Here is a 56,893-nt window from a genome sequence, read left to right as displayed (position 1 = left end):
CGGCCTTGCCGCTGGGGGAGCGCTGGATCTGCCGGGCGATCACCAGCCGCCGGGGGATCTTGTAACCGGCCAGCCGGGCCCGGCAGTGCGCCTGGACGTCGTCGAGCGAGGGTTCCCGGGCGCCCTCGCGCAGCTGCACCACCGCCGCGACATGATTGCCCCATCGCTCGTCCGGCACCCCGGCGACCAGGGCGTCGTACACGTCCGGGTGCGCCTTCAGCGCCTGCTCGACCTCCTCCGGGTACACCTTCTCGCCGCCCGTGTTGATGCACTGCGAGCCCCGGCCCAGGACCGTGACGATGCCGTCCTCGTCCACGGTCGCCATGTCGCCGAGCAGCACCCAGCGTCGGCCGTCCCGCCGGAAGAACGTCTCCGCGGTCTTGCGCGGATCGTTGTAGTAGCCGAGCGGCACATGGCCGCACTGGGCCAGCCGCCCCGGCTCACCGGGCGCCACCGGCTCGTACGTCACCGGATCCACCACCGCCGTACGGGAGTTGACCCGGAGACGGAACCCCTTCTCCGGACCCGAGTCGGGCGTCGCCGTGCCATTGAACCCGGACTCCGACGAGCCGAAGTTGTTCAGCAGCATCGCCGTCGGCACCAGTTCCTGGAACTCCGCGCGCACCGAGTCCGACATGATCGCGCCCGAGCTGGAGACGGAGAACAACGACGAACAGTCGGTGCCCCTCAGCGGGCCCCTGAGCGCGTCGATCAGCGGCCGCAGCATCGCGTCACCCACCAGGGAGACGCTGGTGACCTTCTCCTTCTCGATCGTCCGGAGCACCTCCTGCGGCACGAACTTGCGGTGTACCACCACCCGTTGGCCGAAGTCGAAGGCGATGAACGCGGTGAGCGTCGACGTGCCGTGCATCAGCGGGGGAGTGGGGAAGAACGTGATGCCGTCCCCGCCCGCGGCCACCCGCCGCGCGAGCTCCTCCGGGGAATTCACCGGTTCGCCGGTCGGCGCGCCGCCGCCGAGACCCGAGAAGAAGAGGTCCTCCTGACGCCACATCACACCCTTGGGCATGCCCGTGGTGCCCCCGGTGTAGATGATGAACTGGTCGTCGGCGGACCGCGGCGCGAACCCGCGTCCCGGGCTGCCGCCCGCCTCGGCGTCCTCGAACGCCACCGCGTCCGGGCCGCGGACCGCTTCTGCCGGTGCGCCCACCCGGATCAGATGGCGCAGGGTCGGGGCCTTCGGGGCGGCGGCCCGGACCCGGTCGTCGAACTCGGCGTCGAAGACCAGTGCCGCCAGATCCGCGTCACGGTAGAGGTAGGCCAGCTCCTCCTCCACGTATCGGTAGTTGACGTTGACCGGAACGAGGCGGGCCTTGAGGCAGGCCAGTAGCGTCTGGAGGTATTCGACCCCGTTGTAGAGGTGCAGCCCCACGTGCTCCCCGGCGGCGATCCCCGCGTGCAGCAGGTGGTGGGCGACGCGGTTGGCGGCGGCGTCCAGTTGCGCGTACGTCAGCCGGCGCTCCGCGCCCGTGCCGGGATGGTCGACGTAGACGAGCGCCTCGCGTCCCGGGACCGCGTCGACGACCGACTCGAACAGGTCGGCAAGGTTGTACTCCACCGCTCCTCCTGACCCCGGCTGCTGACGGACACGGCGTCATTAGAGCGCCGGGACGCACAAGTGGGAAGGGTGCGGCCCAATAAATCTGACTACCTGTCAGAAAACTATTGAACTGGCTCCCCGCCTCCTGCAACCTGTTCCGGGACGTGAGACGGGAGGCAGACGATGAGTGGTACGGAACACCTCACCGTGCGGCGCGAGGGCGCCACGACGGTGCTCACCCTGAACAGGCCCGAGGCGAAGAACGCCCTCTCGCTGTCGATGCTGGTCGGGCTGTACGACGGCTGGCTCGCGGCGGACGAGGACGACACGGTCCGCTCGATCGTCCTCACCGGCGCCGGAGGCTGCTTCTGCGCGGGAATGGACCTCAAGGCCCTGTCGGGCAAGGGGATGGAGGGCGAACGGTACCGCGACCGGATGGCCGCCGACCCGGATCTGCACTGGAAGGCGATGCTGCGCCACCACCGCCCCCGCAAACCGGTGATCGCCGCCGTCGAGGGCCCCTGCGTGGCCGGGGGCACCGAGATCCTCCAGGGCACCGACATCCGGATCGCCGGGGCGGGCGCCACCTTCGGCCTCTTCGAGGTCCGGCGCGGCCTCTTCCCCATCGGCGGCTCGACGGTGCGGCTGCCGCGCCAGATCGCCCGCACCCACGCGCTCGAAATGCTCCTCACCGGACGCCCGTACAGCGCCGAGGAGGCCGCCGCCGTCGGACTGGTCGGCAGGGTCGTGCCCGACGGCACCGCGCTGGAGGAGGCCCTCGTCGTCGCCGAGCGGATCAACGCCTGCGGGCCGCTCGCCGTCGAGGCCGTCAAGGCGTCCGTGTACGAGTGCGCCGAACTGACCGAGACCGAGGGCCTGGCCGCCGAGCTGAAGCGCGGATGGCCGGTCTTCGCCACCGACGACGCCGAGGAAGGCGCGCGCGCCTTCGCCGAGAAGCGTCCGCCCGTCTACCGGCGTTCCTGAACCGAGGAGGCACCCGTGCCCGAAACCCTCAGCGCACCCCTGGTGGTCGAATTCCCCTTCACCCGCTCCCTGGGCCCGGTCCAGAGCGCCTTCCTCACCGGGCTGCGCGAACGCACCGTCCTCGGCGTACGGACCGACGACGGAAGGACCCTCGTCCCGCCCGTCGAGTACGACCCCGTCACCGCGCGGGAGCTCCGCGAACTCACCGAGGTCGCCGCCACCGGGACGGTCACCACCTGGGCCTGGAACCCGCACCCGCGCCCGCGCCAGCCGCTCGGCACCCCCTTCGCCTGGGTCCTGGTGCGCCTCGACGGCGCCGACACCGCCCTCCTGCACGCCCTGGACGCCCCCGGCCCCGAGGCCGTCCGCACCGGCATGCGCGTACGGATCCGCTGGGCCCCCGACCGCACCGGCGCAATCACCGACATCGCCTGCTTCGAACCGTACGACGGGGAGACCGGCCGGCCCGCCCCGCACAGCGGCGAGTTCGACGACCCCGTCACCGGCATCGTCACCCCCGCCCGCCTCGACTACCGCTACACCCCCGGCCGTGCCCTCGGCGGCTACCTCGCGGCGCTGGCCGAGCGACGCATCACGGGCGAACGCTGCCCGTCCTGCGAGAAGGTCTATGTGCCGCCCCGCGGCGCCTGCCCCACCTGCGGCGTCGCCACCGCGGAACAGGTCGAGGTCGGCCCGCGCGGCACCGTGACCACGTACTGCGTCGTCAACATCAAGGCCTCCCATACGGCGAACCTCGACATCGAGGTCCCCTACGTCTACGCGCACATCGCCCTCGACGGCGCGGACCTCGCGCTGCACGCGCGGATCGGCGGCATCCCCTACGACCAGGTGCGCATGGGCCTGCGGGTCGAACCGGTCTGGACCGAGGGTGCGCGCCACCCCGACCACTACCGGCCGACCGGCGAGCCGGACGCCGACTACGACGCGTACAAGGAGCTGTTGTAGATGCGAGACGTGGCGATCGTCGCCTTCGCGCAGACCGACCATCTGCGCCGCACCGACGAACTCTCCGAGGTCGAGATGCTGATGCCCGTGCTCCACCGGGTCCTCGACCGGACCGGGCTCGCCGCCGGCGACCTCGGTTTCATCTGCTCCGGCTCCAGCGACTACCTGGCGGGCCGCGCCTTCTCCTTCACCATGGCGCTCGACGGAGTCGGCGCCTGCCCGCCGGTCTCCGAGTCCCACGTGGAGATGGACGGCGCCTGGGCGCTGTACGAGGCATGGGTGAAGCTCCGGTCCGGCCGGGCCGACACCGCACTCGTCTACTCCTACGGCAAGTCCTCGCCCGGTTCCCTGCGCGACGTCCTCACCCGCCAGCTCGACCCCTACTACGTCGGCCCGCTCTGGCCCGACTCCGTCGCACTCGCCGCACTCCAGGCCCAGGCCCTGATCGACGCGGGCGACACCGACGAGGCCGCACTCGCCGCGATCGGCGCCCGCAACCGCACCGTCGCCGCGGACAACCCGCACGCCCAGCTCACCGGACCGGTCCCGGCGGGCGACTACGTGGTACGGCCGCTGCGCACCGGTGACTGCCCGCCCGTCGGCGACGGCGCGGCCGCCGTGATCCTCGCCGTCGGCGACACTGCGCGGGCCCTGTGCCCCCGCCCCGCCTGGATCCGGGGCATCGACCACCGCATCGAGGCACACGGCCTCGGCGTCCGCGAACTGACCGAGTCCCCGTCCACCCGGCTCGCCGCCGAACGCGCCGGGGTCTTCGAACGCCCCGTCGACACCGCCGAGCTGCACGCCCCGTTCACCTCGCAGGAGGTCGTCCTGCGCAAGGCGCTGCGGCTCGACGACACCGTCACCGTCAACCCGTCCGGCGGCGCGCTCGCCGCCAACCCCGTCATGGCCGCCGGGCTGATCCGGCTCGGCGAGGCCGCGGCCCGCATCCACCGGGGCGAGTCCGACCGGGCGCTCGCCCACGCCACCTCCGGCCCCTGCCTGCAGCAGAACCTGGTCGCCGTACTCGAAGGGGAGGGCGCTCATGTCCGATGAGCCCGTGGCCGTCGTCGGCATCGGCCAGACGAAGCACGTCTCCGCCCGCCGGGACGTCTCCATCGCCGGACTCGTCCGCGAGGCCGCCGTCCGCGCCCTGGAGGACGCCGGGCTGGCATGGTCCGACATCGACGCCGTCGTCATCGGCAAGGCCCCCGACTTCTTCGAGGGCCTGATGATGCCGGAGCTCTACCTCGCGGACGCCCTCGGCGCGGTCGGCAAACCGATGCTGCGGGTGCACACGGCGGGATCCGTCGGCGGCTCCACCGCGCTCGTCGCCGCCGATCTGGTCGCCGCACGGGTGCACCGCACCGTCCTGACCCTCGCCTTCGAGAAGCAGTCCGAGTCCAACGCTATGTGGGGGCTCTCGCTGCCGGTCCCGTTCCAGCAGCCGCTGCTCGCCGGCGCGGGCGGCTTCTTCGCCCCGCACGTGAGGGCCTACATGCGCCGCACCGGGGCGCCCGACACGGTCGGCTCCCTCGTCGCGTACAAGGACCGCCGCAACGCGCTGAAGAATCCGTACGCCCACATCCACGACCCGGGCATCACCCTGGAGAAGGTCCGGTCCGCGCCGATGCTCTGGGACCCGATCCGGTACTCGGAGACCTGCCCGTCCTCCGACGGCGCCTGCGCCATGGTCCTCACCGACCGCGCCGGGGCCGGGCGTTCGCCGCACCCGCCCGCCTGGGTGCACGGCGGCGCGATGCGCAGCGAACCGACGCTCTTCGCCGGCAAGGACTTCGTCTCGCCGCGCGCGGGCCGGGACTGCGCCGCCGACGTGTACCGGCAGGCGGGGATCGACGACCCGCGACGGCAGATCGACGTCGTGGAGATGTACGTGCCCTTCTCCTGGTACGAGCCCATGTGGCTGGAGAACCTCGGCTTCGCGGACGAGGGCGAGGGCTGGAAGCTCACCGAGTCAGGGGTCACCGCGCTCGACGGCGACCTCCCGGTGAACCCCTCGGGCGGAGTGCTCTCCACCAACCCCATCGGCGCCTCCGGCATGATCCGCTTCGCCGAGGCGGCGCTGCAGGTCCGCGGCCGGGCGGGCGAGCACCAGGTCGAGGGGGCGCGCACGGCGCTCGGCCACGCCTACGGCGGCGGCTCGCAGTTCTTCTCCATGTGGCTGGTGGGAGCCGAACCCCCCAGCGGCTGACCGCGCGCCGTCCGGACCGGGGCGGGGACGGTCCCGGTCCCCCGCGCGTCACGGCCTGGGGAGCGGCAGGGAGCCCGCTCCCTACCGCGTCCCAGGTCGTCATTTCCCGGCCGGGGACCGCTTCCCGGCGCCGGCACGCGACACCAGGACCGCGCCGGCCAGCGCCACCGCGGCCGGGACCAGGAACACGGCGAACAGATGGCGTGCGGCGTCCGCCGTGGTGGCCGGATCGGCGAAGCCGGAGGCGTTGGCGACCATCCCGGCGACCGCCGAGCCGAACGCGGTCGCGGTCAGCTGGACCGTGGTCGTCGAGGCCCCGGCGACGTCCTGGTCGGTGTCCCCGGACAGGCGCAGCACGTCGGTGAGCAGATGCGGCCACGCGGCGCCGACCCCCCACCCGAGCAGGACCAGCCCGGCCGCCACCGCCGACACCGCGGCCGCCCCGGAGGACCGGACCGGGGCCACCGCCACGAGCACCACGAGGCCCACGAGGCTGAAGACCGGTGCGGTGGCGACGACCAGCGCCCGCCGGGACGTCGCACCGCTGAGCACGACCGAACCGAGCGTCCAGCCCGCCGCCATCGCCGCACCGAGGTATCCGGCCTCGAGGGGGCCGAGGCCCTGGAGACGCTGCCCGAAGAACGGCACGAACACCTCCACGCAGGACGCGACGACCAGGCCGGCCATGGTGACGTAGGTCAGGCGCAGCCGCCGGTCCGGGCCGAACGCCGCCCGGGGCAGCACCCGCACCGCCGCGGCCCGCTCGTGGCGCGCCCACAGCCACAGCAACGCCACCGCGACGAGCACCCCCGCGGCATTGACGGACAACGACTCCGCCACGCTCGCGGCCGAGACCACCAGCACCGCCGTCGAGAGCAGACCCACGGTTCCCCAGGGCAGACGCACGGAGCCCGGTTCCCCGTCGCGCCCCGGCAGCCGGCGCGCACCCGGCCCCGCGCACAGTGCGAGCAGCGGCACGAGCGTCCAGAAGGCACCCCGCCACACATGCGCCTGCGCCCACGCGCCGCCCAGGGCCGGGCCGACCAGGGTCGCGACGCCCCACATCGCGGAGACCAGGGCCATGGCCCGGGGCCAGAGGGCCTCCTCGAAGACGATCCGCACGACCGAGTAGCACAGGGCGAACAGCAGACCGCCGCCGAGCCCCTGGACCGCCCTGCCGACCAGCAGCACGAGCATGTTCGGCGCCAGCGCGCAGACGACGGTCCCCACGAGCAGCGCCGCCGCCGACCACCGGTACGCCGCGCGCGGACCGGTCCGGGCGAGCACCGCGGCGGCCAGGACGGACCCCAGGACCGAGGCCACCACGAAGACGGTCGTCGCCCACGCGTACAGCCGGGCGCCGCCGATGTCCTCGATGACCGACGGCAGCACCGTGGTGGCGAGGTAGACGTTGACCGCGTGCAGGGCGACCCCGCCGGCGAGGGCCGCGGCGACCGCTCCGTGTTCGCGGCCCAACAGGTCCCGCCACCCCGGGGTGGCCGCCGCGGCCCCGGTGCCCGTCGCTTCTTCCGTGGTCATGGCCTCTCCCGCCCTCACCGCACTGCTGCTTCGGGTAATTTCATTACGCACCGTACCGTATCTAATTGTTAGCCTGGCCGGATGCGGGACGGCAAGCAGCGGGCGGGACGCCCACGGGACCTGGGCATCGATCAAGCTGTCCGGACGGCGGCACTGGCCCTGCTGGCCGAGGCCGGATACGGGGGACTCGCGATTGAGGCGATCGCGCGCCGAGCCGGGACCAACAAGGCCGCCGTCTACCGGCGCTGGCCGAACCTTCCCGCGCTGGTGCTGGACGCGCTCGGTGCCCAGCTCGGTGATCTGCGGCCACCGGACACCGGGTGCACGATCTGCGACCTCTGCGACGCGATCAAGCTGCAGCTGACCGTCTTCCGGCGCATGCCGCCCGATGCCCTGGCCGCGCTGCGCGCCGACTGCGGCGGTGACGAGGAACTGAACGAGGCGTTCATGCGCACCCTGTTCGACCCGCCGCGCGAGGCGGTGGCCCAGGTCCTCGACGCGGCCATCGCACGCGGTGACCTGCGCGAACACGTCGACCGTGAACTGGTCCTGGACCTGCTGGCCTCCCTGGTCCACTACCGCGCCCTGTTCGGCCACGGCTCCACCGCCGACGAGGACGTCGAGGAGGCCGTGCACGCACTATTGCGGGGCGTCGCCCAGGACTACGCCCGCCTGGTCAGCGTCAGCCGGGCCACGTCGCACGCCCCCTCGCCCGGCCACCTCCACGCCGACGGGTACGCCCACCACTGGAACGCCGGAGCCTCCGGCGCCGGGGCGGACCCGTCCGAACGCCCCGCCCCGCGCGGCCCCGGCGCCGCGACGTGAGCCCGGACACGTACCATGTCCGCATGTCCTTCCTCCGCCGCCGCAGCGCCGCCACACCCGCGGGCCCCGACTTCGACGTCCTGGCCATGGACCCGGGTGACTGGCCCGGAAACCTCGGCGCGGGTCTGCTGCCCGCCCCGGACGGGAGCTGCCAGGGAGTCTTCCTGCGCTACGACCTGTTCGGCGGCCGGGGCCCCGCGATGATCATCGGCAACCTCCCGGAGGGTTCGCCCGCGCGCGAGACCGAGGAGGGCCAGGTCCCGTTCGAGGTCGCACAACTGCTGCTCGCGCTGGAGAACGACGAACCGGTCGAGGTCACCGGCGCCGAGGACATGCCGGTGATGCAGGGCGACAACCTGCTCATCGTCCGCCGGATCAAGCTCTCCGAGAGCCGTATCTCCTGCGTCCAGTTCGACCGCAGCGACGGTGTGCTCGTCACCATCGCCAGCTGGGACCGGCCGATCACCGACGACCTGTACACGCTCCTGAAGCCGCTGCCCGCCGAGCTGTTCCAGCAGGGCTGAAACGTCCCTTCGCGGCCGCGCGCCTCGGGTCGCGCGGCCGCGGACGATGCCCGGGCAACCAGGACATGTTTCGAAGGTCCCGTCCGGCCCTTCGGGCGAACGACGCTACTTTCGAAGCACTAGACGCGGCCGCCCGCGAGCGGAGCGAACAACGCCGTCACCCGCGCCGCCGAAACACCGATCCCCGTGGGCCCGCTCAGCAGGCACGGGGTGCCGGTGCCCCGCCGCAGGTCCTGCTCCCGGTAGCGACGGCAGCCCCGGTGCCAGATCAGGATGCCCGCGATCCAGTGCTCGAGTTCGAGCACGTATCCGGCCAGGATCTCCCTCGCCTCGGCGTCCAGCCCGAAATCGTCGTACAGCACCGGGAGTTCCCGCTCCGCGACATGCAGGAACTGGCGCAGCCGCGACTTCATCAGGTCGTACACGATCCGCACCCCGGTCGGATAGTCCACCCCGAAGAAGTTCTGCACGACCAGGACACCGTTGTGCACCTCGCCCTCGTACTCGATCTCCTTCTGGTACGAGAACAGATCGTTCAGCAGGCACGCGTAGTCCGCCGCCGCGTTCTCCAGCGAGCGCAGCGGACCGCTGCGGTAGATCTCCTCCGGCACCTTCCGGCCGTGGCCCAGCCGGCACAGGCTCATCGTCAGGTCGGAGCCGAACGTCATGCGCCGCATCTCGACATAGTCCACCGGGTCCGGGATGCGGTTCTGCACCTGGTTGGCCAGCTCCCACAGCCAGCTCGCGGTCATGTCCTCGACCGCCGTCCGGAACGTGCGTCGCGCGCCCGCGTCCATCGGCGCGGAGGTCCTCGTCCACAGATCGGCGAGCCCCCGCTCCAGCGCGTTGACCGGTTCGGGGGTCCCGGCCCCGTCCAGCGGCATGAACAGCGAGAGCCGCTCGTTGGCGAGCCTGGCCCCGGTCAGATCGCGGGCCCGCCCGTGCACCACCGGGAACCAGTCGTCGCCGTACGTCCCCCAGGTCAGCCACTGCGAGGCGAGATCCAGTTCCCCCGGCGTCGCGTCGGGATGCAGCCCCGCCGCGCACAACGGCAGGTCGAACGCGACGAGCCGTTCCTCGTCCCAGATGTGCGAGCCCGGCACACCCGGCTGCGCCTCCAGGATCCCCATCCGCCTCGACCAGTCGACGATCCGCACCCGCGCACCCTCCAGATGGGGGCTGAGGGTCGTGTCGAACGGCAGTTCGAAGTCGGGCAGCAGCGACGGGCCGACGTACTGGTACGGCACATGCGTGTGACTGCGCAGCCGGGCCGTCTCCGAGCGGAGGGTCGGCCGGATCGACGCCGCGGCCATGCCGAAGGCGGGTCCGGACCGGTCGCCGGCCTTGCCACCGTCGTTCATGTACCGGCTGGAGCGCATGTGCCATTCGTGGCCGCCCGACTGCCAGTCCTGCAAGCCCTTGACGTATGCCAGGACCGCCGCCGTCCGCTCCGGGCCCAGTGCCTTCTCCGCGCACAGCGGGCCGAGTTCGGTGAGCACGGTGTTCTCGAACTGCTGGAGCCGGGACGTCAGCAGATCGTTCACCGCGTCGGCCGCCTCCTGCGTCGAGCAGCCGAGGAAATGTTCCAGCACCAGCACGCCGTTGCTGTTCTCGCCCTCGTCCTCGACCTCGCGCTGGTACGAGAACAGGTCGTTGCGCAGATGCACCCCGTCGGAGAAGGCGTCCCGCAGCACCCGCAGCGCACGCTCGTCCGCCACGGCCGCGGGGACCTCCGCACCCGCCGCGTACTCCACGAGACCCGCCGACCAGGGGGCGCCGCCCACCTTGCGGCGCATCTCGATGTACTCGACGGGGTTCGCGATGCGTCCCTCGTCGATGTTGGCCAGCTCCCACAACGACTCGTTGAGTAGGTTCTCCGTCGCCTCGGCGAACCGGGCCAGCCAGGCATCGGACATGCCCGGCACCGTACGCGCCCACAGATCGGCCAGGCCCGCCTCGACCGGATTCGTCGGCTCGGGCATCGCCGCCCCGCGGTCCCTCGGCATGAACGCGGGCAACCGGTCCAGATACCGCTTGCCGCCCTCGCGGTCGAGGGTGCGTTTGAACAGCTCCAGGAAGTGGTCGTCGAAGAAGAAGACCCACACGTACCAGTCGGTGACCAGCGAGAGCGCCTCCGACGAGCAGTCGGGGTGGGTGTACGCGCACAGCAGCGCGTAGTCGTGGGAGTCGAGGTCCTTCTCCTCCCAGACGCCCGAACCCTCCAGCATTCCCATGCCGCGCGCCCACTCCTTGGTGTGCCGCCGCGCCTCCTCGACATGGGGATTGAGCCGGGCCGGATGAGGAACATAGAAGTCCGGCAGGGTGAAGGGCTGAGCCATGTTGTGTCGGGCCTTTCCGAGATCTCGCCGTGCGCACGCCGCACGGACCGGGTGTCCGCGCGAGCACTACCCTTCGGCCGTTCGGGGCACGCACATCCGCAATTAGTCACATGAATGGTGCGCCCGGGCGCGCGGTGTCCCTGCCCGCCGATGACTGATCGGACCGGGACACCCGGAACGCGGGGATCGAGATGCCACCGACCTCCCACGGATTCCTTCTTTCCGCAGGTCAAAGAGGGCGCCAGTGGTCTGGTCCACTGGCTCGGCCGACGGGCGGCGCCGACCCCTTGACGCGCTGTCATCTCACGTCCGAGAGTGTGCGCGCACCGCGGAACAGTGAGATCGGAACACGTACGGCCCCACTCGCACGGCTCCAGGAGAGGCCCCATGACGCCCAAGCAGAGGACCCGACTCGCGGCCGCGTTGGCGACCGCCGGCGCGCTGAGCACGACGCTGCTCGGCCCCGCGACACATGCCGGTGCCGACTCGGTGCGGCCCGACTGCCCGCGCGGTCTCGCGTGCGACTGGGTTCCGGCGGCCCACGAGCAGACGGGCGACCCCGCCGACAAGGAGACGTACGGCAACTACGACACCTCCGACCGCCCCCGCACCAACAAGATCAGGTTCATCGTCCTGCACGACACCGAGGAGGACTTCGACACCACCCTCAAGATCTTCCAGAACCCGCTGAAGCAGACCTCCGCCCACTACGTGGTGCGCTCCTCCGACGGCCACGTCACCCAGATGGTCAAGAACAAGGACGTCGCCTGGCAGGCGGGCAACTGGTATGTCAACAGCCACTCCATCGGCATCGAGCAGGAGGGCGTCGCCGTCGACGGCGCCAAGTGGTACACCGCCGAGATGTACCGCTCCACCGCGAAGCTGGTGCGTCACCTCGCCGCCGAATACGGCATACCCCTCGACCGCCAGCACATCATCGGCCACGACGGCGTACCGCCCACCACCGCCTCCGGAACCAGGAACATGCACTGGGACCCGGGCCCGTACTGGGACTGGAACCGCTTCATGGCGCTGCTCGGCAGGCCCACCGTGCCGACCGCCTCCGCCCGCGGCGAACTCGTCACCATCAGCCCGGACTTCAAGAAGAACAAGCAGGCGTTCCGCGACTGCGAGAAGGGCGTGGACCTGCCCGTCCAGGGATCCAGCGCCGTCCCGCTCCACACCGCGCCGTCCGCCGACGCGCCGCTCTTCTCCGACCCCGGTCTGCACCCCGACGGCTCTCCCGGAACCAACTGCGCCGCCGACTGGGGCAGCAAGATCAGCGCCGGCCAGCGGGCCGTCGTCGCGGACCGGGTCCCCGGCTGGACGGCGATCTGGTGGTACGGCCAGAAGGCGTGGTTGCGCACCCCGGCCCACACCCGGACCACCACACCCACCGCCGGATACGTGGTCCGGCCCAAGAAGGGACGCGCCGAGATTCCGGTATTCGGCGTCGCCTACCCGGAGAAGTCGGAGTATCCCGCCGACTTCGCGGACCAGCGGGTGGGAGCACCGCTCGGGTACACCATCAAGGCCGGGCAGACCTACCCCGGCGGCGGCGAGGCCCCCACGGGCTACTTCCACGCCCCGACGATCGATTCCTCGCACCCCTACGACCACACGTACTTCCGAGGCGGGGAGAGGTACGTGACCGTGCAGATCGGCCACCGGATCGCCTTCGTCAAGGCGTCCGACGTGGACATCGTGCGCGCGCACTGAGAAGGACCCGCGTCACGGCAGCGCGCCGCGGGCCCGGTGTGTCGGCACCGGACCCGCGGCGCGTCTCCCCCCGGGAGGGTCAGCGAGTGCCGACCGCGGCGCGAACGGCTCGGCGGGCCATGGCGCAGTCGTCGTGCAACCGCCGCAGCAGCAGCCGCTGTTCCTCGCTCGACGAGAGCGCACCCGGCCGGTCCGGAACGACGCCTCCTGCCCCCGGCTCCCGCATGGCCCGCTGGACGGCCGTCTCGTAGGTGCGGATCTCCCGCGTCAGCACCAGCATCAGATTCACCAGGAACGCGTCGCGCGCCGCGGGTCCCGCCGCCTGTGCCAGCTGGCTGATCTGGCGCCGCGCCGCCGGTGCGTCCCCCAGGACCGCCCACAGCGTCGCCAGGTCGTAGCCCGGCAGGTACCAGCCCGCGTGCTCCCAGTCGACCAGCACCGGACCCGTGGGCGACAGCAGGACGTTGGAGAGCAGCGCGTCACCGTGGCAGAACTGCCACGTGCCCTGACGGCCGCCCGCCAGACCGTGCAGCAGCTTCTGCAGGTCGCCCAGATCGCGGTCGGTGAACAGACCGAGCTCGTGGTAGTGGGCGATCCGCGCGGCGTAGTCCAGCGGCGCGTCGAACAGTCCCGGAGCCGGGCGCCAGGTGTTGACACGCGCGATCGCGCCGAGCACGGCCCGCACGTCGGCCCGGGGCGGCGCCTCCGCCGGGTGCCGGGTCAGCGCCGCCACCCGGCCGGGCATCCGCTCGATCACCAGGGCGCAGTTGTCCGGGTCGGCCGCGATGAGCCGGGGCACCCGCACCGGCGGGCGGTGCCGGACGAACGCGCGGTAGGCCGCTATCTCGTGGCGGAACCGCTCCGACCACGCGGGGGAGTGGTCCAGTAAACACTTGGCGACCGCGGTCGTGCGTCCCGTGGAGCCGACCAGGAGAACCGAACGGCCGCTGCGGCGCAGGACCTGCACCGGACTGAACTCCGGGCAGATCCGGTGCACCGACGCGATCACCATCCTCAGCTGAGCGCCCTGCGGACCGGACAGGTCCAGCCGTCCGCTGAGCGGCGCGCCGCCCACCCCCGCCGGTCGCCTCGGCCGGACCCCGCCGGAAGCCGACGGGGCGGCGTGCGGCGCGAGGTACGGCCCGCCGCCCGCCCCCAGGGGACGGAGCGGCCGGGGCGGGGCGGTCACGGAGGACGATGCTGTGTACATGGGGGGACCAGATCCCTTCGTGCGCCGACAAGTTGCGTGCACCGCCCCGTCCGGCGGCCCTTCGGCACCCTGGGGAGTACCTAGGGCTGCCGGGCGGGGTGGCGCTTTCCTACCCGACACCAGATCACGGGTGGCAGACCATCTGGCGCACCCTGGCGAACCCTGGCGAATAGTCGCGACGCCTGTGACAGGCGGCTACTGTCAACACAGCCGAGAACCTGGGGGCTTGACGTGACCGGAGAACCCAACACCCGCCTGTCCGACCTGTTCGGCATCGCCGGCTGGTCCAAGGGCGAACTCGCGAGACTGGTGAACCGGCAGGCGGCGGCCATGGGCCACCCGCAGCTGGCCACCGACACCTCGCGGGTGAGGCGTTGGATCGAGATGGGCGAGTCCCCTCGCGATCCGGTGCCGAAGGTGCTGGCAGCCCTGTTCACCGAGCGGCTCGGCCGTGTCGTGACCATCGAGGACCTCGGGTTCGGCCGGCGCGGGCGTGTGGGGAAGCGGCGAGAGGCGGGGGCGGAGCACAACCCCGACGGACTGCCGTGGGCGCCCGAGCGGACGGCAGCGGTCCTCACCGAATTCACGGGAATGGACCTCATGCTCAACCGACGCGGCTTGGTGAGCGCGGGCGCCGCGCTCGCCGCAGGATCGACCATCACCGGCCCCATGCACAACTGGTTGCACAGCGACCCCGTGCTGGCGGCCGACGTCCCACGGACCGATGACCCGCTGTACGCGGACTCCGCCGGATTCGACCGGTACGAGGCCGCCCCCATCGGGTCGGAGGAGATCGAGGCACTCGAACGGTCCGTCGAGGTGTTCCGCGCCTGGGACGCCTCCAGGGGCGGCGGACTCCAGCGCAAGGCCGTGGTGGGGCAACTCAACGAAGTGGGCGGCATGCTCGCCTACCGCCACCCCGAGCACCTGCAGCGTCGCCTCTGGGGCGTCGCCGCCAATCTCGCGGTGCTCGCGGGGTGGATGTCCCACGACATCGGCCTGGAACCCACCGCGCAGAAGTACTTCGTCATCGCCGCGCACGCGGCACGCGAGGGCGGCGACCGTCCCCGCGCCGGCGAGGCCCTGTCCCGGGCGGCGCGCCAGATGGTCCACCTGGGCCGTCCCGACGACGCCCTGGACCTGATGAAGCTCGCCAAGTCCGGCTCGGGCGACATGGTTCTGCCGCGCACCCGGGCGATGCTGTGCACCATCGAGGCATGGGCGCAGGCGTCCATGGGGCAGGGCCAGGCGATGCGGCGCACGCTCGGCAAGGCCGAGGAACTCTTCGTCTCGGACAAGAGCGACGTCCCGCCCCCCAGTTGGATGCAGATGTTCGACGAGGCGGATCTGCACGGGATGCAGGCCCTGGCGTTCCGTACCCTCGCCGAACACGACCCGTCGGTGGCGACGGTGGCTCAGCGCCACGCCAAGCAGGCGCTGGAACTCCGGGTCAACGGACGCCAGCGGTCCAAGATCTTCGACTTCATCTCGCTCGCCTCGGCGTGCTTCATCGCCGACGACCCCGAACAGGCCGACCGTTACGCCCGGTTGGCCCTGGTGACGATGGGGGAGACCTCCTCGCACCGTACCTGGGACCGGCTGCGCGAGATGTACCGGCTGACGGGCCAGTACGCGGGATACGCGAAGATCGAGGACCTGCGGGAGGAGATCCGGGTCGCCATGCCGCAGCACTCCGTCATCAAGCGGCCCAGTCGCTCGTCGGAGATCTGACCCGGGGGCACCGCGAGGGGCGGGCACCGGTCGTCGACCGCGAGACAGCGGCCGAGGCCCGGTCGAGCACGGCCCGGTCCGACACCGTCCGAAGCAACACCACCGTCCCATCGATCACCGCCCGCCCGAACACCGTCCGGCCGGCGATCGTCCGCACACCGGGTTCCGTGGGCGGATCCTTCTCCCGCGTACCGCTTCGTGTCCGGCGTTCGCGTTCGAGTGCCCGTACGGGCGCCGCTGTGCCTACGCCCCGATGCGGGCGATCAGCACGCACGCGTCGTCCAGGCGCTCGGCGCCGCCGAACTCCGTGACGACCGCGCGCACGCACTCCTGTGCCGTACGGGCCTGCGCGAAACGCGGTGCCAGCGCGAGCAGGGCGTCCGGGCCCGCACCCCGGTCGCTGTGACGGTTCAGCCCGTCGGTGTGGAGGACCAGCACATCACCGGGCAGCAGCTGCGCCTCGTCCTGCTCGTAGGCGACACCCGATGCCGCGCCGAGGAGGACCCCGTCGGGCGACGGCAGCGGGCGCCCCTCGCCGTTGCGGAAGAGCAGCGGTGCGGGGTGCCCGGCCTGCGCCCAGGCGAGGGCGCCGGTGGCCGGATCGAAGCGGCAGCAGACGGCGCTGCCGAGGGCCGGCTGCACGGAGGATTCGAGCAGCCGGTTGAGATGCCCCATCAGAGCCCCGGGCTCGACACCGGCCACGGCCATCCCGCGCAGCGCTCCCAGGAGCATCGCCATGGCGGAGGCGGCCTCGACGCCGTGCCCCGTGAGGTCGCCGACGGTGAGCATCGTCCTGTCGTCGGGCAGTTCCAGGGCGTCGTACCAGTCGCCCCCGATCAGGGAGCTCGACTCCGACGGGAGGTAGTGGGCCGCGACGTCCAGCACACCGGCTCCCCGCGAAGGAAGCCGCAGCGGGCCGCGCCACGGAGGCAGTACGGCCTCCTGGAGCTCGACCGCCATCCGGCGCTCGGTGCGCGCCATGTGCTGCCTGCGCCGCAGCGCGTCACGGGTCCGGCGCACCGCCTGCTCGCTGCGCCGCAGCTCGCTCACGTCCCGTAGCACCGCCCACATCGAGGCCGTGCAGCCGTCCGTGTCGAGCACCGGCTCGCCCATCATGTGGAGCGTGCGCGTCCGGCCGTCGGTCCGCAGGATGCGGAACTCCCCGTCCAGGGGCCTTCCGTCCACCAGGCAGTCCGTGACCAGGGCTGTCAGTAGGGGCTGGTCCTCGGGGAGCAGCACGGACGGAAGCTCGTCCAGGGAGAGGGGGCCCGCGTCGGGGGACCTGCCGAAGATCTGGAACAGCTCCTCGGACCAGATGACCTCGTCCGTCAGCAGGTTCCACTCGGCGCTGCCCACCCTGCCGATGAGCGAGCCGCTCCGCGACGGGGCCGCCCCACCGTGCGGAGCGGGCCGGGAGGGAGTCTTCGCGGACGGCTGCCCTGGGGGGCGCGGGGTGTGCGGCGCGTCGGGCCCGAGGCCCTCCCGCAGCTGTCCCAGATGGGTTCCGAGGTCGTCGAGATGGTGGACCGCCAGTTCGCAGAGCGCCCGTTGCCAGCGCGTGTGCGGGTCCTCCTCGTCGACGAGGACAGCGTCGCGGCGTACGGCATCCACCTCGCCGCGCAGCTGCCGGGCGCGGTGGATCAGCGCGTCGACGGCGTCACGCTCGTGCGGCTGCGGGGCGGGGCGGTCCGCGGACAGATGGGACGGCATCTCGTACTCCGATACAGGCGCGGCGCGACCAGGTCTGAAAGGTGGACCGGAGACGACTGTGGCACAGGCCGCGGGGGCTCGTAAGGGATTTGGCAACACTCGATACGTTGTTGCTTCTGGCATATGCCATGGGCTGCGCATGGCATCGATTCGTCGAACAGCCTTTCATCTGACGGAAGTTGACGCTCGGGGGTGGATGCATGTCGCGCCGTGCGCGCTCGGGTTGTGCGCCCGGCTCATGGGGTGTGCGCGGGGGGCGTGCGGGGGCGCGCGAGCGCCTCCCTGCGTGGTCCGGCGCCCGTCGCCGAGGGGGTGATTCCCGGGGGCGAGTTGCAATGGTTTATCGTTCATCTATGCGGGGTTGCGCAACGCGCCCACCCCTCGACCGCCCCGGCCGGAAACCCCCGATCCGGCCGGGGCTCCCCAGCTCCGCGCCCCGGCCGACGCCCACGCCCGGTACCCGTACCGGCACCGCGCCGGGCTCAGCCGCCGGGCCGTCGCGTCGGTGCCGCCTCGATCAGCAGCGCGCAGGCCACGGGCACCACCGCCACGAGGGCCGCCGCCTCCGGCCTGAGCCGCACCGCCAGCGCGGTCACGGCGGCACCCACCACGACCGCCGCCAGCCGGCCGGCCGCCCAGCGGTCCTCCCGCCGCCACGACCGCGACGCCGCGCGCCCGACGAGGTACGTGAGCGTGCCGGTGAAGTAGTTCGTGGGCGTCGTGAGGACCCGCCCTTGGACGCCCATGGCCGCGGCGACGAGCACCAGCGGCCCCAGCCGGCCCCCGGCGGACGTGAGCGGACCCGCCCCCCACAGCACCGCGCCCGCCGTCAGCAGCACCACCTCGACGAGCAGCGTCATCGGCAGGGGCCACCGCAGCCGTGCGGTCAGCCACGTCCCGCACGCGACCCCCGAGCCGTACGAGACCAGCGCGGTGATCACCCCGAGGGCCACCCCGTGCTCCCCGACGCCGACCGCGGAGGCGCCCAGCAGCACGAGGTTTCCGGTCATCACTCCGGCGAAGACCTGCCCCAGACAGACGAAGGCGAACGCGTCGGTCGCCCCCGAGGCGGCCGACAGGAGCAGCAGGGCACATTCCGTGCGCGGATCGCGCCCGGTGGGGAAGGAGACGGTGGACACGCCTGCATTCTCGGTGCGGCCGTGCCGGAGGGCGCCGGAACGCCGTGGGCACGGCGCGGCGTTCCGTCCCGTCGCGCGCTTCCGCTCCCCGTCGTGTCCGGCCGTTCGTCGGCGCTCGGCGAATTCGCTGTCCCGATCCTCCGCGGGCGGGGCAGGTTCGGAGGCTGACATGCCGGCGAGCTGTACTCGCTGCGCATGGTCCATCTGCACATGATCGGCGAGTACGCGCGTCACATCGGCCACGCCGACCTGCTGCGCGAGCGCATCGACGGCGCGACGGGTGGTGACGCGGCGCCGGTGACGAGCGGCGCGGGGGAGGCCGCGCCGGGCCGTGTCCTCGAGCCGTCGGCACGGTGTTCGGCCTCTGCCCGGCCTCGTTTCCGCGGGCACCGGCGCATGCGTCGGCGCCCGCGGGGTGGACGCCCGGGAACCCGCGCCCCGGGCGAGCCCTCCGGGAGTTGGATGACGGGTGTTCGGGGATGTCCGGAAGCGGCCCCGTGAACTCTCCGCCGACCGCAACCCTTGACGGCGGCTCGGCGATGGTTATGGTCTGGTCCAAGTGCAAGGCCGCCTGACGGGCACCCGCGACCGCGCGGCGCGCGTTCCGGTGGGCCCTGCCCCGCCCTTCGCGCCTCTTGGCCCCACACCGGAGAGGCCGGCCTGCCGTCGTCGGGCCCCCACGGCCCGGGCGTGCGCAGCGACGCCTCATGTGAAGGAGAAGCATGCACGCGAAAAGGAAGACAGCCGCAGTCGTCGGAGCCGCGCTGGCGCCGGTTCTGGCGCTGACCCTCCCGGCGGGCTCCGCCGACGCCCACGGATACATCTCGTCGCCGCCGAGCCGTCAGGCCCAGTGTGCCGCCGGGACCGTGAGCTGTGGAGAGATCAAGTACGAGCCGCAGAGCGTGGAAGGCCCCAAGGGTCTGACCAGTTGCAGCGGCGGCAACGGCCGGTTCGCCGAACTCGACAACGACTCCAAGGGATGGAAGGTGACACCGGTCGGCCGGACCCAGTCGTTCCAGTGGGTCCTGACCGCCCGGCACGCCACGAGCACCTGGCAGTACTTCGCCGGCGGCCGGAAGATCGCCGAGTTCAACGACAACGGGGCCCAGCCGGGCGCGACGGTCACCCATCAGGTGGGCTTCGGCGGACTGACCGGCAAGCAGAAGGTGCTCGCGGTGTGGAACATCGCCGACACCGCCAACGCCTTCTACGCCTGCATCGACGTCAACGTCGGCTGACCGGGGCCCGGTCGCCGGGTTCCCGGCCGTCTCCCCCGGATGTCGCGTACGCACGGAACGGTTGCCGTGAACACACGGAACCCCGGCCCGATTCCGGCGGGCCGGGGTTGTGTGTGGGTTGAGCGGTCGGGTCAGTCGTCGCCGTAACCGCCCTCGCCGCCGTAACCGCCCTCGTCGCCGCCGTAGCCGCCCTCGTCACCGTAGCCACCCTTGTCGCCACCGTGGTGGCCGTGGTGGTGGTGGATCACGCGGAAGCTGGCGACGATTCCGTTCTTGACGTGGACGCCGCCCTTGACGTGGCCCGGACGGACGCCGTCGCTGGAGCTCCACGGCCCGACGGTGGCGATGGGGGCGCCGTTGTCGCAGGTGACGCCGCGGAAGACCTCGACGGTCTTGTGGCTCTCGTTGCGGATGTTGAGGGTCTTGGATCCGAGCCCGCTGATCACGGTCACGCAGCCGCCGCGCTCATCGGTGTAGGTGCGCTCGTTGATGTGGATGCGCCCCTTGTGGTGGTGGTGGTGCCGGTGGTGGCGCTTCTTCTCGTGGCCGCCGCCGTGGCCGCCGCCGTAGTTGTTGCCCTCGTTGCCCTTGCCCTCGTTGCCCTTGCCGGCGTCGCCGCCGTTGAGGGCCATGGGGGCGGCCTGCTGGACGATGGGGGCCGCCTGGGCCGGCTCGGAGGTGGCTGCGGAGGCGTAGGTGATACCGGTGGCAGCCAGGGCCGCCGCGGCCGCGACGGCACCGGTAACAACGGTGGAACGGGTAACCATGTCACTTCTCCTGTCTCAGGGAGGCCGGCTGAGCAGTCGGCCCGTGATTGAACGTACTGACGGTCCCCATACCTGTCATATCGGACACGTTGCCGTGCGCGGCCGGAACGCCTATCGGGGTACACGACCTACGCCAAATGCTATTTCCGGATAATCCGACAAACGCTCAACTACCCTGAAACCAGGCGCCCTTGATATTCCGTTGGTCCGTACGGGCGACTTCCTGAAGCCCGCTCACCCCCGCAACGGCGTGTCTTTCGTTGACACGCCCGGGAAAAGGCGTCCGTCGACTTGTCGGTGTCGGTTGCTCTCGCCTCTGACCTGCTGTTTTGAGAGCGTTGTGTTGTGTTGTGTTGTGCCGCCCGGTGGCCCCTTCGCGGTGTTGTGGCGGTGCGGTCGGGGCCGCCCGTGCCTCCGACGGTGCCCTCTCCCGGCGGGGTGTCGTGCTGCCCCGGGGTGCGTGCGTCCCGGAACGGTGGCGTGTTCCGGGTGTCGTTCAGCCAGGGAACTCCGTGCGCTCCCACCACTCGTAGACGGGCAGTTGGCCCTCCGGGGTGTCCTTGCGGCGTGTGGTGACCCTGAAGTGTTCGTATCCGCCTCGGAACGGGACCTTGAGGTCGTTCCCCGGGGTGGTGAGGGGGACGATGCGCTCCGGGAGGTCGTCGGGGCCGCCTTCGAGGAATGCTCTGAGTGTGTTGGTCATGCAAGGCAGTTTCTCCGGTGGCCGGTCGGGCTCCTCCGTGACGCGCCGACACCCTGTCCGCCCGGGCGATGTAAACTTCTCAACAAGTTGAGGAGTATGTCTGAGGGGTGTGCGGGTGCTCCAGATCCGGATCGGCGCGGAGCGTGCCGCGGAGGCGGGCGACGGCCCGGCGCGAACCGCCCGCGGATGGCGTCCCGGCATGAGCGAGGACGAGGCGTGGGAAGCTGGTCGGGGCGCCTGGAAGTTCAACGCCGACCGGGCCCTGTCCCAGAACGAGGCGCAGATCATCAATGCCGCGGGCACCGTGCTCGCGGTGGCGAGGATCACCGGCATCTCCAAACGCGGCGACCGCTACGCGCTCGAGGGCGAGCTCCTGCTCGGTGATCCGCGCGTGGGACGCCCCACCCCGAGCCCGCATCTGTCCCGCAACCCCGTCACCTACATCTGAAGGGCCTGTCCGGTGAGTGATTTCGACGCGATCGACTCGCTGCTCGCCGCCGTCGGCCCGGAAGCGGAGCTCCCGGCCGCCGAGGTGCGCCGCACTCTGCGCGAACGGGCCCGGCTGTCCAGGGCGCAGGTGGCGCGGGCGCTGGGTGTGGGCCCGTCGACCGTCGCCGGGTGGGAGAGCGGCCGGGACCCGTCCGGCGAGACACGCACGAAGTACGCGTATCTGCTGGACGGACTGAGCGCCAAGCTCGGCACGGAGCCCAGCCCCTCTGCCACCGGCCCCGCGTCGGCCCCCGGGCCCGCCGCCGGATCCGGGGCCGGGACCGACAGCGAGGACGTGTCCGAGGGCGCAGCGACTCCGGCCGGAGAACGGCCCGCGGCGCACGGCGCGGCGGCTGCCGTCGTTCCCGCGCCGGAACCCGGCCCAGCACCCGACGAGGTGGAGCCCCTGGAGGGCGCCGAGCCGTGCGTGCTGTGCGGGCATCCGGCCACGCAGCGCGTGGCGGGCTTCGCCCAGCACCTGGACGCGGCCGACTGCCGTCCGGCCGTCACGACGGCCGGATCCCCGGACGTCGCCCCCGCCTCCGCCCGGGCACCCGAACCGCCCGTCCACCGGATGCCGGAACGCTCCACCGCCTCCGGTGCGGGAGCGTCGTCCACGACGGACCCGTCGAGGCGTTCCGGATCACCGGCCCGACGTGCCTTCCAGCAGCAGGCCGGCCCGGCCGCACTGATCCACGAGGCGGTCCGGGGCGCGCTCGCCGAGCACCGGGGCGACATGGACGCGGCCGTCGCCGCCCTGTCGAAACGGGCCATCCCGGACGCGATGCGCCTGCTGGACGAGACCCGCAAGGGTGCCCGCTACGACGTGATCGCCCATCCCTGGATCCCCGACATCCTCAAGAAGCAGACGTCCAGGGGGGCCGACCAGATCTGGGAGGCGCGCCCGAAGTGGACCCGGCACGAACTTCCGCCCGGCCGCCACGAAGTGACGGCGCTCGACATCAACGGCGCCTATCTCTCCGCCCTCAAGACACATCTGCCGTTGGGGCAGCTGGAGCATTCCACCGGCTTCGCACACGACCGCCGCCGCGCCGGTGTCCACCTGATCACCCCGCCGGCGTGGGAACACTCGGCTGTGCTGCCCAACCCGATCGGCAACCGTGACGAACCCGGCCCGCTTTGGGTGACCGAACCGACCCTGCGCCTCCTGCTGCGGCTGTCCGGCCCGAAGCACGGACTGTGCGAACCACCGGAGATCCACGAGTCGTTCACCTCCGGAGCCACCGAGAACCTGCTGGAGAAGTTCCGGGTCGCGCTCAAGGAGGCCAGGGACACGGCGATCGCCGCCGACGACGAGGTGACGCTGGAGTACGTGAAGGCGATGTACTCCAAGTTCGTCTCCACCATGGGGGAGTCGAACTACAACCGGGAGCTGTACCGGCCGGACTGGATGCACATCATCCGCTCGCAGGCGTTCGCCAACCTCTGGATGAAGGCCCTCAAGGCCCATGAGGACGGACTCGCCGTCGTACGGGCGATGGGCACCGACGAACTGCACGTCATCGGCGACTGGCGGCGCGTCTTTCCCGAGGGCCGGGGTGTCAGCGAGGTCAAGGTCAAGGACACCTACCCCGTCGGCGACGACGGGGTGGGGCCGGAGGACGCCGACGACTTCGAGGACGGCATCGGATAGGGGAGGGGGGCGGAGGACGCGGGCGGCGGGGTGCTCCCCGTCGGCGGCTCACCCCTTGACGACGCCCAGCGGCACCAGGTGGGCCACCGGCCGGGCCAGCCCGGCGCCCTCGGTGGCCTCCACGACCGCGTCCACGTCCTTGTACGCCTCCGGTGTCTCCTCGGCGAGACCGCGCCACGACGAGGGGCGCACGGCGATGCCGCGGGCCTCCAGTTCGTCGCGCAGCCGCTCGCCGCGGACCATGCGCAGTGCCTGGTGACGGCTCCAGACCCGGCCCGCGCCGTGGCAGGCGGAGCGGAACGCGTCGTTGCCGGGCAGGCCGACCATCACGTACGAGCCGGTACCCATCGTCCCGGGGATCAGCACAGGCTGGCCCGCCCGCGCGAGGTCCTCGGGCAGTTCCGGGTCGCCGGGCGGCAGCGCCCGTGTCGCCCCCTTGCGGTGGACGCACAGGGAGCGCCGCACACCGTCCACCTCGTGGGTCTCGATCTTGGCGGTGTTGTGCGAGATGTCGTAGACCAGGTCCAGCCCCGCCCCGGTGGCCGTGGCGAAGGCGCGACGGGCGGCCTGGGACAGCAACTGACGGTTGGCCCGGCCGTAGTTGGCGGCCGCCGCCATCGCCCCCAGGTAGGCGCGGCCGCGCGGCGAGTCGACCGGGGTGCAGGCCAGCTGCCGGTCCGGGACCCGGATGCCGTGCCGGTGCAGTTCCTGGTCCATCACCCGGACGTGGTCGGTGCACACCTGGTGCCCCAGGCCCCGCGAGCCGCAGTGGATCATGACGCAGACCTGACCCGTCCGCAGCCCGAAGGCTGCCGCCGTCACGGGGTCGTGGACCCGGTCCACCGCCTGGACCTCCAGGAAGTGGTTGCCCGACCCGAGACTGCCCACCTGGTGCAGTCCGCGTTCGACGGCCCGCGAACTCACCTCTCCCGGCGCGGCGCCCTCCAGGACGCCGTGGTCCTCGCAGCGGGCGAGGTCGCGCGGCACTCCGTGACCGTGTTCGACCGCGTACCGCGCCCCGCCGACCAGCAGTTCGTCCATCTCCGCGGTCCCGGACAGCTCCCACAGGCCGCCGCGTCCCATGCCGCGCGGGACGGTGCGGTCGAGAGCGTCCATCAGCCGCCGCATCCGGTCGTGGTCGAGCGCCTCGCGGTCGATCCCCGCGGCCAGCAGCCGGACGCCGCAGGAGATGTCGAACCCGACGCCGCCCGGTGAGACGACCCCGCCGCGGGCGATGTCCGTGGCGGCCACCCCGCCGATCGGGAAGCCGTAGCCCCAGTGCACATCGGGCATGGCGAAGGAGGCGCGCACGATGCCGGGCAGCGTCGCCACGTTCGCCACCTGCTCCAGCGCCTTGTCCCCGGACGCCTGCGGCAGCAGCGCACGGGAGGCGAACACCACCCCGGGCACACGCATCGGCTCCCGCTGTTCGATCCGGAACCGGTACGGGCTCCACTCCGCCAGTGCGATCTCCATGGCCCTCACCTCCGGTCGGTGGCCGGCCCGCGTTCAGACGTCGAGGGTCACCCCGCAGGCCCAGCCGTCGGGGTCGTGCCGCAGCCGCAGGTCGTGCAGCGAGACGGCCTTCGGTACGGCGCCGACCTCCCGGGCGGTCCCGGCGTCGGCCATGCGGAAACGGACCAGCGGTCCCGGTCCGCCGCCCGCCGCCCGGGACGCTCCGGTGCCCGTGTCCGTGCCCACGTCCGCGTCCACCTCCACGTCGAGCGGGATCTCCCCGTGGGCGTCCAGCCGGTAGACGACCTCCTCCAGGACCGTCACCAGCAGGTCCTCGCCGGAGCCGGCCGCGACCGGGCAGGTGCGCTCCCCGACCGGCGCCGCGCCGGACGTGTCGGCGAAGCTCTCCACCATCGCGCGCACGGCCTCGGCCACACAGCCCCCGGCCGTGGGGGCCCACGCCTCCACCCGCAGGTCCGCGGTGTGCGGCACGGTGCGGTGGCCGCGCGCGCCGGGGCGGCGCGGTGCCACGGGTTCCCGACCGTCCACGGCCGGCGCCTCCCCGTCGTCTCCGCGTACGCGGCCCGGGCCCGGCTCAACGGGCGGGGCCGCCGCTACCTCCAGCGTCGTCCCGCACCCCGCCCCGGGGCAACCCGCGGACGGCGCGGGGCCCGTCCCGTACCCGTCGGGCAGAGGGATTCGAGAATGTTCCCGAGGTCCGAATACCTGTGGCAAATGGCGGCGAACGGCCGCCGGAACAAGGCGGGTCGGGGGACTGGTAGGAAAGTTTACTGTTCGCTAGCATTCCGGCCGGTGGCCTGGCGCGGTGCCCGCCCCACGGGCATGACGCGCTCAGCGAGAGCTCTGACCCGGCCACCTCGATGCCGCTCCCCGTCCGCACGCGGGCCGGGCGCGCGGTCATGCACCGATGCCCAGCTCTCGCCCCCCAGGCCAGGAGTGCAGGTATGCACCTGAAAGGCTCAGCTCCGCTCCCCACAGCCACCCGGCACCGTACGGTGCCCACGGTCCTCGCCGCCGTACTCCTCCTCGTCGGCGGCCTGTTGCTCGCCTGGCCCGACCGGGCCGACGCCACCGCCGACCCACTCATCTCCGGTGGCAGGCCCGCCACCGCCTCCTCCACCGAGGACTCCGGTCTCGGCCCGCAGAACGCCTTCGACGGCGACCCGGCCACCCGCTGGGCCAGCGTCGAGGGCAAGGACCCGCAGTGGATCCGCGTCGACCTCGGCGCCACCGCCGACGTCACACGCGTGAAGCTCGACTGGGAGGCCGCGTACGCCAAGGCGTACCGGATCGAGATCTCCGCCGACGGCAGCGCATGGACCCGGCTCGCCGAGGAGACGGCGGGCGACGGCGGCACCGACGACCGGCCCGGCCTGTCCGGCAAGGGCCGCTACCTGCGCGTGTACGGCACCGCGCGCGGCACCTCGTACGGCTATTCGCTCCACGAGGTCGAGGTGTACGGCACGTTCGCCGGGACGCCCCCGCAGACCGGTGCCTTCACCGTGGTCGCCGCCGGTGACATCGCCGCCCAGTGCACCGCCTCCGACAGCGGCTGCGCCCACCCCAGGACCGCCGCGCTGGCCCAGCAGATCAACCCGAAGTTCTACCTGACGATGGGCGACAACCAGTACGACGACGCCCGGATCTCCGACTACCGCGCCTACTACGACAAGACCTGGGGCGCCTTCAAGAACAAGACGCACCCGGTGCCCGGCAACCACGAGACGTACGACCCGGCCGGATCGCTCGCCGGCTACAAGGCGTACTTCGGCGCGATCGGCTACCCCCAGGGCAAGACCTACTACAGCTTCGACGAGGGCAACTGGCACTTCATCGCCCTCGACTCCAACTCCCTCGACAAGAGCGCCCAGATCGACTGGCTCAAGGCCGATCTGGCCGCCAACACCAAGGCGTGCGTCGCCGCCTACTGGCACCACCCGCTGTACTCCTCGGGCGGGCACGGCAACGACCCGGTCAGCCGACCGGTCTGGAAGCTCCTCTACGGGGCCAAGGCCGACCTCGTGCTCAACGGACACGACCACCACTACGAGCGGTTCGCCCCGCAGAACCCCGACGGGAAGGCCACCGCCGACGGAATCACCGAGGTCGTCGGCGGCATGGGCGGCGCCGAGCCCTACCCCATCGAGGAGGTCCAGCCCAACAGCCAGAAGCGGATCAGCGGTCAGTACGGCGTCCTGAAACTGGACTTCACCGACACCGGCTACAGCTTCAGCTACGTCGGCACCGACGGCAAGGCCAAGGACACCAGCCCGAAGTACACCTGCCACTGATGTACCTGGCGACCACAGGCCGCCGGGACACACCGGCACCGCCCCGCACCGCCGGGGCGGTCCGGCGCGTCCCCGGCACCGTCCTGGCACTCGGCACGGTCAGCCTCGTCACCGACGTCTCCTCCGAGATGGTCACCGCGGTGCTGCCGCTCTACCTGGTCCTCGGACTCGGTCTCTCACCCCTCCAATTCGGCTTCCTCGACGGACTGTTCAACGGCGTGACCTCCGTCGTCCGGCTGCTCGGCGGCCACGCGGCCGACCGCGGCCACCGGCACAAGAGGGTCGCGGGCATCGGCTACGCCCTCTCCGCCCTCTCCCGGCTCGGACTGCTGCTCGCGGGCGGCGCCACCGCGGGGATCGCCGCCGCCCTCGCCACCGACCGCGTCGGCAAGGGCATCCGCACCGCGCCCCGGGACGCGCTGATCACGCTCAGCAGCAGGCCCGAGACGCTCGGCAGATCCTTCGGTGTGCACCGGGCCATGGACACCACCGGCGCCCTGCTCGGACCGCTCGCCGCGTTCGCCCTGCTCCGGGCGACCACCGGGGCCTACGACGCGGTGTTCGTCGTCAGCTTCTGCGTCGGGCTGCTCGGCGTACTGCTCCTCGTGCTGTATGTGCCCCGACAGCCGGTTCTCGGCCCGCCGACGCCCCGGGCCCCGCGTACCCGCAAGGTGTTCGCGGCGCTCCGCGACCGGGGCTTCCGACGGATCCTCGCAGCCGCCGGACTGCTCGGCGCCGCCACCATCGGGGACGCCTTCGTCTACCTCCTGCTCCAGCGCCGGCTCGACCTCCCCGTCGGCTGGTTCCCGCTGCTGCCGCTCGGCGCGGCGGCGTGCTACCTGCTGCTCGCGGTCCCGGCCGGGCGGATCGCGGACCGGGTGGGCCGACGGCTGCCGTTCCTGTACGGGCACCTCGCGCTGCTCGGCGTGTACGCCGCGCTCCTTCTCCCGGCCGGTGGCCCCGCCCTGCTCCTCGTCGCGCCCGTGCTCGTGCTGCTCGGGGTCTTCTACGCCGGGACCGACGGCGTGCTGATGGCCCTGGCCTCACCCGTGCTGCCCGCCGACGGCAGGGCGGGCGGGCTGGCCCTGCTCCAGACCGGCCAGGCACTCGCCCGGATGCTCGCCGCCGCGGGCTTCGGCGCCGCCTGGACCGTGTGGGGACCGCGCCCCGCCCTGTGGGCGGCGGCCGTCGCCCTGCTCGCCGCGCTCGTCGGCGGCTGGGCGCTGCTGCCCCGTGACCCGTCCGACCCCGCGGCCGCCGAGGAGCCCGGAGCCCCGACCACCGAGAGGCCGACCGCATGAGCGCCGGATTCCCCGAACCCACGACACCCCTGGGCCCACGGGCCCGGATCGCCGTCCTGGTGGCCGCGGTGCTGCTCCTCGCGGGCGGATCCGTCGGCTACGCCCTGCACGCGCAGCACCGTACCCCGGCCCAACAGGCCGAAGCCGAAGCCTCGTTCACCGTCACCGGGCCCGCGCTGTACTTCCGGGACACCGCCACCGGACGTGTCGCCCGCCGCCCGCTCGCCGCCCCGCCCGGCACGCGCACCCCCGGCGGTCCCGCCTGCGACCGGTTCTACGCCTCCGGCGACCACGCGGTCTGCCTGCGCGCCCGCCCCGGCGTACTGCCCAGGACGCACGCCGTCGTGCTCGACCGCCGACTGCGCGAACAGCGCCGGATCACCGTGCCGGGCATCCCCACCCGCGCCCGCGTCTCCGCCTCCGGGCGGATGGTGTCCTGGACGGTGTTCGCCACCGGGGACTCGTACGCCACCACCGCCTTCTCCACCCGGACCGCGATCCTCGACCTGCGCACCGGCTACCTCGTCAAGTCCATCGAGGGCATCCCCCTGACCCTCGACGGAGCCCGCTACCACGCCCCCGACGTCAACTACTGGGGGGTGACCTTCGCCCGCGACGACAACCGCTTCTACGCGACCGTCTCGACCAAGGGCCGCACCTACCTGGTCGAGGGGGACATGGCGAAGTGGTCGGCGAAGGCGCTGCGGCAGAACGTCGAGTGCCCTTCCCTGTCGCCCGACAACACCCGGCTCGCCTTCAAGAAGAAGGTCTCCGACGACCCGGCCGATCCCTGGCGGCTGTACGTCCTCGACCTGCGGACCATGCGCGAGACACCGCTCGCCGAGACGCGCAACGTCGACGACCAGGCGGCCTGGCTGGACGACGGCACCGTCGCCTACGCCCTGCCCGGCTCCGGGGGCCGGGGGAGCGACATCTGGACCGTCCCCGCGGACGGCACCGGCACACCCCGCATGGCCGTGTCCGGAGGATCGTCACCGGCGGCGGTGGGCCAAGAGCCCGCCGGGTGACCACTGACCGGGCGGCCGTGCCGTGCCGCGTCCGCCTTCCGGTCGAAGGCCGGCCGACGGGCTCCGAGGCGGCTCCCCGGCACCGGGCCCCCGGGGCCGGGCCGCCCGGTCGCGGGGCCCGCCGTGCCGTGATCCCCTGGATGCGATCACCGTTCCCCGCCGCTCCAGGGAGGCCATGGATGCGCACGAGTGACCTGACCCCGGCCGTGCTCAAGGACCTGCGCCGCCCGCGCCCCTTCCCGGCGATCTCGCTGCTCATGCCGACCCACCGGGCCAGGCCCGAGAACGAACAGGACCCGATCCGCCTGCGCAATCTCCTCAGCGAGGCGGTGCGACGCCTCAAGGAGGACCCCGAGGTCGACCGCGAGAGCCGGATCCGGCTGGAGCGACAGCTCGGCGAGGACACCGTCCTGCGGCTGATCGACGCCCAGCGCGCCGAGGACGGCCTGCTGGTGCTGCTCGCACCGGACGAGGACCCGCAGGCGTGGCAGTTCGTCTCGCCGCACGAGATCCCCGAACGCGTCGAGATCACGACCACGTACCTCACCCGCAACCTGGTGGCGGCCCACCTGTACGCCCGCCCGTACTGGGTGCTGGTCCTCGACCAGGAGGAGAGCAGGCTGTACCTGGCCCACGCCGGGAGCCTGACCGAGGTCACCGCCCACGGCTTCCCGGCGAAGCCGCAGGTCCCGGACCTTGCGGACGCGCTCCCCGGCCCGGCGTACGGCACGGACCGCACGGGCTACCGCGCGGCTCGTGTCGGTCAGTACGTCTCCGACATCGAGGAGCGCCTCGCCCGGGCCATGACGGACCGGAACCTGCCCCTCGTCCTGGTCGGCAGCCCCGAGCTGACCACCGCCTTCGGAAAGATCTCGCGCCACGCCGGGGCGACGGTGGGCGGGCTGGAACTGACGGGCGCCGAGAAGCACGCCGTACCCCAGCTGGAGAAGCGTCTGGAACCCGTCTTCCGCAAGATCCGCGAGGACCGCGCACAACAGGCCCGCGCGGACCTGGACGCGGCGCGCGGCCGCAAGGCGTACGTCGCGGGCCTCGCGGAGGTGTGGAACACGGTCATGGACCACAGGGCCGCCCTCGTCCTCGTGGAGGAGGGCCTGCGCGCCGCGGGGCGGGCGGACGAGAACCACCAGCTGCACGTCGTCGACGTACCGGAGGGCGAACCGGCCCCCGAGGGCGTTGAGACGGACATCGTCGACAGCCTCGTCGAGGCGGCGCTGGACGCCGACACGGAAGTGCGTTTCGTCCCCGACGGCACCCTCCCCGACGGCGTCGGCATCGCGGGCACGCTCCGCTACTGAAGGGCCACCGGTCAGGCCCCCGGCGAAGCGCCGGGCACCCCCGCCTCGCGCGCTCGCGCACGCCCGGCCCGGGCCAGGTCCTCCAGGGGGAGCACCCCCTCTCCCCGGAACAGGCCGCAGGCCGCGGAGAGACGCCGCTCGCGTGCCGGGCCCGGGGCCGTCACCTCGTCCAGAGCCCTCAGCAGAGCCCACGGGTCCGGGGCATGGTCGGCGAGGCCGTGCGCCGCCATGCTCCGCACGCCCTCCGCGCCGTGCCCCGGAATGGGCCGGTGGCCGACCACCGGCAGCCCGGCGGCCAGCGCCTCCAGCGCCGTCTGGCCCGCCGCGTTGTCGACCAGGGCCCGGGCGACCGCCATCACCCCCCGCACGTCGTCCACCCAGCCCAGGGCGACCGCGTGCTCGACCCGGGCCACACTGTGGCGCAGACGCGTGTTGTCCCCGCACAGCACGACCGGCCGGTACCCCGCCGAGGCCAGCAGCCCGGCGGTGTCCACCACCCGCGCGCCCGCCCCCCACGCCCCCGTCGAGACCAGCACCGGCGGACGGTCCGGCGGGCCGAGACGGCGCCGCCACTCCTCGGCCGTCGACGCCGGGGCGTGGAAGCGGGGCGCCACCAGCGGGCCGGAGACGACGGCCGGACGCCGCACCGCCCGCCGCACCCGGTGCGCGAGAGCGGGCGTCAGACAGAGGTGGAGGTCGTTGCCCGGATGGAGCCACTGGCGGTGCACGGCGAAATCCGTGATGACCACGGCGCTCGGCACGTGCAGCGCGCCGCGGGCGCGCAGACCGCCGGTGAGCTGGGCGGCGAGATGGAAGACGGGTACCACCACGTCCGCGCGGCGCCGCGCGACGAGCTCCAGCAGCCGTCGCTCCGCGAGCACCGCCAACGGGGCACTGCCCGGGCGGGGGAGACCGGCCCCCGGGTGGCGGAAGAACGCCGCGTACAGCCCCGCGTAGACGAACGGCGCGCGGCGGATGACCGTCCGGTAGAAGGCGCGCAGCCCGGCTCCGGCCCCCGGGGGCAGTAGATCGAGGACGTCGACCGTCGTCGTCCGCCCTCCGCCGGCCTCCAGCCGGCGGGTCAGCTCGGCGGCCACGGTGTCGTGCCCGGAGCCCATGCCGGCGCTCAGGACGAGGAACCGCCCGGATGCCGCGCTCATCGGTCGACGGCCCGCGACCACCGGCCGGGGCGCCTCGCCACGAGGATCCGCGGTACGGGCGACCGTCCGCGGCGGGCCGTCGCCGGGGAGCGTCGTACGGGCCGCGGTGCGGGCGCACCCGGCTCACCCGGTCGGCGGGTGTCCCGGCGCGGCCCCGAACGGCCGTCCGTGTGGGCAGTGGGCACCTGATCACCCCTGACGTCGGCGGCGCGCGGCGGATCCGGCGCCATGGGCACTGGGCGTGGTGGTCCCATTCTGCGGGCGCGGGTGGTGCCGTGCGGTTCAGTGAGGTGTGGGTCGCGACGGTTTTGTCCGAGCGCGCCCGGGCTACTCCTAACCAGACCCGGTGGCGCGAGGTCCTCGCCCCGAGATCTCCGAGCGACCCCGATCACCGGGCGGCGGAGACGACGCGCCGCACCGTGCCGACCCAGGGGAGAGACCATGTCATCTGGTCCGGGCACCGCCCACCGCGGCGTGCCGGGCGCCGACGCGTCGGACGGCCGCGCCGTCCGCGACGGCGTGGCCCTGGTGACGGGTGCCTCCTCGGGCATCGGGGCCGCGGTCTCGTACCGGATCGCGGCCGAAGGGGGCTGGCGGCTGCTGGTGGCCGGCCGCGACCGCGAGCGCCTGGAGCGCGTCGCGGCGCGGACGCGCTCGACGGCGCTGTGCGCGGACCTGACGGCGCCCGGCGGCACGGAGCGGCTCGTCCGCCAGGCCCTCGATCTCGCGGGCCGGGTGGACCTGCTCGTCGCCGCCGCGGGGGTCGGCTGGGCCGGCCCCTTCGACTCCATGCCGGAGGCCGCGGCCGACCGGGTCCTCACCGTCGACCTGGTGTCCGTCGTCCGGCTGGTGCGGCTCCTGCTGCCGCACATGCTCGCGGCGGGGCGCGGGCACATCATGCTGATCGGATCGGTGGCCGGATCCACCGGCGTCCGCGGCGAGGTCGTCTACTCGGCGGCGAAGGCGGCGATCGGCACCTTCGCCGACGCCCTGGGCCACGAACTCAGAGGAACCGGCGTGCGGATCACCCATCTGGTCCCCGGCGTCGTGGACACCCCGTTCTTCGAACGCCGAGGCACGCCGTACGCCCGTTCGTGGCCCCGCCCCATGTCACCGGAGAGGGTCGCCGACGCCGTCTGGGACGCCTACGTCTCGGGCCGTGCCGAGGTGTACGTCCCCGGCTGGCTGCGTCTGCCCGGATGCGTGCGTGCCGTGGCCCCCGGGCTCTACCACCGTCTCGCCGCCCGATTCGGGTGAATCCGCCGGTACCTGTGGACGTCCTCGCCGTGACACTGGCGCTGCTGGCGGCTCTCGCCAACGGCGCCGCCTCCGTGCTGCAGCGGCGGGCCGCCGTGGACCAGGCGGCGTGCGAACCGGCGGACGACGCGCGGGGCGCGCGCCGGACGGTGCGTCACGCGGTGCGCCGGGCGGTCCGGCTGGTGCGGCGGCCGTTCTGGCTGGCGGGCGCGTCGGCACTCGGACTGTCCGCCCTGCTCCAGGCGGCGGCGCTGGCGGTCGGCAGCATGGTGGTGGTGCAGCCGCTGATGGCGAGCGAGCTCCTCTTCACGCTCCTGATCGGGACCGTCGTGTTCCGCCAGCGCCCGGGCGGCAGGACCTGGTTGTCCTTCCTGATGCTCGGCGGCGGTCTGACGCTCTTCCTGACCGCCGCCGGGCCGTCGCCGGGCGAGGCGACCGGAGAGGCCGGCACCTGGCTGTTCGTCGGAGCCTGCGCCGCGACGGCGGTGGCCACGCTGCTGCTGGTCGCCCGCGGTGTCCGCGGCGCCGCCCGCGTCGCCTCGCTCGGCTGCGCCACGGCCATCTGCTTCGCCTGCACCGCCGGGCTGGTCAAGGAGACCGCCGGCCGGATCCAGGACGGGACGGCGGCGGTCCTCACGACCGGCTACCCGTACGCGCTGTGCGTCGTCGGCCTGCTGAGCCTGGCGCTGCTGCAGAGCACCCTGCACGCCGGGACGCTGGCCGTCTCGCAACCGGCGCTCACGCTCGGGGACGCGCTGGTGAGCGTGGTCCTGGGCGCGGTGCTGTTCGGCGAGCGGATCGCGCTGGAGGCCCACGTGCTGCAGGCCGTCACCGGCGCGTGTCTGGTGGCCGCCGGGACCGTGGGCCTGTCGCGGTCCCCGGCGGTGGCGCAGCACTGGGACACGACGGCGAAGCCACCGCGCGAGCACCCCACCGACCGCGACCGATAGCCCGCACCGACGGAGGGACGAGGACCCCATGGACCACCGGCACCCGCGCGTCCCCGCCGCGGCGCGCGTCCCCCTCGCGGTATCGGCGCTGGTGCTGACCGCACACCTCGCCCCCGCCGGCACCTGGCTCGCGGGCCCGCGCCGGACCTGCTTCCCCGCCCTGGCCGGTCTCGGCCGCCCCCACCACATCGCCCTGACCTTCGACGACGGGCCGGACCCCGGCTCCACCCCGTTCTTCCTCGACGCACTGGACCGGCTCTCCGCGCGTGCCACGTTCTTCGTGCTGGGGGAGAGGCTGCTGGGCCACCCGGGGCTCGGCCGCGACATCGTCCGCAGCGGACACGAACTGGCCGTCCACGGCTGGACGCACAGCCGGCCCTGGCTTCCCGCCGCGGGCCGGGACGCGCGCGAGATCTCCCGCGCCGCGGCGGCGGTGCACCGGGTCTCCGGCGTGCGGCCGCTGTGGTACCGGCCGCCGTACGGCATCCTGACCGGCGGGCGCTGGGCCGCGGCCGCGCGCTGCGGACTGCGCCCGGTGCTGTGGTCCGCCTGGGGCCGGGACTGGGCCGAGGACGCGACGGCCGAGGGAGTCCTGACCACCGTGCACCGCGATCTGCGGGGCGGCGGCACGGTGCTCCTGCACGACGCCGACCTGTCGGCGTCCGGCCGCTGGCGGCCCGCGCTCGCGGCGCTGCCCGGGCTGATCGACAAGATCCGCGCCGCGGGCCTGACCGTCGGCCCGCTCGTCGAGCACGGCCTCGCGCCTGCCCGTCCCCGCGACGGCGCCTGACGGGCCGTACGGTCCCCGCCACCGGACCGGGCGGGTCGCGGGGGCTGCCGGATCCGGGGGTGTTCGCACCGGACGCCCACCCGGGTGGGCGGGACGGGGGCGCCACCAGGCACACTGCAGGGGTAGCAGTCTGACCACCAAGAGGGATCACGCATGATCACGCTGAAGAAGGAAGACGGCCCGGCCGATCTGGACGGGGTGACCCATCTGTCCATCGGGGTGTCCTGGGACCCGACCGTCGGGAGCAGTGGCGGGCTGTTGGGCAAGCTCCGGCAGAAGGTGGGCACCGACCTCGACCTGATCGCCGTCGCCATGCAGGGGGCGGAACCGGTGCGGCTGGCCGGACTGGACTCCCTGGACCCCATGGGCAACGGCTCGTTGGTCCACAGCGGGGACAACCAGACCGGGCGCGGGGACGGCGACGACGAGACGGTGACCGTCGAATTCGCCCGGATACCGTCCAACATCACGTCCATCGTGTTCATCGCCGCGGCGTACAAGAAGCGCAGCGCCTTCCAGAACGCGCGCAACATCAGCTTCAAGGTGTACGACGCGACGGGCGGCAGCAGCCAGCAGGTCGCCGACATCTGGCCGAGCCTGCTCACCAACGACAACGGCTGCGCCGTGGCCAAGGCGATCCGGGTCGGCACGAGCTGGAAGCTCGAAGTGATCAACGAGACCGGGAAGATCAAGCAGGGGGACGAGCGGGACCTGATGCGTTTCGCCGTCAGCAAGTAGCCCGGATGCCCCGCCCCGGCCGGGACGTCCCGTTCCGGCCGGGGGCGGGCCGGGGCGCCGGCCGTGGCCGGAGGGGTGCCGTCCCGGGGGCCGCCATGAGGGACCTGTGCCGTTCGAACTCCGGCGGACGGGCGAGGGCGACATCACCTTGTGCGCCGAGGACGCCCAGGGGCGTTCGGCCGGACCTGCTCGATGACGACGCCTCACCGATCCACGTCTTCGACGCCGGCAGCTGGGCACTCGCGACGGCCCGGCACCACGCGTACATCGGGTGGGGGCCTACCGCCCCGCGTGAGCGAGACGGGGCAGGCCGTGGAGGGCGGCGATCGGGCGTTCACGAACGGCGTCCGCCCCGTTGCACACCGCCGCGCGCCGCACGCCGTCGTGACCGTCACCGGCGTCCTTCGCCCGCGCCGCGTCGCCTCACCCGTGCGCGCCGCCCTCGGCCAGCCGGATCCCGGTGACCAGATGCGGCCGGATATGGACCGCGCACTCCATCGTCCGGTCCGACCAGGGCCGGATCAGCCGCTGATAGCGGATCAGGGCGTCGGGATCGGTCACCGGCCGGCAGTAGCCCGTCGCGACGACGCTCCACCCGAGATGGGTGCGCGGATCGATGGCGTCGGCCTGATAGGCGACCACGACCCCGCGGTCGCCGTGGTCCCGGGTCTGGGCGAACAGATCCGAGTCCTGATGGGTCCGGATGACGATCCGGCCGCGGTCCAGCACATGGTTCACCGGGCGGATCGCGGGCAGCGCCTGCTGGGTGAAGACGATCCGTCCGAAGGACACCTCGCCGAGCAGCCGGAGGGCCTGAGTGCTCGTCAGCTCGACGGTCCGGCGCGGCCAGGTGGACTCGGGGCCGTGGGACACGTTTCCCTCCGGCCGGCCGTGCGCGACCGGGTCCGTGATCACGGGCAGGGGTGACCGGGGCGGCGGCCGGTGACCTGTGTGGCTCATGACTGACGACCTGCGTGGCTCATGGGGCGGCCTCGTCTCCTGATGTGCTCGTCTGCCGTACGAGTACATCGTGTGGCGCTCCGCCCCACCAGGGCCGAACGGCCCAGGGCCGAACGGCCCTAGCGGGGTCGATCCCCCGATGGGTTCACTTCGGTGGTTCGCATGCCCGGCCCGGTCCGACGGCGGCAACCGGGGCCGGGCCGCGGTATGCGGAGTGTTCGGTCGGGTCGGTGGTGCACAGGTGCACAGGAGGGGTACGCGGTGATCGCGGTCGTCGGACACAGGGATCTCGACAGCGGAACGCTGGAACTGGTGGAGGCGGAACTGAGAGCACGGCTGGACTGCCTGGCGGAGGGCGCGGCCGCGCTCGTCCGCGCGGGGGCGGGCCTGCCCCTGGTGTTCGGGCGCGCGGTCCGGGCGGCCGGGCGCAAACTGACGGTGCTGCTGCCGGCCCAGGGGGCGGTACCCGCCGTGCTGCCGGAGCGGGACCGGCGGGCCGCCGGTGAACTGCTGGTCCTGGCCGAGCACGTGCGCCTGCTGGCCTTCGACCCGGCCGACCGCGACGCGTGCGTCGGCGCGGACGAGCGGCTGGTGGCGACCTGCCGTTCCGTGCTCGCCGTGTGGGACGGCTCACCCTCCGACGGCCGGGACGCCACCGCACATCTGGTCGCGTTCGCCCGGGCGCGGGGCATCCCCGTGGACATCGTGTGGCCGGACGGCTGCGTGCGACGGAGGCCGGCGTGAACACATCGGTGCAGCGGACACGGACGGCGGGCCCTTCCGCCAGGTCCGTCCGCGACCACGGGCCCCGTCCGGCCGACGGCGGAGCGGACGACCACGGCGCACGGGCGGACGACGACCCGCCCGGGACGGACGCGGCCCCGGAACGGGTGGGCGCCCGGCCCGGGTTCGGGTGGCTGCTGGTCGTCACTGCGGCGCTCGGGCTGCTGGGCTCCTTCGTGATCACCATCGACAAGTTCGAACTGCTCGCCGACCCCGGCTTCGTCCCGGCCTGTTCACTGAGCCCCGTCGTCTCCTGCACGGACGTGATGCGCAGTGAACAGGCATCGGTGTTCGGCTTCCCCAATCCGCTTCTCGGACTGATCGGCTTCGGGGTGGTGATGGGCGTGGGCGCGGGTCTCCTCGCGGGCGCCCGCTACCGGCGCTGGTACTGGCTGGGCCTGAACCTGGGCACCTTCCTCGGTGCCGTGTTCTGCATGTGGCTGATGACCCAGGCGCTGTACGACATCGGCGCGCTCTGCCTGTGGTGCATGCTCGTGTGGGTGGCGACCGTCTTCATGTTCTGGCACACCACCGTGCACAACCTGCGCCACGGCGTGCTGCCCGCCCCGCGGGCCGTCGTCGCGGCGGTACTGGAGTTCCCGCTGGTGGTGCCCGTGACCTGGTGCCTGGTCATCGTCATGCTGATAGCAACCCGGTTCTGGTCGTACTGGGCGTCATTTCTGTGAACGACGCTTCGAGCGCGCCCGCGACGGCATCGCGTCCCGGTCCGACGACCGGGACGCTGCCGGTGCTGTCGTGATGGACGCACGCGGCCGGAATCCCCGCGGCGGCGAGCCGGGCCGAGACCGCCCCCGTCGCGTCCGGAGCGGAGACCTCGGGGGCCAGCGCCAGGAACACGTGCTGGCGGACGAGGTTCCCGGAACTGCGTCCCGGCACGCCGCACAGGGCCCGCAGCTCCTGGTCCGTGAGGGGACCGGTGGGAGGAAGCACGGTCAGCCAGGAGCGCCCGCGCCGGAACGATTCCAGATACGCGGCGTCGTACATGCCCTCGTCCGCCCCGCCGTCCAGCAGCAGCCGCACCCGGTACGCCCGGGACCGTTCCGCGTCGACCTGCTGGAGCAGCGCCTTCATCGCGGCCCAGCCCGTGCCCGAGGCGATCAGCAGGACGTCGGCGGACGGCGTGTGACCGGGCAGCGCCAGCCTGCCGCGAGGCGCGCCGAGGCGTACGGTGTCGCCCTCGCGCGCGTGGTGCACCAGAGCGTCACTGACGCCGCCGGCGCCACGGGCCCGTACATGGAACTCCAGCTCGCCGTCCGGATGCGGCGCGCGGGCCAGGTAGTACGGACGCCACGCCTGCTCCAGCAGCGGCGACTCCAGGGACGCGTACTGCCCGGCCGTGAAGGTGTACGGCTGGTGCGGGCGCACCCGCAGGACCGCGAGGTCCGGCGCACGCAGCTCGTGCGCGGTCACCGTCGCGTTCCAGCTCGACGGCTCGGCGATCGCCTCGTCGGCGCCCCTGACCATCGCGGAGACGGCCAGCCGCAGCATCCGCAGCCAGGCATCCTCCAGCAGTTCGGTCCACCGGGAACCCGCGCGCATGCGCAGTGCCTCCAGCAGCGCCGTCTCGAACGCCTCGAAGTGCGCGGGACGCACACCGAGCTTGCGGTGGTCGCGGCCCAGCTGCACGAGCCTGCCGATCATGTCGTCCGTGCGGTGCAGATTGCCGATCAGGTAGCGGAAGATCTCGACGAGATGCGCCTGCTGGAACGCCATCGACTCGGGGAACAGCGACCGCAGGTACGGGTGCCGCTCGAACATGGCCCGGTACAGGTCGTCGATCAGCCCCTCCAACGGGCCGACCAGCGGCAGGCAGTCGAGGATCAGCTGCTGGTCCGCCGTTCCGTCGTACGCCTGCGGCCGCTCGGCGCGCCGCGCTCCGTCGTCCGTACCGGTCGGGGAGAGGATGCGCCGCCTCAGCCGCATCGCGTCGTGCCGCGCGAGCAGTGCGTGGTAGTCCTCGCTCGGGGTGTTCATGGACCGGTTACTCCTTGGGGCGGTGCGATGAGGGTGGGTGCCGAAACCGGGCGGAATGACGTCGGCGGCGCCCGGATGATCTCGGCGGCGTCAGTATGGCACCGCCATCGACCCGCCGACCGGCCCTGGTCACAGGGCCTTTCGGCCCTGTTCAGATGCTGTTCACCATGCTTCGGAACCCCGGCGCGGGGGTCACCGGAGGAACGCACATACTGGTGGGCGTCCGCCTTTTCCCCGAGCCGATCGAGCATGGTGTGAACGACTTCGCGAAGTCCCCGCTGAACCCGGATCCGTCGCGGTCCGCCGACCCCGTGCGCGTCTTCATCCTCGACGACCACGAGGTCGTACGGCGCGGCGTGCGCGATCTGCTGGAGGCCGAGGACGGCATCGAGGTGGTCGGCGAGGCGTCGAGCGCCCGCGAGGCGCTGGCCCGGGTACCCGCCAGCAGGCCCCAGGTGGCCGTGCTCGACGTACGTCTCGGCGACGACCCGCGGGGCGACCAGGCCGGCATCGAGGTGTGCCGGGAACTGCGCGCCCTGATGCCCGGCCTGGCCTGTCTGATGCTGACGTCCTTCGACGACGACGAGGCGCTGTTCGACGCCATCATGGCGGGCGCGGCGGGCTATGTGCTGAAGCAGATCAACGGCGCCGACCTGATCGCCGCCGTCCGCACGGTCGCGTCCGGCACGTCGATGCTCGACCCGCGTACGACCGCGCGCGTGATGGCCCGGCTCAGGGGCCCCGAGCGCGGCCCCGCCGAGGAGCCGGAGTTCTCCGAACTGGACCAGCTCACGGCCAGGGAGCGCCAGATCCTGGACCTCATCGGCGAGGGTCTCACCAACCGTGAGATCGCCGAGCGCCTCTTCCTGGCCGAGAAGACCGTCAAGAACCGCATCTCCTCGATCCTCGCCAAGCTGGGCGTGGGCCGCCGGATCCAGGCCGCGATGCTCGTCGGCCGGCTCAAGGACCGTCAGGGCGCCGAACAGGGCCGGCGCCTCTGAGGTTCCCTGCCGCCGCTGCCACCGGGAGCCGGCCGACGCCGGGCCCGACGCAGACCCCGGGGCCGGCGCCGGGCCCGGCGTGCGCCGCCCGCTTCCGGGGCGTCAGCCGTGGAGCGGGGCACGCCACACGACGCGGGTGCCGCCCTCCGCGGGGCGCTCCACGCCCAGCGTGCCGCCGCACAGCTCCGCCCGGGTCCGCATGTTGGCCAGCCCGCCACGCCTGACCGGCTGCCCGTCGCCCCCGGCCGCCCCCGCGCCGGGAACGGTCGTGTGGGCGTCCGGGACACCGATGCCGTCGTCGGTGACGGTCAGGGTCACCGCGTCGTCCGCCGACAGCACGATGTCGATACGGCTCGCGCCCGCGTGACGGGACGCGTTGGACACCGCCTCGGCGGCGACCGCCACCACGTGTTCGGCCAGTTCGTCCGGGACGGTGGTGTCGACCGGTCCGTCGATCCGCACGGACGGCCGGAAACCGAGCGCGCGCGCCGCGGTGCGGGCCGTCTCCGCCATCCGGTGCCGCAGCCCGCTGTGTCCCGAACCGCCCGCCGTGCGCAGATCGAAGATGGTGGACCGGATGATCCGGATCGTGGTGTCCAGGTCGTCCACCGCCCGGCTGACCCGCTCCGCCGCGTCCGGCCGGTCCGCGATGGCCCGGGTGGTGCTCTGCAGTGTCATCCCCGTCGCGAACAGCCGCTGGATCGCCAGGTCGTGCAGATCGCGGGCGATCCGGTCCCGGTCGTGCATCACGGCGAGCTCCTCGGACTCGGCCCGCCCACGGGCCAGTTCCAGCGCGATCGCCGCCTGGTCGGCGAAGCCGGACACGAGCGCCACCTCGGTGTCGTCGAACGGTGGGCGGCCCACCGGCCGCCCCAGGCGCAGCGCGCCCATCGCCCCGCTGCCCAGCCGCAACGGCACCGCCACCACCGGGCCCAGCCCGTCCTCGGCGCCGTCGCCGAACGGATGGGCCCGCGGATCCGTCCGCACGTCGGCACAGTACGCGGGCGTCCCGGTCCGCGCCGCGAGCCCGGCCAGCGATCCCGAAGCCGGCACGGACAGCCCCGTCACACGTTCGCTGTCCCGCCCGTGGGCGACGGCGACCGTGAGCCGCTCCTCGGTCCCCGTCGCCGGGCCGGGCCCGGCGACCGCCGTCCCCGGCCGTGCCCCGGGCAGCAGGACCGCCGCCCGGTCCGCACCCGCCACCTCCATCGCCCGTTCGGCGATCAGATGCAGCACCTCGTCCGCGTCCGCGCCCGACAGCAGGGCACGGGTGATTTCGCCCAGCGCCTCCAGGCGCCGTTCCCGGCGACGGCTCTCGTCGTACATCCTGGCGTTGTCGATGGCGACCCCGGCGGCGATCGACAGCGTGGTCAGCACCGCCTCGTCGTCGTCGTCGAAACCCGCCCCGCCCCGCTTCTCGGTGAGATACAGGTTGCCGAACACCTCGTCGCGCACCCGTATGGGCACCCCGAGGAACGTATGCATCGGCGGGTGGTGCGGCGGAAAGCCGTAGCTGCGCGGATGACTGCCCAGGTCGGTCAGCCGCAACGGCTCCGGATGATGGATCAGCTCGCCGAGGATGCCACGCCCGCAGGGCGACTGCCCGATCCGGGCGGCGACCTCCTCCGACAGCCCCACCGGCAGGAACTCCAGCAGCTTCTGCCCGTCCCCGATGATGCCGAGCGCCCCGTACTCCGCGTCGGTCAGCGTCACCGCCGCCTCGACGATGCCGCGCAGCACCTCGGGCAGCTCCAGACCACGCCCCAGCCCCATCACGGCGTCCAGCAGACCGCGCATCCGGTCCGGCCGGCTCGGCTGCGGCCACGCCGCGTGGCGCGGGCAGGAGGCCCCGGACGGTCCGGCGCCCGGCGCGGCGGGGGAGGGTATTCCGGAAGCGGAACCGGGCGCGTGAGGTGCTGTCTCTGCCATCGGGTCGCCGTTCTCTGGTGCCGTGTGCCGTACGTCGTCCGCCGTACGCCGGGATCTGATCACCGGATCACCGCAGGGCTGGAACCGGTCCACGACCTGTCAGCCTACGGCAGCCCGGAGAACGGGGAACCGGCGGTGCACTCCCTCGCGCGGGAGGACGCCGGGGCCGACCGGCCCCGCACGAGGACCGCCGCAGGGCCGACCGGCCCTGCGGAAGGTGCCCGTCGGCCCCTGGGGAGCGCCCCCGCCCGCGAGCAGCATGGTGCGGCGCCGGGAAGGTCCGGTCCGTCCGTCCCCCGTGAGCAGCCGGACCTTCCCGGCCGTCCCGGACCCCGCACCCGGGGCCGGGAACGTTCGGAGAACCGCAACAGCTGGAGGAACAAGTCCGGTGGACGCAATGGAAACGCAGGGCAGCGAGGCCGCTCCCGCACAGGGCCCCCGGCCCCCCGGGCCCCGGCCCGCGCCCACGCCGGGCCCCGATCGTCCCGTCACCGGGACCGCTTCCGGGACCGTCCCCGGCCGCCGTCCCTCGCGCGGCCGCCTCGTCGTCTCGTGGCTCACCACCACCGACCACAAGCAGATCGGCACGCTCTACCTCGTCACCGCCTTCGCCTTCTTCCTGATCGGCGGCGTGATGGCACTGGTGATGCGGGCCGAACTCGCCCGCCCCGGCACGCAGATCATGTCCAACGAGCAGTTCAACCAGGCGTTCACCATGCACGGCTCGGTGATGCTGCTGCTGTTCGCCATGCCGCTGTTCACGGGCTTCGCGAACTGGCTGATGCCGCTCCACATCGGCGCCCCCGACGTGGCCTTCCCGCGGCTGAACATGCTCGCGTTCTGGCTGTTCCTCTTCGGATCGCTGATCGCCGCGGCGGGCTTCCTCACCCCGCAGGGAGCCGCCGACTTCGGCTGGTTCGCCTACGCCCCGCTGTCCGACGCCACGCACTCCCCGGGCATCGGCGCCGACATGTGGATCATGGGCGTGGCCCTCTCCGGCTTCGGCTCCATCCTCGGCGCGGTGAACTTCATCACCACCATCATCTGCATGCGCGCCCCGGGCATGACCATGTTCCGGATGTCGATCTTCACCTGGAACGTGCTGCTGACCGCCCTCCTGATCCTGCTGGTCTTCCCGGTCCTCGCCGCGGCCCTCCTCGCACTGGAGATGGACCGCAAGTTCGGCTCGCACATCTTCGACGCGGCCAACGGCGGCGCCCTGCTGTGGCAGCACCTGTTCTGGTTCTTCGGGCACCCGGAGGTCTACGTCCTGGCCCTGCCGTTCTTCGGCATCGTCTCCGAGGTCGTCCCGGTCTTCTCCCGCAAGCCCATGTTCGGCTACATCGGCCTGATCAGCGCCACCATCGCCATCGCGGGCCTGTCCGTCACCGTCTGGGCCCACCACATGTACGCCACCGGCGGCGTGCTGCTGCCGTTCTTCTCCTTCATGACCTTCCTGATCGCCGTGCCCACCGGGGTGAAGTTCTTCAACTGGATCGGCACCATGTGGAAGGGGTCGCTCTCCTTCGAGACACCGATGCTGTGGGCCACCGGCTTCCTCGTCACGTTCGTCTTCGGTGGGCTGACCGGGGTCATCCTGGCCTCGCCCCCGCTCGACTTCCACACCACCGACTCGTACTTCGTCGTCGCCCACTTCCACTACACCCTCTTCGGCACCGTGGTCTACGCGATGTTCGCCGGATTCCACTTCTGGTGGCCGAAGTTCACCGGCAAGATGCTCGACGAACGCCTGGGGAAGATGACCTTCTGGGTGCTGACGGTCGGCTTCAACCTCACGTTCCTCGTGCAGCACTGGCTCGGTACGGAGGGTATGCCCCGCCGGTACGCCGACTACCTGGCCGCCGACGGGTTCACCGCCCTCAACACCCTTTCCACCATCGGGTCGTTCCTGCTCGGGCTGTCCTTCCTGCCCTTCTTCTACAACATCTGGAAGACCGCCCAGTACGGCGAGAAGGTCACCGTCGACGACCCCTGGGGCTACGGCCGCTCCCTGGAGTGGGCCACGTCCTGCCCGCCGCCCCGGCACAACTTCACCTCCCTGCCCCGCATCCGCAGCGAGTCCCCGGCCTTCGACCTGCACCACCCGGAGATCGCCGCACTCGATCACGCCGGATCCCACTGATCCGCCGACGACCGGATTCGTGCCCCGTTCCCCAGAAGGAGAGATGACCGATGTCCCATGGAGTCCTGGCGCTCGGCGTCGCCGTGATCTGCGTATCGGGGCACGTCTGGTACCTGCCCGCGTGCATCGACCTGCGCGCGGCGCAGGACCGCCCGGAATCACGGCGGCCCGCCGCGGCCGCCGTGCTGACCGGGTGGGCGACCGCAGGCCTGACGATGCTCCTGCTGCTCGCACCGTTCACCCCCTGGGCCGCCGTGGTGGTCGGGTCCGCCGGACTCTCCGCGACGCTGACCCTGGTCGTCCGCTCGTGGCTGCTCCGGCGCCAGGAGCAGTGCGAGGAGGCGGCACGCTGGGCCGCGCTCCTGCCGGTGAGCACCGCCGCCCCCGCCAGGCGCCCCGATTCCGCCCGGCGCGCCGGCCCCGCCCGGCACTCCGAGGACGACCGCTGAGACCGTCGCGGACGACCGCCCGGCCCGCCGTGACGGAGCGGGCCGGGCGCCGGACCCCACGGGGACGATCGGGGTAGTGTCGGGTGAGGACCATCGGATCGGAGCCTGCATGAGGGTCGAACTGCCGCCGGAACCGGTGCACTTCGTCAACCGCGAGGACGAGAGGGAGCGTGCTCTCCGTGCCGTCGAGGAATGGCGGGGCCGCTCACGGCCCCTGGTCCTGTCGCTGACCGGACCGGGCGGACTGGGCAAGACCGAACTGGCCTTCCTCCTCGCCCGTAACCTGCGCGACCGCTTCCCGGACGGCGTGCTCACCGTCGACCTGGACGACTACCGGACGGGCGGCGAGCTGGACCCCGGCGAGGTGCTGGCGCAGCTGCTCGACTCCCTCGACGTGCCGCCCGATCTGCTGGAACGCCAGTTCAGGGCGCGGTGCCGCCAGTACTGGAAGAAGACCGCCGACAGTCGGCTGATCGTCGTCGTGGACAACGCCCGCTACGCCTCGGAGGTCGTTCCCCTGCTGCCGGCGTCGGGCGGCAGCCTGGTCGTCGTCGCGAGCCACGGTCCGCTGTACGACCTGGAGGACGGCGCCGCCGTCGACATGGCGCTGCCGGCGCTGACGGACCCCGCGGCGACGGAACTCCTGGAACTGATCGTCAGGGATCAGCGCCTGGCCGCCGATCCGGAGGCGGCCCGCACCATGGTGCGGCTGTGTCACGGTCTGCCCGCGGCCCTGCACGTCGCGGGGCGCTGGGTCCGCGCCCACCGGGTGCGGCCGCTCGACCGCCTGGTCGCCGACCTCCGCTCGGAGCTGGACGAGAAGGGGGTGTCGCCCGGCGTGGAACGAGTCTGGGACACGGCCTACCGCGGCCTGTCCGGCCCGGCGGCCGCGCTCTACCGGCTGCTGCCCGCCCACCCCGGCCCCACCTTCACGACGGAATCCGCCACCGCCCTGCTGGGACGGGGCCCCGGGACCGGACAGGACGTGCTGGAGGAGCTGCACCGGGCCGGCTTACTGGAACTGGCCCCGAGCGGCGGGGAGAAGCGAGCCGGATGCGTCTGCCCGGCCCACTGCACGCACACGCCCGGCGGCGCTCCCGCGAAGACGACGTGCGGGGCGAGTCGGCCGAGGCACGGACACGAGTGGTGCGCTGGTACGTACGACAGGCCCAGCTCGCGGACCGGTACACGGCCGGCCCGCGTCTGGTCGTCGCGGACCTCTTCGATCCCGTGCCCGGCGCACCGGACGTGCCGCTGGAGGACCCCGCACAGACCGTCGATCCCGCCGTCCGGTCCGGGCGCTCCGAGCGTGCCGCCCGCTGGCTGCACGCCGAACGCCACGCGCTGTACGCGTGCGTGCGCCTGGCCCATGGACAGGGGCTGGACGCCGAGGCCGTGGCCCTGTGCGAGCCCGTGTGGACGTACGCGCTGGACCACCCCCACCAGTCCGATGTGACCGAGGTCTTCCGGCTGGGCGCCGCTTCGGCCGTCCGCTCGGGCAATGCGGCGTGGGTGGTGCGGATGCGTTGCCAGCTGGCCCGACCGCTGTGGGAATCGGAGAGGCTGGACGAGTCCGGGAGGGAGATCGCGGGGGCGCTGGCGGCCGTCGATCTGCTCGGCCCGTCGGTCCGGGACCGCAAGCTCCACGCCTCGGCGATCGAGTTCCGCGGCATGCTCAACTCGGCGCGCGGGGACTGGAACGCGGCGATCGGCGATTTCGCCCGCTCCCGCGAGCTGCACAGGATGATCCCCAACCCCTACGGGGTCCTGCTGCAGACCTACCGGATGGGGCAGGCGAGCGCGGAACTCGGCGACCTGGAGGAGGCGGAGCGCCTGCTGACCGAGGCGCACGACGCGGCCGTGGCGGACCACCGCGAGCGGATGACCGCGCGCACCGGCTTCGTGCTCGGCGGCGTCCTGCGGCGGCTCGGCCGCACGGACGAGGCCCGTCGGCTGTACGGCGAGGCGCTGGCGAGGGCACGCGAACGGGGCTCGGAATTCGAGCAGGTTCGGGTCCTCGACGCGTTCGCGGAACTGACCCGCGACGAGGGACGGGACACGGAGGCCGAGGAGCATCGCGCCGCCGCGGACGCCATCCGGAACCGCAACGGCCTGGGCCGCGGGGAGAACTAGTGCCGCATCAGGCAACGTTCGCCCCGTCGCGACGCCCGGCACGCCCTCTCGCCGCACCGGCCGAAATCCCAAGTACATCCAGTACGAGGGCTTCCGGCCGGCACACCGAGAGCACGTACCGGACGCGCTCCTTGACGGGCAAACGTTGCCTGCCGCGGCACTAGTGCCGCTCCCGGCAACGTTTGCCCCGTCGCACGTCCGGTGCGCACTACGACGCTCCGTCCGGGCAAACCTTGCCGGTCACGGCGCTCGTGCCGGGAGCGGCACTAGGCCGAACTGCCGCCTGCCGTACGACGACAGGGCCTGGGCGTACTGCCCTCAGAGCAGCCGCCCGGTCTCCTCGTCGGTGGCCGGGCGGACCAGGACGGGGAACGCCCGGTCACCGATGCGACAGGTCAGCCGCACCTCGTCCTCGGGCCCGCCGGGCCGGCCGGACAACCAGGCGTGGACGGCGGACAGGGCGGCGGCCGGGTCGGCGCGCACGACGCGGCCGTCCTCCGACCGTGGCCCGACCAGCACGGCACGGGCGCGTGCCTCACCGCGGAGCGCGAGCACGCACAGCTCGGCGGAGAGCACGGCTGCGGCCGTGCGGCAGCCCGGGTACTCGGAGAGGGCCTGTCGGGTCCACCCGGACGCCGTCCACGCCGCGTCCGGCGGAACGGCGACGGGCGGGAGCACGCGGCGGTAGAGCAGACCGGCCGCGCGGGCGAGCTGCTCCCGGGCGGCACCGTGCTCGACCGCCAGGTGATGTCCGGGCATACCGAGCCCGGCGGGGCGCCGGTCGATGCGGATCGCGGTGCCGGAGACCTCGGCGTGGACATCGAACGCGGCGGGCACACGGGCGGCGCCCGCGGGGGAGGGCAGCAGCCGGGGCGGGGCGCCGAACCGGGGCGGGGCGAGGTCGAGAAGGCCGTAGACCTCGGTCCGCAACAGGTCCAGTGCCTCGCCGCAGCGGTCGAAGGCCGCCCGTGCCGCGGCGCGTCCGGGCCCCGGCCGGTACGCGGCCAGGGCCTCGCGCACGTCGCGGGCCTCCCCCAGTTCCGGTATCCCGCCCAGGAGGGTGTCCATCGGGCTGCCGGGGATCAGTTCGCCGCCCCCGCGGTGGACGCGTACGACCGGTCGGTCGCCGGCCGCCGCGTAGTACAGCGCCGCCGAGCCGTGATCGGTGATCAGCGCGTCCGCGGCGATCAGGGCGGATGCCCAGTCCTCGTACGGACCCGTCAGTACCATGCCGGCGTCCAGCGCGGGCGCCAGACGCTCGGTCAGTTCGTACTCGCCCAGTCGGCTCCGTTCGTTGGGATGCACGATCAGCGCCAACTGGTATTCGTCGTACGGGAGATGGGCCGCGATCTCGGCGGGGAGACCGGGACGCCGGTGGAGCAGGGAATCCGGACCCCAGGTCGAGGCGAGCACGAGCAGGGTGCGCGGCCCGGTTCCGAGGGCTGCCCGGTACCGGTCGCGGAGGGACAGCGAGGCATGGACGCGTTCCAGGGTGGGGTCGCCGATGACCCTGGCGCGCTCGGCGGCCTCGGGGTCGACGGCGGCCAGCCGGGCGACCTGGTCGGGGTGGGCCAGGGCGTGCAGGGTGATCGGGGTGCCGTCCTCGTCCGGCGCCAGGTACCGCGGGTCCAGTCCGGAGGCGGAGTCGGCGCGGCCCTCGCCCGGAATGGACTTGTTGAACCCCGCCCCGTGCGGGAGCAGCACGTGCGTACCGCGGAGCCGGTCCAGCTCGCCCTTCGGGCTCGCCGCGAGCACCAGGTCGTACGTGCGTCGGCACGCCTCCTCCCAGGGCAGGACACGGCCCTTGACGGCGTCGATCACGGACAGGGTGTCGACGTCGAAGTCGGATCCGGGAACCAGTGTGAAGAAGCGGGTGAAACGTTCATCGCCCGAGAAGGCGAGGAGGGTGTCCAGGAGGCGGTACAGCGCCACCGCCGATCGGGCGGCCAGCAACACGGACCTCTCGCCCGTCGCCCGTCGCCCGTCGCCCGTCGCCCGTCGCCCGTCGCCCGTCGCCCGTCGCCCGTCGCCCGTCGCCCGTCGCCCGTCGCCCGTCGCCCGTCGGTCCAAGCCTCCATTCTATAGGGGAGTGATCGCTTGGATCCGGCGTTTCCGCAGGTGGGTAGAGGTGGTTCGCGTCGTCGAGCGACATGGTTCGATCGTACCGTGCGACGGATTCCGGCCGGACGGCAGTGATCCGTACCGCATCTTCGGCAAGTGCGCTGCGCGGATCCGGGGCGATCGGGAGGATGGCGGAATGAGTGAGCTCGGAATCGCACTGATCGCCGCGGGGGCGGCGATCGCGGGCAGCGTCGCCACGGGATGGTTCACCCGGAACGCGGGGATCCGGCAGGCCGAAGCGGCACGCCGGGCCGGTGAACGGCAGGCCGACGCGCTCCTGGAGACGGTCCGGATGACGCTTCAGGAGCAGGCTGCCGTGCGCGTGCTCGATCTGCGGCGCCAGACCTATGTGCGCTTCCTCGAAGCGGCGGAGGCCCGGATCCTGACCGAGCGGACCGGCCGGGGGCGCGAGGACGACGACGGACTGCTGGAGCGCGTCCTGGGCACGGTCCTCCTGGAAGGACCGGCCGAGGTCGCCGCCGCGGCCCAGGACCTGGTCGACCGGCTGCGCCGGCACGAGAGACCCGACGACCTCGTGGAGGCGAAGCTCGCCTTCCTCTCCGCCGCGAGAACCGCCTTGAGCCCGCCCCCACCGGCCCGATAGCCGGTGCCCGTGGCACCTGTCGGCCGGACAGCCGGGGACCGGTGTGGCCGGACGGCCGCCGGGGGCGGCGACCGTCGGTTCCGCTACTCGAAGCGGGTCGCGTCACCGGCCCCCCGGCGCACGACCTCGACCCCGTCGCCGGAGAAGTCGACGACGGTCGTCGGTTCGGTGCCGCAGTCGCCCGAGTCGACCACGATGTCCACCACGTGGTCGAGCCGTTCCTTGATCTCCCAGCCCTGCGTCAGCGGTTCGTCCTCGTCGGGCAGGAGCAGCGTGCTGGAGAGCAGCGGCTCCCCGAGCTCGGCGAGCAGTGCCTGGGTGACGACGTGGTCGGGGATCCGGACGCCGACCGTCTTCTTCTTGGGGTGCAACAGCTGACGCGGCACCTCCTTCGTCGCGGGGAGGATGAATGTGTAGCTGCCGGGCGTCGCCGCCTTGATCGCGCGGAAGACGTCGTTGTCGATGTGCACGAACTGTCCCAGCTGCGCGAAGTCCCGGCACATGAGGGTGAAGTGGTGCCGGTCGTCGAGATGCCGGATCGACCGGATCCGGTCGAGCCCGTCACGGCTGCCCGGTCGGCATCCGAGCGCGTAGCAGGAGTCCGTCGGATACGCGACGAGCGCTCCCGACCGGATGCTCTCGGCCACGGACCGGATGGTGCGCTGCTGGGGGTTTTCGGGGTGTACGTCGAAGTACTTCGCCATCCGCCGAGTCTAAGGGCGGTCCCGCCCGGCATGCGGGCTGGTGCGTCCGGGGTGCCGTCGGGAACCCGACGGCACCCCCAAGGCTCACTCCTTGACCGCGCCCGCATTGGCGCCGTTCACGAAGTGGCGCTGGAAGCAGAAGAACAGCACCGCCACCGGGAGGGTGGAGAGCAGCGCCGCCGCCAGCTTCAGCGGGTACTGCGTCCCGCCCCCGAGCCCGCCCGAGACGAACCGGGCCAGGCCCGTGGTGAGCGTCTCGTACCGACCGGACTGGGTGCTGACGAGGAAGTGCGTGAACTCGTTCCACGAACCCTGGAACGACAGGATCGTCAGCGTGATCAGCGCGGGCCTGGCCATCGGCAGGACGACGGACCAGAAGGTCCGCAGCACCCCCGCCCCGTCCACCCGCGCGGCCTCCTCGACCTCGCGCGGGACCGACTCGAAGAACTGTTTCATGATGAAGATGCCTGCCGCGTCCACCAGCAGCGGCACGATCATGCCGGTGTACGTGTCGAAGAGACCGAACGTGTTCAGCACCAGGAACTTCGGGATGAGCAGGGCAACACCGGGCACCGCCATCACCGCGAGCACCAGGGCGAACAGCACCGAACGGCCGCGGAAGCGCAGTCGCGCCAGCGCGTAGCCGGCCATGGAGTCGAACAGCACCCTGCCCGCGGTCACCAGCACCGCCACCAGCGCCGAATTGCCCAGCCAGCGCAGGAACGGGACGCCGTCGCCGGTCCCGCCCAGCCCGAACAGCCGCTGATAGGCGGCCGTGGTCGGGGTGACGGGCAACAGGGACAGCGGATGCGCGGCGGCGTCCGGATCCGTCTTGAAGCCGGTCACCAGCTGGAGGGCGAACGGCAGCAGATAGAGCAGTCCCATGCACAGCACCGCCGCGTACCCGAGGAGCCGCCACGGAAGCGGGAAGCGGCCCAGCACGGGCCGCCCGCGCTCCTGCCCGGCCCGCCGGCGCGACGGACGCGGGGCCGTGTCGCGAACGGCCGTACCGATGGCGGTCATCGGTTCCTCCCGGTGCGGGTGCCGCGCTCGCGCAGCGCCCAGCGCTGCACCGCGGTCAGGACGAGGATCAGGGCGAGCAGGATGAACGCGATCGCCGAGCCCTGCCCGAAGTCCGCGTTGTCGAACGCGGCCGAGTACGACAGGAAGGCGGGCGTCAGCGTCGTGTTGCCGGGCGCGCCCTGACCCATCACGTACACCTGGTCGAAAACCTGCCAGGTGGCGATCAGACCGAGCGTCAGCACCAGGAACAGGGCGGGGCGCAGCGCGGGCAGCGTCACGTGGCGCAGCATCTGGCGGCGGTTCACCCCCTCCAGCGCGGCCGACTCCTCCAGCTCGCGCGGGATGTCCTGGAGCGCCGCGAGGAAGATCAGCATGAACGTGCCGGAGGTGGTCCACACCGCGAGCAGGATCAGGGTGCACATGGCCACCGACGGACCCGAAAGCCACTCGAACCACGACAGCCCCAGCAGGGAGTGGTCCGCCAGTACCCCGGCGGGCCGTTCGGGGTCGACGATCCCCAGACCGCCCAGGGCCAGCGAGAGCACCCCGCGCGGGTCGGCGAACCAGTTCGGCCCCTGGACCCCGATCCAGGACAGCAGGGAGTTGACGGCCCCACTGCCCTGGAACAGGAAGAGGAAGACCGTGGAGACGGCGATCGAGCTGGTGACCGACGGGAAGAAGAACGTCGTACGGAGCGCGCCGCGCGCCCTCAGCAGTCTCTGGTTCACGATCAGCGCCAGTCCCAGCGCCAGCAGGGTCTGGAGCGGCACGGTCAGCAGGACGTAGTAGGCGTTGTTGCGCAGGGAGGTCGCGAACAGCGTGCGGTCCAGACCGTCCTGGACGAGCAGCGACCGGTAGTTCTCCAGACCGACGAAGTCGGCGTCGCCGGAGAACGGATTGGACTGCCCGTCCCAGTGCAGCAGGCTGACCCACAGGGCCATCAGGATCGGCAGCAGCAGGAACAGACCGATGACGAGCACCATGGGGCTGACGAACAGCCAGCCCCACGCCGCCTCGCCGCGGCGGCCCGCGCGCCGGGCGAGGGACTTCCCGGCCGGGCGGGCGCCGCCGTCCGCCCGGCCGCCTCCGGTGGCGCGGGCCCTTCCGGGCCCGTCGGCCGTGCCGCCGGACGCGACGGGTCCGGCGGCCGTGGGGGGACCACTGCTCTCGCAGGTCGTGCGGATGGGCATGTGGCTCAGTTGCCCTTCGCGATCGCCTGCTCGCCGTTGCGCTGGAGATCGGCGAGGATCTTCTTCGGGTCGGCGGTGCGCAGCGACTGCAGATCGGTGTTGAACTGGTTCAGCACCTTGTCGAATCCGGCGATGGTCACCGGACCCTGGGCGTGGGCGCTGCCGTCCACCCATGCCTTGGCAGCCGGCTGCTTCTCGGCGTAGGTCTTCAGCGCGCTCGTGCGCGAGGGCATGACACCGAACGCCGCGGCGAAGTCCAGCTGTTGCTCGGCGGAAGACAGGTGCTTCACGAGCTCGACGCCCGCCGCGCGGTGTGCGCTGTCGGCGGCGACGCCCCAGCAGTTGCTGAACGCGAGCGTGCCCTGGCCGGCCGGTCCCGCGGGCAGCGGCACGACGGCGTACTTCACGTCGGGGTAGTCGTGGCTCATGCCGCCCTCGAGCCAGTTGCCCTCGATGGTCATGGCTGCCTTGCCCTTGCCGAGCGCCTCACCGCCCCAGCCGGTGTCGACCTGCTTGGCGAACTTCATCGAGCCCGACTTCAGGAGGGACTGCACGAACTCCAGACCCTTGATGTTCTCCGCGCTGTCGGCGGTCATCTTCTTCTGGGCCGGGTCGGTGAGCGAGCCGCCCGCCTGCTTCATGAAGACACCGAGCCGCTGGTACTCGTCGCTGGTCACCAGGCCGGTGACGCCGTCACGGGTGAGCCGGTCCGCGACCTTGCGCAGGTCCTCCCAGGTCTTCGGGTAGTCCTTCTCGGTCAGACCGGCCTTCTTCCACAGGTCGGTGTTGACGGCGAGGGCGAGTGTGGAGGCGTCCTTCGGGAGACAGACCAGCTTTCCGTCGTACGAGAACGACGTGCGCAGTTGCTCGGAGAAGTCGTCGGCGTCGGCTATCCGGTCGCCGTACGGGTGGAGCGAGCCGCCCTTGGCGTAGTTGGCGAACTGGTCGGAGTTGACGTAGAAGACGTCCGGCGGCCGGTGTCCGGCGAAGGACTGGGCGAGCTGCTGGTTCATGTCCTTGGCGACCTCGACCGTGACCGTGTTGCCGGACTTCTTCGCGTACGCGGCCGCGGCGTTCTTCACCGCCTGTGTCTCGGCGTCCCCCGAGGTGGCGATCAGCACCGTCAGCTTCTGCTTGCCTGCCGTGTCCTGCTCCGGTTCCTTGTCGCCGCCGAAACCGGACGAGCAGCCGGTGGCGGCGAGCAGGGCGGCGCAGGTGGTGAGCGCGGCGACGGCCGTGCGGGTTCTCATGGTTCCTCCAGAAGGGGTACGACGTGCGGCTCAGCCGATCCGAAGCGGTCGCGCCGTTCGGTCGGCGGCCCGGCTCCGGGCCGGGGACGAGGGGTGAGGTGCGGGGAAGAGGACGCGCGTGGGGGAAGCGCGTGGGGATGCGGGCGCGCGTGGGGGAAGCGCGTGGGGGAGAGAGGAAGTCCTGGGACCGGTCGTCCGGGGCGGACCCGGGGTCAGTCGTCCGAGGCGGCGCTGCTGCCGCGCACGACGAGGGAGGGTTCGAGCAGGACGCGCTCGGGCGGGGCACCGGCGTCCGACATCCGGGCCAGCAGCAGACGGACGCATTCGCGGCCGACCGCCTCCAACGGCTGGGCCACGGTGGACAGTCCGGGAGAGAGCAGCGCCGCAGCGGGGGAGTCGTCGAAGCCGACGACCGCGACGTCCTCACCGGGCACGGCCCCGCGTTCGCGCAGGGCGTGGTAACAGCCCAGCGCGAGCACGTCGCTGGCGGCCACCACGGCCGTGGCACCCGCGTCGAGCAGGGGACCGACGGCGGTCCGCGCCGAGTCGATGTCGTCGACGCTCTGCGCCCGCCTGCCCCGCACCGGAAGGCCGTGCCGGCGCATGGCGCGCTGCCATCCCAGCGCACGGTCGTCACCGACCCCGGAGCCGCGCGGCCAGCCGAGGAAGGCGATCGAGCGGTGCCCCAGGTCCACCAGGTGCTCGACCGCGGCGTCCGTGCCCGAGGCGCCGTCGACATCCACCCAGTCCCCGATCTGCCGACCGGACCACATCCGGCCGAAGCCCACGAACGGGACACCGCCCTTGTCCAGCCACGCCTGGCGCCGGTCGCCGCGCTCGGTGCCGCTCAGCACGAAACCGTCCACGCTGTGCAGGTCGATCAGCTCCTCGTACTCGTCCGGACCGGCACTGCCGGGGGGCGCGGCGAAGAGCAGGATCCGGTATCCGGCCTCGTCGGCGGTCTGCGACAGGGCGTGCAGGAACCGGTCCATGACCGGTGCCGACGTGCCCGGCGCGGTGGGGCGGATGCCGTAGCCGATGAGCTTGCTGGAGCGGGTGCGCAGCGTCTGGGCCGCCCGGTGCGGGCGGTAGCCCAGCTCGTCGATGGCGAGCAGGACCCGCTCCAGGGTCTTCGGGCGCAGCAGTTCCGGCGCGTTGAGCGCGTTGGACACCGTCTGCGGGGAGACCCCCGCCCGCCGCGCGACCGTGGCCAGGGTGACCGGGGCGGCCTTGGCGGCGGGGGAGTCGGGGGAGCGTGCCATGAGTCTCTCCGTGGCGATTGTACGACGATCCGAGGTCATTGGAGCGTTCCAAAGGCATTGTCAACGCGCTGAAGTCGTCGTTAAGGTTTTTGGAACGCTCCAATGCAATGAGAGGTTCCGCTCTGTTGGACACCACTGTCAAGACCCAAGACCCTGAGATTCCCGACACGCGTTCCGGCGCCGAGGGCGGCCCGGCCCCCCAGGGCCTCCAGCCGTTCCTGCACGACGCCTGTGTGACGCTGTACGCCCCGAGCTTCGCGATCTCGCACGCGGACGGGCAGATCGACGGCCCCGCGGACGGCTTCTACCACGGTGACAGCAGGGCACTCTCCCGGCTGACGGTCGCGGTGGACGGCACGGAGCCGGCACCGGTGCGAGGAACCCTGGAGGGCGCGGACCGCGCGGCCTTCCGCAGCGTGCTGCGCGGCCTCGGCGAGTCGACGGCGGACCCCGCGGTCACCCTGCGCCGACGGCGTCGCGTCACCCCCGGCAACCTGGAGGAGACCTTCGAAGCGGACAACGCCGGGGGCCGTCACGTCCGTTTCCGGCTGGTCGTCACCGCAGGGACCGACCTCGCTGCGATGGAGCGGGTCAAGTCCGGCCACGTCCTGCCACCGGTCCCGGCCGGCACCGTCGAGGACGGACTCGCCTGGTCCCGGGGCACCTTCTCCGTACGCCTCACCAGCCGTACGCGGCCGACCAGCGTCGACCCGACCGCCGGACGGCTGGAGTACGAGATCGAACTCGCGCCGGGCGCCACGTGGACCGCCGTGCTGCACTGCGAGGCCGCGCACGAGGACGGCGACCAGTTCCCCGCGCCCGCCGAGGGCACCCTGCCCTGGCGCACCCCCGTGCTGAGCAGCGCCGACCGGGGCTTCGACCACTGGCTGAGCCGGTCCGCCGCCGACCTCGACCGGCTGCGGCTCACCGATCCGCAGCGGCCCGCTGACCAGTTCCTGGCCGCCGGGGCCCCGTGGTTCCTCACCCTCTTCGGCCGCGACTCCCTGTGGGCCGCCCGCATGCTGCTGCCCCTGGGCACCGGCCTGGCCGCCGGCACCCTGCGCACGCTCGCCCGACGCCAGGGCACGAAGTCCGACCCGGCGACCGAGGAACAGCCCGGCAAGATCCTGCACGAAGTACGCCGCGCCACCCAGGACTTCGACCAGGGCTTCTCCCTGCCGCCCTGCTACTACGGCACGGTGGACGCAACCCCGCTCTGGATCACCCTGCTGCACGACGCCTGGCGCTGGGGTCTCGCGCCCGAGCAGGTCGAACAGCTCCTGCCGCACGCCGAGTCCGCCCTCGCGTGGATGCGCGACCACGGCGACGCGGACGGTGACGGCTTCCTCAAGTACGTCGACCACACCGGCCGGGGCCTGGCCAACCAGGGCTGGAAGGACTCCGGCGACTCCATCCGGTACGGCGACGGACGGATCGCCACCGCCCCGATCGCGCTCTGCGAGGTCCAGGCGTATGCGTACGAGGCGGCCCGGGGCGGCGCGCACCTGCTGCGCGCGTTCGGCCGTCCCGGCGCCGACGCGTGGGAGGAGTGGGCGCAGCGGCTGCGCGAGCGGTTCCGCGCCCGCTTCTGGGTGGAGGACGAGCGCGGACCGTACCCGGCCGTGGCGCTCGACGGGGAGGGCAGGCCGGTGGACTCGGCCACCTCGGGCTTCGGCCACCTGCTGGGCACGGGCCTGCTCGACCACGAGGAGAGCGCCCTGCTGGCCGCCCG

Annotated in this window: 48 protein-coding genes and 1 pseudogene (2 of these 49 cut by a window edge); 29 read left to right on the top strand and 20 right to left on the bottom strand. The window is 72.6% G+C overall.

Annotated features, from left to right (window positions below):
* Window positions 1-1,576 carry the 5' portion of an acyl-CoA synthetase gene (locus ACFYY6_RS06940; RefSeq protein WP_351524947.1) on the bottom strand. It extends 80 nt beyond the left edge of the window, so only the first 1,576 of its 1,656 coding nucleotides appear in the window; its start codon is at window positions 1,574-1,576; its stop codon lies off the left edge, out of view.
* Window positions 1,577-1,741: 165 nt separating this feature from the next.
* Between ACFYY6_RS06940 and ACFYY6_RS06935 the strand changes: the two genes are divergently transcribed.
* Genes ACFYY6_RS06935 through ACFYY6_RS06920 form a run of 4 tightly spaced genes read left to right on the top strand, consistent with a single transcriptional unit; the run spans window position 1,742 to window position 5,720 of the window.
* Complete coding sequence (locus ACFYY6_RS06935) at window positions 1,742-2,542, top strand: crotonase/enoyl-CoA hydratase family protein (RefSeq protein WP_351524948.1); 801 nt, start codon at window positions 1,742-1,744, stop codon at window positions 2,540-2,542.
* Between the two features lie 15 nt (window positions 2,543-2,557).
* Window positions 2,558-3,508 (top strand): Zn-ribbon domain-containing OB-fold protein, encoded by a 951-nt coding sequence (locus ACFYY6_RS06930; protein ID WP_389191986.1) that lies wholly within the window; start codon window positions 2,558-2,560, stop codon window positions 3,506-3,508.
* The gene (locus tag ACFYY6_RS06925) at window positions 3,509-4,564 is read left to right on the top strand and encodes a thiolase domain-containing protein (RefSeq protein WP_389191984.1); all 1,056 of its coding nucleotides are present in this window, start codon (window positions 3,509-3,511) and stop codon (window positions 4,562-4,564) included.
* Window positions 4,554-5,720 (top strand): thiolase domain-containing protein, encoded by a 1,167-nt coding sequence (locus tag ACFYY6_RS06920; RefSeq protein ID WP_351524951.1) that lies wholly within the window; start codon window positions 4,554-4,556, stop codon window positions 5,718-5,720. The genes ACFYY6_RS06925 and ACFYY6_RS06920 overlap by 11 nt, the downstream gene beginning before the upstream one ends.
* Window positions 5,721-5,819: 99 nt before the next feature.
* On the opposite strand, the gene ACFYY6_RS06915 is transcribed toward ACFYY6_RS06920, so the two are convergent.
* Window positions 5,820-7,259 carry an MFS transporter gene (locus tag ACFYY6_RS06915; RefSeq protein ID WP_389191981.1) on the bottom strand — a complete coding sequence of 480 codons (1,440 nt, stop codon included), beginning with the start codon at window positions 7,257-7,259 and terminating at the stop codon, window positions 5,820-5,822.
* An 81-nt stretch (window positions 7,260-7,340) separates the two neighbouring features.
* On the opposite strand from ACFYY6_RS06915, the gene ACFYY6_RS06910 reads away from it, so the two are divergent.
* Both ACFYY6_RS06910 and ACFYY6_RS06905 read left to right on the top strand, forming a co-directional pair.
* Window positions 7,341-8,084, top strand: a complete 744-nt coding sequence (locus ACFYY6_RS06910; protein ID WP_351524953.1) for a TetR/AcrR family transcriptional regulator — start codon at window positions 7,341-7,343, stop codon at window positions 8,082-8,084.
* A 23-nt stretch (window positions 8,085-8,107) separates the two neighbouring features.
* Window positions 8,108-8,608 carry a hypothetical protein gene (locus tag ACFYY6_RS06905; protein ID WP_386610509.1) on the top strand — a complete coding sequence of 167 codons (501 nt, stop codon included), beginning with the start codon at window positions 8,108-8,110 and terminating at the stop codon, window positions 8,606-8,608.
* A gap of 119 nt (window positions 8,609-8,727) precedes the next feature.
* On the opposite strand, the gene ACFYY6_RS06900 is transcribed toward ACFYY6_RS06905, so the two are convergent.
* On the bottom strand, window positions 8,728-10,947 hold the full coding sequence (locus tag ACFYY6_RS06900; protein ID WP_388652855.1) for a germacradienol/geosmin synthase: 2,220 nt from the start codon (window positions 10,945-10,947) through the stop codon (window positions 8,728-8,730).
* A gap of 387 nt (window positions 10,948-11,334) precedes the next feature.
* Here ACFYY6_RS06900 and ACFYY6_RS06895 point away from each other — a divergent pair, with 387 nt between their 5' ends.
* Window positions 11,335-12,666: an N-acetylmuramoyl-L-alanine amidase gene (locus ACFYY6_RS06895; protein WP_386610512.1), complete on the top strand. Its 1,332-nt coding sequence runs from the start codon at window positions 11,335-11,337 to the stop codon at window positions 12,664-12,666.
* A gap of 79 nt (window positions 12,667-12,745) precedes the next feature.
* On the opposite strand, the gene ACFYY6_RS06890 is transcribed toward ACFYY6_RS06895, so the two are convergent.
* Entirely contained in the window at window positions 12,746-13,876 is a 1,131-nt protein-coding gene (locus ACFYY6_RS06890; protein WP_351635132.1) for a phosphotransferase, read from the bottom strand.
* 231 nt (window positions 13,877-14,107) lie between these two features.
* Between ACFYY6_RS06890 and ACFYY6_RS06885 the strand changes: the two genes are divergently transcribed.
* A complete protein-coding gene (locus ACFYY6_RS06885) occupies window positions 14,108-15,607 on the top strand; it encodes a hypothetical protein (protein ID WP_351525678.1) in 1,500 nt (499 codons plus the stop codon).
* A 243-nt stretch (window positions 15,608-15,850) separates the two neighbouring features.
* Here the strand turns inward: ACFYY6_RS06885 and ACFYY6_RS06880 are convergent, their stop codons facing one another.
* Entirely contained in the window at window positions 15,851-17,317 is a 1,467-nt protein-coding gene (locus tag ACFYY6_RS06880; protein WP_386610514.1) for a PP2C family protein-serine/threonine phosphatase, read from the bottom strand.
* 482 nt (window positions 17,318-17,799) lie between these two features.
* Window positions 17,800-18,456: a YoaK family protein gene (locus ACFYY6_RS06875; RefSeq protein ID WP_351635127.1), complete on the bottom strand. Its 657-nt coding sequence runs from the start codon at window positions 18,454-18,456 to the stop codon at window positions 17,800-17,802.
* A 171-nt stretch (window positions 18,457-18,627) separates the two neighbouring features.
* Between ACFYY6_RS06875 and ACFYY6_RS06870 the strand changes: the two are divergent.
* Together ACFYY6_RS06870 and ACFYY6_RS06865 are read left to right on the top strand one after the other, a co-directional pair.
* Window positions 18,628-18,738: pseudogene (locus ACFYY6_RS06870) on the top strand (DUF664 domain-containing protein); the annotation flags it as partial.
* Window positions 18,739-19,178: 440 nt separating this feature from the next.
* Entirely contained in the window at window positions 19,179-19,694 is a 516-nt protein-coding gene (locus tag ACFYY6_RS06865; protein ID WP_351525681.1) for a lytic polysaccharide monooxygenase auxiliary activity family 9 protein, read from the top strand.
* A gap of 131 nt (window positions 19,695-19,825) precedes the next feature.
* On the opposite strand, the gene ACFYY6_RS06860 is transcribed toward ACFYY6_RS06865, so the two are convergent.
* Window positions 19,826-20,461, bottom strand: coding sequence for a hypothetical protein (locus tag ACFYY6_RS06860; RefSeq protein ID WP_389191976.1), 636 nt, complete (start codon window positions 20,459-20,461; stop codon window positions 19,826-19,828).
* Between the two features lie 496 nt (window positions 20,462-20,957).
* Window positions 20,958-21,164 (bottom strand): DUF5988 family protein, encoded by a 207-nt coding sequence (locus tag ACFYY6_RS06855; protein ID WP_351523543.1) that lies wholly within the window; start codon window positions 21,162-21,164, stop codon window positions 20,958-20,960.
* Between the two features lie 109 nt (window positions 21,165-21,273).
* Here ACFYY6_RS06855 and ACFYY6_RS06850 point away from each other — a divergent pair, with 109 nt between their 5' ends.
* Both ACFYY6_RS06850 and ACFYY6_RS06845 read left to right on the top strand, forming a co-directional pair.
* Window positions 21,274-21,612, top strand: a complete 339-nt coding sequence (locus ACFYY6_RS06850) for a hypothetical protein (protein ID WP_351523541.1) — start codon at window positions 21,274-21,276, stop codon at window positions 21,610-21,612.
* A gap of 12 nt (window positions 21,613-21,624) precedes the next feature.
* The gene (locus tag ACFYY6_RS06845) at window positions 21,625-23,307 is read left to right on the top strand and encodes a helix-turn-helix domain-containing protein (RefSeq protein ID WP_386608467.1); all 1,683 of its coding nucleotides are present in this window, start codon (window positions 21,625-21,627) and stop codon (window positions 23,305-23,307) included.
* A gap of 48 nt (window positions 23,308-23,355) precedes the next feature.
* Here ACFYY6_RS06845 and ACFYY6_RS06840 read toward each other — a convergent pair whose 3' ends face one another.
* A complete protein-coding gene (locus ACFYY6_RS06840) occupies window positions 23,356-24,783 on the bottom strand; it encodes an RtcB family protein (RefSeq protein ID WP_389191973.1) in 1,428 nt (475 codons plus the stop codon).
* Between the two features lie 33 nt (window positions 24,784-24,816).
* Window positions 24,817-25,311 carry an archease gene (locus tag ACFYY6_RS06835; protein ID WP_351523536.1) on the bottom strand — a complete coding sequence of 165 codons (495 nt, stop codon included), beginning with the start codon at window positions 25,309-25,311 and terminating at the stop codon, window positions 24,817-24,819.
* Window positions 25,312-25,727: 416 nt separating this feature from the next.
* On the opposite strand from ACFYY6_RS06835, the gene ACFYY6_RS06830 reads away from it, so the two are divergent.
* The 4 genes from ACFYY6_RS06830 (at window position 25,728) to ACFYY6_RS06815 (ending at window position 30,719) form a co-directional block, all read left to right on the top strand.
* The gene (locus ACFYY6_RS06830; RefSeq protein ID WP_389191970.1) at window positions 25,728-27,074 is read left to right on the top strand and encodes a discoidin domain-containing protein; all 1,347 of its coding nucleotides are present in this window, start codon (window positions 25,728-25,730) and stop codon (window positions 27,072-27,074) included.
* On the top strand, window positions 27,074-28,375 hold the full coding sequence (locus ACFYY6_RS06825) for an MFS transporter (RefSeq protein ID WP_389191967.1): 1,302 nt from the start codon (window positions 27,074-27,076) through the stop codon (window positions 28,373-28,375). Before ACFYY6_RS06830 ends, ACFYY6_RS06825 begins: the two co-directional genes overlap by 1 nt.
* Window positions 28,372-29,403: a TolB family protein gene (locus ACFYY6_RS06820; protein ID WP_389191964.1), complete on the top strand. Its 1,032-nt coding sequence runs from the start codon at window positions 28,372-28,374 to the stop codon at window positions 29,401-29,403. The genes ACFYY6_RS06825 and ACFYY6_RS06820 overlap by 4 nt, the downstream gene beginning before the upstream one ends.
* 179 nt (window positions 29,404-29,582) lie before the next feature.
* Complete coding sequence (locus tag ACFYY6_RS06815; protein WP_351523528.1) at window positions 29,583-30,719, top strand: hypothetical protein; 1,137 nt, start codon at window positions 29,583-29,585, stop codon at window positions 30,717-30,719.
* Window positions 30,720-30,730: 11 nt separating this feature from the next.
* Here the strand turns inward: ACFYY6_RS06815 and ACFYY6_RS06810 are convergent, their stop codons facing one another.
* The gene (locus ACFYY6_RS06810) at window positions 30,731-31,879 is read right to left on the bottom strand and encodes a galactosyldiacylglycerol synthase (RefSeq protein ID WP_389191961.1); all 1,149 of its coding nucleotides are present in this window, start codon (window positions 31,877-31,879) and stop codon (window positions 30,731-30,733) included.
* Between the two features lie 441 nt (window positions 31,880-32,320).
* Here ACFYY6_RS06810 and ACFYY6_RS06805 point away from each other — a divergent pair, with 441 nt between their 5' ends.
* The 4 genes from ACFYY6_RS06805 (at window position 32,321) to ACFYY6_RS06790 (ending at window position 35,614) form a co-directional block, all read left to right on the top strand.
* Window positions 32,321-33,136, top strand: coding sequence for an SDR family NAD(P)-dependent oxidoreductase (locus ACFYY6_RS06805; RefSeq protein WP_351523524.1), 816 nt, complete (start codon window positions 32,321-32,323; stop codon window positions 33,134-33,136).
* A gap of 29 nt (window positions 33,137-33,165) precedes the next feature.
* A complete protein-coding gene (locus tag ACFYY6_RS06800) occupies window positions 33,166-34,086 on the top strand; it encodes a DMT family transporter (protein WP_386608472.1) in 921 nt (306 codons plus the stop codon).
* 28 nt (window positions 34,087-34,114) lie between these two features.
* Window positions 34,115-34,876 (top strand): polysaccharide deacetylase family protein, encoded by a 762-nt coding sequence (locus ACFYY6_RS06795; RefSeq protein ID WP_351635052.1) that lies wholly within the window; start codon window positions 34,115-34,117, stop codon window positions 34,874-34,876.
* A 153-nt stretch (window positions 34,877-35,029) separates the two neighbouring features.
* Window positions 35,030-35,614: a TerD family protein gene (locus ACFYY6_RS06790; protein WP_351523519.1), complete on the top strand. Its 585-nt coding sequence runs from the start codon at window positions 35,030-35,032 to the stop codon at window positions 35,612-35,614.
* A 423-nt stretch (window positions 35,615-36,037) separates the two neighbouring features.
* Here the strand turns inward: ACFYY6_RS06790 and ACFYY6_RS06785 are convergent, their stop codons facing one another.
* Window positions 36,038-36,574, bottom strand: a complete 537-nt coding sequence (locus tag ACFYY6_RS06785; RefSeq protein WP_351523517.1) for a pyridoxamine 5'-phosphate oxidase family protein — start codon at window positions 36,572-36,574, stop codon at window positions 36,038-36,040.
* Between the two features lie 261 nt (window positions 36,575-36,835).
* Between ACFYY6_RS06785 and ACFYY6_RS06780 the strand changes: the two genes are divergently transcribed.
* Together ACFYY6_RS06780 and ACFYY6_RS06775 are read left to right on the top strand one after the other, a co-directional pair.
* Window positions 36,836-37,318: a hypothetical protein gene (locus ACFYY6_RS06780; RefSeq protein WP_351523515.1), complete on the top strand. Its 483-nt coding sequence runs from the start codon at window positions 36,836-36,838 to the stop codon at window positions 37,316-37,318.
* A 146-nt stretch (window positions 37,319-37,464) separates the two neighbouring features.
* Window positions 37,465-38,043 (top strand): vitamin K epoxide reductase family protein, encoded by a 579-nt coding sequence (locus ACFYY6_RS06775; RefSeq protein WP_351523547.1) that lies wholly within the window; start codon window positions 37,465-37,467, stop codon window positions 38,041-38,043.
* On the opposite strand, the gene ACFYY6_RS06770 is transcribed toward ACFYY6_RS06775, so the two are convergent.
* Window positions 37,994-39,352, bottom strand: a complete 1,359-nt coding sequence (locus tag ACFYY6_RS06770) for a globin domain-containing protein (protein WP_351523514.1) — start codon at window positions 39,350-39,352, stop codon at window positions 37,994-37,996. The two genes, ACFYY6_RS06775 and ACFYY6_RS06770, sit on opposite strands and share 50 nt — an antisense overlap.
* Window positions 39,353-39,519: 167 nt before the next feature.
* Between ACFYY6_RS06770 and ACFYY6_RS06765 the strand changes: the two genes are divergently transcribed.
* Window positions 39,520-40,353, top strand: coding sequence for a response regulator (locus tag ACFYY6_RS06765; RefSeq protein ID WP_389191957.1), 834 nt, complete (start codon window positions 39,520-39,522; stop codon window positions 40,351-40,353).
* 102 nt (window positions 40,354-40,455) lie between these two features.
* On the opposite strand, the gene ACFYY6_RS06760 is transcribed toward ACFYY6_RS06765, so the two are convergent.
* A complete protein-coding gene (locus ACFYY6_RS06760; protein ID WP_386608475.1) occupies window positions 40,456-42,150 on the bottom strand; it encodes a GAF domain-containing protein in 1,695 nt (564 codons plus the stop codon).
* Between the two features lie 529 nt (window positions 42,151-42,679).
* Here ACFYY6_RS06760 and ctaD point away from each other — a divergent pair.
* The 4 genes from ctaD (at window position 42,680) to ACFYY6_RS06740 (ending at window position 47,007) form a co-directional block, all read left to right on the top strand.
* On the top strand, window positions 42,680-44,425 hold the full coding sequence (gene ctaD, locus ACFYY6_RS06755; RefSeq protein WP_386608519.1) for a cytochrome c oxidase subunit I: 1,746 nt from the start codon (window positions 42,680-42,682) through the stop codon (window positions 44,423-44,425).
* Between the two features lie 50 nt (window positions 44,426-44,475).
* On the top strand, window positions 44,476-44,874 hold the full coding sequence (locus ACFYY6_RS06750) for a hypothetical protein (RefSeq protein WP_351523511.1): 399 nt from the start codon (window positions 44,476-44,478) through the stop codon (window positions 44,872-44,874).
* A 109-nt stretch (window positions 44,875-44,983) separates the two neighbouring features.
* Complete coding sequence (locus ACFYY6_RS06745; protein WP_389191955.1) at window positions 44,984-46,330, top strand: AAA family ATPase; 1,347 nt, start codon at window positions 44,984-44,986, stop codon at window positions 46,328-46,330.
* Window positions 46,270-47,007, top strand: coding sequence for a tetratricopeptide repeat protein (locus ACFYY6_RS06740; RefSeq protein ID WP_389191952.1), 738 nt, complete (start codon window positions 46,270-46,272; stop codon window positions 47,005-47,007). The genes ACFYY6_RS06745 and ACFYY6_RS06740 overlap by 61 nt, the downstream gene beginning before the upstream one ends.
* 318 nt (window positions 47,008-47,325) lie before the next feature.
* Here ACFYY6_RS06740 and ACFYY6_RS06735 read toward each other — a convergent pair whose 3' ends face one another.
* Window positions 47,326-48,963: a translation initiation factor 2 gene (locus ACFYY6_RS06735; RefSeq protein ID WP_389192218.1), complete on the bottom strand. Its 1,638-nt coding sequence runs from the start codon at window positions 48,961-48,963 to the stop codon at window positions 47,326-47,328.
* Window positions 48,964-49,264: 301 nt separating this feature from the next.
* Between ACFYY6_RS06735 and ACFYY6_RS06730 the strand changes: the two genes are divergently transcribed.
* Window positions 49,265-49,732, top strand: coding sequence for a hypothetical protein (locus ACFYY6_RS06730; RefSeq protein WP_351521578.1), 468 nt, complete (start codon window positions 49,265-49,267; stop codon window positions 49,730-49,732).
* Window positions 49,733-49,815: 83 nt separating this feature from the next.
* Here ACFYY6_RS06730 and ACFYY6_RS06725 read toward each other — a convergent pair whose 3' ends face one another.
* The 5 genes from ACFYY6_RS06725 to ACFYY6_RS06705 form a co-directional block, all read right to left on the bottom strand.
* Window positions 49,816-50,436, bottom strand: a complete 621-nt coding sequence (locus ACFYY6_RS06725; protein WP_351521576.1) for an L-threonylcarbamoyladenylate synthase — start codon at window positions 50,434-50,436, stop codon at window positions 49,816-49,818.
* A gap of 84 nt (window positions 50,437-50,520) precedes the next feature.
* Complete coding sequence (locus tag ACFYY6_RS06720; RefSeq protein ID WP_351521574.1) at window positions 50,521-51,459, bottom strand: carbohydrate ABC transporter permease; 939 nt, start codon at window positions 51,457-51,459, stop codon at window positions 50,521-50,523.
* A complete protein-coding gene (locus ACFYY6_RS06715) occupies window positions 51,456-52,649 on the bottom strand; it encodes a carbohydrate ABC transporter permease (protein WP_388651358.1) in 1,194 nt (397 codons plus the stop codon). Before ACFYY6_RS06715 ends, ACFYY6_RS06720 begins: the two co-directional genes overlap by 4 nt.
* Window positions 52,650-52,654: 5 nt before the next feature.
* Entirely contained in the window at window positions 52,655-53,899 is a 1,245-nt protein-coding gene (locus ACFYY6_RS06710) for an extracellular solute-binding protein (protein ID WP_351521571.1), read from the bottom strand.
* A 212-nt stretch (window positions 53,900-54,111) separates the two neighbouring features.
* The gene (locus ACFYY6_RS06705; protein ID WP_351521569.1) at window positions 54,112-55,161 is read right to left on the bottom strand and encodes a LacI family DNA-binding transcriptional regulator; all 1,050 of its coding nucleotides are present in this window, start codon (window positions 55,159-55,161) and stop codon (window positions 54,112-54,114) included.
* Between the two features lie 125 nt (window positions 55,162-55,286).
* Here ACFYY6_RS06705 and ACFYY6_RS06700 point away from each other — a divergent pair, with 125 nt between their 5' ends.
* Window positions 55,287-56,893, top strand: partial view of a glycogen debranching N-terminal domain-containing protein gene (locus ACFYY6_RS06700; RefSeq protein WP_351521567.1) — the 5' portion only. It continues 529 nt past the right edge of the window; only the first 1,607 of its 2,136 coding nucleotides appear in the window; it begins with the start codon at window positions 55,287-55,289; the stop codon falls past the right edge of the window.

The sequence above is a fragment of the Streptomyces sp. NPDC001750 genome, from assembly GCF_042892615.1.
GTDB lineage: Bacteria > Actinomycetota > Actinomycetes > Streptomycetales > Streptomycetaceae > Streptomyces.
Note: the sequence above shows the minus strand (reverse complement) of the source record. Positions and strands in the feature narration are given on the sequence as shown.

Coding starts and splice junctions, on each gene's coding strand:
- ACFYY6_RS06730 (WP_351521578.1), top strand. CDS start 49,265: ATGAGTGAGCTCGGAATCGCACTGATCGCCGCGGGGGCGGCGATCGCG.
- ACFYY6_RS06790 (WP_351523519.1), top strand. CDS start 35,030: ATGATCACGCTGAAGAAGGAAGACGGCCCGGCCGATCTGGACGGGGTG.
- ACFYY6_RS06820 (WP_389191964.1), top strand. CDS start 28,372: ATGAGCGCCGGATTCCCCGAACCCACGACACCCCTGGGCCCACGGGCC.
- ctaD (WP_386608519.1), top strand. CDS start 42,680: ATGGAAACGCAGGGCAGCGAGGCCGCTCCCGCACAGGGCCCCCGGCCC.
- ACFYY6_RS06840 (WP_389191973.1), bottom strand. CDS start 24,783: ATGGAGATCGCACTGGCGGAGTGGAGCCCGTACCGGTTCCGGATCGAA.
- ACFYY6_RS06705 (WP_351521569.1), bottom strand. CDS start 55,161: ATGGCACGCTCCCCCGACTCCCCCGCCGCCAAGGCCGCCCCGGTCACC.
- ACFYY6_RS06935 (WP_351524948.1), top strand. CDS start 1,742: ATGAGTGGTACGGAACACCTCACCGTGCGGCGCGAGGGCGCCACGACG.
- ACFYY6_RS06715 (WP_388651358.1), bottom strand. CDS start 52,649: ATGCCCATCCGCACGACCTGCGAGAGCAGTGGTCCCCCCACGGCCGCC.
- ACFYY6_RS06770 (WP_351523514.1), bottom strand. CDS start 39,352: ATGAACACCCCGAGCGAGGACTACCACGCACTGCTCGCGCGGCACGAC.
- ACFYY6_RS06795 (WP_351635052.1), top strand. CDS start 34,115: ATGGACCACCGGCACCCGCGCGTCCCCGCCGCGGCGCGCGTCCCCCTC.
- ACFYY6_RS06725 (WP_351521576.1), bottom strand. CDS start 50,436: ATGGCGAAGTACTTCGACGTACACCCCGAAAACCCCCAGCAGCGCACC.
- ACFYY6_RS06785 (WP_351523517.1), bottom strand. CDS start 36,574: ATGAGCCACACAGGTCACCGGCCGCCGCCCCGGTCACCCCTGCCCGTG.
- ACFYY6_RS06895 (WP_386610512.1), top strand. CDS start 11,335: ATGACGCCCAAGCAGAGGACCCGACTCGCGGCCGCGTTGGCGACCGCC.
- ACFYY6_RS06830 (WP_389191970.1), top strand. CDS start 25,728: ATGCACCTGAAAGGCTCAGCTCCGCTCCCCACAGCCACCCGGCACCGT.
- ACFYY6_RS06860 (WP_389191976.1), bottom strand. CDS start 20,461: ATGGTTACCCGTTCCACCGTTGTTACCGGTGCCGTCGCGGCCGCGGCG.
- ACFYY6_RS06900 (WP_388652855.1), bottom strand. CDS start 10,947: ATGGCTCAGCCCTTCACCCTGCCGGACTTCTATGTTCCTCATCCGGCC.
- ACFYY6_RS06915 (WP_389191981.1), bottom strand. CDS start 7,259: ATGACCACGGAAGAAGCGACGGGCACCGGGGCCGCGGCGGCCACCCCG.
- ACFYY6_RS06815 (WP_351523528.1), top strand. CDS start 29,583: ATGCGCACGAGTGACCTGACCCCGGCCGTGCTCAAGGACCTGCGCCGC.
- ACFYY6_RS06890 (WP_351635132.1), bottom strand. CDS start 13,876: ATGTACACAGCATCGTCCTCCGTGACCGCCCCGCCCCGGCCGCTCCGT.
- ACFYY6_RS06720 (WP_351521574.1), bottom strand. CDS start 51,459: ATGACCGCCATCGGTACGGCCGTTCGCGACACGGCCCCGCGTCCGTCG.
- ACFYY6_RS06910 (WP_351524953.1), top strand. CDS start 7,341: ATGCGGGACGGCAAGCAGCGGGCGGGACGCCCACGGGACCTGGGCATC.
- ACFYY6_RS06805 (WP_351523524.1), top strand. CDS start 32,321: ATGTCATCTGGTCCGGGCACCGCCCACCGCGGCGTGCCGGGCGCCGAC.
- ACFYY6_RS06745 (WP_389191955.1), top strand. CDS start 44,984: ATGAGGGTCGAACTGCCGCCGGAACCGGTGCACTTCGTCAACCGCGAG.
- ACFYY6_RS06825 (WP_389191967.1), top strand. CDS start 27,074: ATGTACCTGGCGACCACAGGCCGCCGGGACACACCGGCACCGCCCCGC.
- ACFYY6_RS06925 (WP_389191984.1), top strand. CDS start 3,509: ATGCGAGACGTGGCGATCGTCGCCTTCGCGCAGACCGACCATCTGCGC.
- ACFYY6_RS06750 (WP_351523511.1), top strand. CDS start 44,476: ATGTCCCATGGAGTCCTGGCGCTCGGCGTCGCCGTGATCTGCGTATCG.
- ACFYY6_RS06920 (WP_351524951.1), top strand. CDS start 4,554: ATGTCCGATGAGCCCGTGGCCGTCGTCGGCATCGGCCAGACGAAGCAC.
- ACFYY6_RS06765 (WP_389191957.1), top strand. CDS start 39,520: ATGCTTCGGAACCCCGGCGCGGGGGTCACCGGAGGAACGCACATACTG.
- ACFYY6_RS06855 (WP_351523543.1), bottom strand. CDS start 21,164: ATGACCAACACACTCAGAGCATTCCTCGAAGGCGGCCCCGACGACCTC.
- ACFYY6_RS06880 (WP_386610514.1), bottom strand. CDS start 17,317: ATGCCGTCCCATCTGTCCGCGGACCGCCCCGCCCCGCAGCCGCACGAG.
- ACFYY6_RS06760 (WP_386608475.1), bottom strand. CDS start 42,150: ATGCGCGGTCTGCTGGACGCCGTGATGGGGCTGGGGCGTGGTCTGGAG.
- ACFYY6_RS06865 (WP_351525681.1), top strand. CDS start 19,179: ATGCACGCGAAAAGGAAGACAGCCGCAGTCGTCGGAGCCGCGCTGGCG.
- ACFYY6_RS06810 (WP_389191961.1), bottom strand. CDS start 31,879: ATGAGCGCGGCATCCGGGCGGTTCCTCGTCCTGAGCGCCGGCATGGGC.
- ACFYY6_RS06710 (WP_351521571.1), bottom strand. CDS start 53,899: ATGAGAACCCGCACGGCCGTCGCCGCGCTCACCACCTGCGCCGCCCTG.
- ACFYY6_RS06905 (WP_386610509.1), top strand. CDS start 8,108: ATGTCCTTCCTCCGCCGCCGCAGCGCCGCCACACCCGCGGGCCCCGAC.